General features: G+C 67.1%; 53 protein-coding genes and 1 pseudogene (2 of these 54 cut by a window edge). 20 read left to right on the plus strand and 34 right to left on the minus strand.

What is annotated here, in order from left to right; all coding sequences use genetic code 11:
- Positions 1–169 carry the beginning of an MFS transporter gene (locus AC1Q6E_RS01675; protein WP_152797842.1) on the minus strand. The gene continues 1,082 nt to the left of window position 1, outside the view, so the window shows 169 of its 1,251 coding nt (coding positions 1–169); the start codon lies at positions 167–169; its stop codon lies beyond the left edge, outside the window.
- 356 nt (positions 170–525) lie between these two features.
- Between AC1Q6E_RS01675 and AC1Q6E_RS01680 the strand changes: the two genes are divergently transcribed.
- The 6 genes from AC1Q6E_RS01680 (at position 526) to AC1Q6E_RS01705 (ending at position 5,026) form a co-directional block, all read left to right on the plus strand.
- Complete coding sequence (locus AC1Q6E_RS01680) at positions 526–1,407, plus strand: helix-turn-helix domain-containing protein (protein ID WP_152797843.1); 882 nt, start codon at positions 526–528, stop codon at positions 1,405–1,407.
- Between the two features lie 34 nt (positions 1,408–1,441).
- Positions 1,442–2,116, plus strand: a complete 675-nt coding sequence (locus tag AC1Q6E_RS01685) for an orotate phosphoribosyltransferase (RefSeq protein ID WP_152797844.1) — start codon at positions 1,442–1,444, stop codon at positions 2,114–2,116.
- A gap of 23 nt (positions 2,117–2,139) precedes the next feature.
- A complete protein-coding gene (locus tag AC1Q6E_RS01690; RefSeq protein WP_087838841.1) occupies positions 2,140–2,469 on the plus strand; it encodes a hypothetical protein in 330 nt (109 codons plus the stop codon).
- Entirely contained in the window at positions 2,466–3,725 is a 1,260-nt protein-coding gene (locus AC1Q6E_RS01695) for a muropeptide transporter (protein ID WP_152797845.1), read from the plus strand. Before AC1Q6E_RS01690 ends, AC1Q6E_RS01695 begins: the two co-directional genes overlap by 4 nt.
- Positions 3,726–3,878: 153 nt before the next feature.
- Positions 3,879–4,253 carry a hypothetical protein gene (locus AC1Q6E_RS01700; protein ID WP_296558001.1) on the plus strand — a complete coding sequence of 125 codons (375 nt, stop codon included), beginning with the start codon at positions 3,879–3,881 and terminating at the stop codon, positions 4,251–4,253.
- Positions 4,250–5,026 (plus strand): zeta toxin family protein, encoded by a 777-nt coding sequence (locus tag AC1Q6E_RS01705; RefSeq protein ID WP_296558000.1) that lies wholly within the window; start codon positions 4,250–4,252, stop codon positions 5,024–5,026. Before AC1Q6E_RS01700 ends, AC1Q6E_RS01705 begins: the two co-directional genes overlap by 4 nt.
- 56 nt (positions 5,027–5,082) lie before the next feature.
- On the opposite strand, the gene AC1Q6E_RS01710 is transcribed toward AC1Q6E_RS01705, so the two are convergent.
- The gene (locus AC1Q6E_RS01710) at positions 5,083–5,796 is read right to left on the minus strand and encodes a DUF2076 domain-containing protein (protein WP_492572089.1); all 714 of its coding nucleotides are present in this window, start codon (positions 5,794–5,796) and stop codon (positions 5,083–5,085) included.
- A 75-nt stretch (positions 5,797–5,871) separates the two neighbouring features.
- A complete protein-coding gene (locus AC1Q6E_RS01715) occupies positions 5,872–6,312 on the minus strand; it encodes a multidrug/biocide efflux PACE transporter (protein WP_296557998.1) in 441 nt (146 codons plus the stop codon).
- Between the two features lie 98 nt (positions 6,313–6,410).
- Between AC1Q6E_RS01715 and AC1Q6E_RS01720 the strand changes: the two genes are divergently transcribed.
- The gene (locus AC1Q6E_RS01720) at positions 6,411–7,271 is read left to right on the plus strand and encodes a LysR family transcriptional regulator (protein WP_152797848.1); all 861 of its coding nucleotides are present in this window, start codon (positions 6,411–6,413) and stop codon (positions 7,269–7,271) included.
- Here AC1Q6E_RS01720 and AC1Q6E_RS01725 read toward each other — a convergent pair.
- Together AC1Q6E_RS01725 and AC1Q6E_RS01730 are read right to left on the minus strand one after the other, a co-directional pair.
- Entirely contained in the window at positions 7,261–8,949 is a 1,689-nt protein-coding gene (locus tag AC1Q6E_RS01725; RefSeq protein ID WP_296557997.1) for a SulP family inorganic anion transporter, read from the minus strand. The two genes, AC1Q6E_RS01720 and AC1Q6E_RS01725, sit on opposite strands and share 11 nt — an antisense overlap.
- Before the next feature lie 33 nt (positions 8,950–8,982).
- Positions 8,983–9,735, minus strand: a complete 753-nt coding sequence (locus AC1Q6E_RS01730) for an SDR family oxidoreductase (RefSeq protein ID WP_152797850.1) — start codon at positions 9,733–9,735, stop codon at positions 8,983–8,985.
- 175 nt (positions 9,736–9,910) lie between these two features.
- Between AC1Q6E_RS01730 and AC1Q6E_RS01735 the strand changes: the two genes are divergently transcribed.
- On the plus strand, positions 9,911–11,350 hold the full coding sequence (locus AC1Q6E_RS01735) for an FAD-binding oxidoreductase (protein ID WP_296557996.1): 1,440 nt from the start codon (positions 9,911–9,913) through the stop codon (positions 11,348–11,350).
- Between the two features lie 149 nt (positions 11,351–11,499).
- Here AC1Q6E_RS01735 and AC1Q6E_RS01740 read toward each other — a convergent pair whose 3' ends face one another.
- The 4 genes from AC1Q6E_RS01740 to AC1Q6E_RS01755 all read right to left on the minus strand — a co-directional run bounded on the left by AC1Q6E_RS01740 (position 11,500) and on the right by AC1Q6E_RS01755 (position 15,494).
- Positions 11,500–12,147 (minus strand): thiol:disulfide interchange protein DsbA/DsbL, encoded by a 648-nt coding sequence (locus tag AC1Q6E_RS01740; RefSeq protein ID WP_152797852.1) that lies wholly within the window; start codon positions 12,145–12,147, stop codon positions 11,500–11,502.
- Positions 12,148–12,238: 91 nt separating this feature from the next.
- Entirely contained in the window at positions 12,239–12,946 is a 708-nt protein-coding gene (locus AC1Q6E_RS01745; RefSeq protein WP_152797853.1) for an SPOR domain-containing protein, read from the minus strand.
- A gap of 6 nt (positions 12,947–12,952) precedes the next feature.
- Complete coding sequence (gene argS, locus AC1Q6E_RS01750) at positions 12,953–14,638, minus strand: arginine--tRNA ligase (RefSeq protein ID WP_492572090.1); 1,686 nt, start codon at positions 14,636–14,638, stop codon at positions 12,953–12,955.
- A gap of 106 nt (positions 14,639–14,744) precedes the next feature.
- Positions 14,745–15,494, minus strand: coding sequence for a hypothetical protein (locus AC1Q6E_RS01755; protein ID WP_296557990.1), 750 nt, complete (start codon positions 15,492–15,494; stop codon positions 14,745–14,747).
- Between the two features lie 190 nt (positions 15,495–15,684).
- Here AC1Q6E_RS01755 and AC1Q6E_RS01760 point away from each other — a divergent pair, with 190 nt between their 5' ends.
- Together AC1Q6E_RS01760 and AC1Q6E_RS01765 are read left to right on the plus strand one after the other, a co-directional pair.
- Positions 15,685–16,008, plus strand: a complete 324-nt coding sequence (locus tag AC1Q6E_RS01760; RefSeq protein WP_152798150.1) for a DUF1840 domain-containing protein — start codon at positions 15,685–15,687, stop codon at positions 16,006–16,008.
- A gap of 11 nt (positions 16,009–16,019) precedes the next feature.
- Positions 16,020–16,604 carry a DUF924 family protein gene (locus tag AC1Q6E_RS01765; RefSeq protein WP_152798149.1) on the plus strand — a complete coding sequence of 195 codons (585 nt, stop codon included), beginning with the start codon at positions 16,020–16,022 and terminating at the stop codon, positions 16,602–16,604.
- 102 nt (positions 16,605–16,706) lie between these two features.
- Here AC1Q6E_RS01765 and leuA read toward each other — a convergent pair whose 3' ends face one another.
- The 3 genes from leuA to AC1Q6E_RS01780 all read right to left on the minus strand — a co-directional run bounded on the left by leuA (position 16,707) and on the right by AC1Q6E_RS01780 (position 19,345).
- Complete coding sequence (leuA, locus tag AC1Q6E_RS01770) at positions 16,707–18,407, minus strand: 2-isopropylmalate synthase (RefSeq protein WP_296558047.1); 1,701 nt, start codon at positions 18,405–18,407, stop codon at positions 16,707–16,709.
- A 303-nt stretch (positions 18,408–18,710) separates the two neighbouring features.
- The gene (locus AC1Q6E_RS01775; protein ID WP_492572091.1) at positions 18,711–19,130 is read right to left on the minus strand and encodes a putative toxin-antitoxin system toxin component, PIN family; all 420 of its coding nucleotides are present in this window, start codon (positions 19,128–19,130) and stop codon (positions 18,711–18,713) included.
- Positions 19,127–19,345 carry an AbrB/MazE/SpoVT family DNA-binding domain-containing protein gene (locus tag AC1Q6E_RS01780; protein ID WP_124687314.1) on the minus strand — a complete coding sequence of 73 codons (219 nt, stop codon included), beginning with the start codon at positions 19,343–19,345 and terminating at the stop codon, positions 19,127–19,129. The genes AC1Q6E_RS01775 and AC1Q6E_RS01780 overlap by 4 nt, the downstream gene beginning before the upstream one ends.
- A 138-nt stretch (positions 19,346–19,483) precedes the next feature.
- Here AC1Q6E_RS01780 and prpE point away from each other — a divergent pair.
- Positions 19,484–21,388: pseudogene (prpE, locus tag AC1Q6E_RS01785) on the plus strand (propionate--CoA ligase); the annotation flags it as partial.
- A 111-nt stretch (positions 21,389–21,499) separates the two neighbouring features.
- Positions 21,500–21,970 (plus strand): Hsp20 family protein, encoded by a 471-nt coding sequence (locus AC1Q6E_RS01790; protein ID WP_152798146.1) that lies wholly within the window; start codon positions 21,500–21,502, stop codon positions 21,968–21,970.
- A gap of 33 nt (positions 21,971–22,003) precedes the next feature.
- Here the strand turns inward: AC1Q6E_RS01790 and AC1Q6E_RS01795 are convergent, their stop codons facing one another.
- Positions 22,004–22,639 carry a flavodoxin family protein gene (locus AC1Q6E_RS01795; protein ID WP_152798145.1) on the minus strand — a complete coding sequence of 212 codons (636 nt, stop codon included), beginning with the start codon at positions 22,637–22,639 and terminating at the stop codon, positions 22,004–22,006.
- A 134-nt stretch (positions 22,640–22,773) separates the two neighbouring features.
- Between AC1Q6E_RS01795 and AC1Q6E_RS01800 the strand changes: the two genes are divergently transcribed.
- A complete protein-coding gene (locus tag AC1Q6E_RS01800) occupies positions 22,774–23,694 on the plus strand; it encodes a LysR substrate-binding domain-containing protein (RefSeq protein ID WP_296557979.1) in 921 nt (306 codons plus the stop codon).
- On the opposite strand, the gene AC1Q6E_RS01805 is transcribed toward AC1Q6E_RS01800, so the two are convergent.
- Positions 23,675–23,998, minus strand: a complete 324-nt coding sequence (locus tag AC1Q6E_RS01805; RefSeq protein ID WP_152798144.1) for a DMT family transporter — start codon at positions 23,996–23,998, stop codon at positions 23,675–23,677. The two genes, AC1Q6E_RS01800 and AC1Q6E_RS01805, sit on opposite strands and share 20 nt — an antisense overlap.
- A gap of 4 nt (positions 23,999–24,002) precedes the next feature.
- On the minus strand, positions 24,003–24,671 hold the full coding sequence (locus tag AC1Q6E_RS01810) for a glutathione S-transferase family protein (RefSeq protein WP_492572092.1): 669 nt from the start codon (positions 24,669–24,671) through the stop codon (positions 24,003–24,005).
- Between the two features lie 96 nt (positions 24,672–24,767).
- Here AC1Q6E_RS01810 and AC1Q6E_RS01815 point away from each other — a divergent pair, with 96 nt between their 5' ends.
- Positions 24,768–25,814, plus strand: coding sequence for a transketolase-like TK C-terminal-containing protein (locus tag AC1Q6E_RS01815; RefSeq protein WP_492572093.1), 1,047 nt, complete (start codon positions 24,768–24,770; stop codon positions 25,812–25,814).
- Here the strand turns inward: AC1Q6E_RS01815 and AC1Q6E_RS01820 are convergent.
- On the minus strand, positions 25,811–26,272 hold the full coding sequence (locus AC1Q6E_RS01820) for a MarR family winged helix-turn-helix transcriptional regulator (protein WP_152798141.1): 462 nt from the start codon (positions 26,270–26,272) through the stop codon (positions 25,811–25,813). The two genes, AC1Q6E_RS01815 and AC1Q6E_RS01820, sit on opposite strands and share 4 nt — an antisense overlap.
- A gap of 135 nt (positions 26,273–26,407) precedes the next feature.
- On the opposite strand from AC1Q6E_RS01820, the gene aceE reads away from it, so the two are divergent.
- Positions 26,408–29,077 carry a pyruvate dehydrogenase (acetyl-transferring), homodimeric type gene (gene aceE, locus AC1Q6E_RS01825; RefSeq protein WP_492572094.1) on the plus strand — a complete coding sequence of 890 codons (2,670 nt, stop codon included), beginning with the start codon at positions 26,408–26,410 and terminating at the stop codon, positions 29,075–29,077.
- 28 nt (positions 29,078–29,105) lie between these two features.
- Complete coding sequence (locus AC1Q6E_RS01830) at positions 29,106–29,423, plus strand: YnfA family protein (RefSeq protein WP_152798139.1); 318 nt, start codon at positions 29,106–29,108, stop codon at positions 29,421–29,423.
- 15 nt (positions 29,424–29,438) lie between these two features.
- Here AC1Q6E_RS01830 and AC1Q6E_RS01835 read toward each other — a convergent pair whose 3' ends face one another.
- From AC1Q6E_RS01835 to AC1Q6E_RS01860, 6 genes are read right to left on the minus strand one after another with little or no spacing between them, the layout of a single operon-like run.
- Positions 29,439–29,750: a YciI family protein gene (locus tag AC1Q6E_RS01835; RefSeq protein WP_296557969.1), complete on the minus strand. Its 312-nt coding sequence runs from the start codon at positions 29,748–29,750 to the stop codon at positions 29,439–29,441.
- 17 nt (positions 29,751–29,767) lie between these two features.
- Positions 29,768–30,634 carry an isocitrate lyase/PEP mutase family protein gene (locus tag AC1Q6E_RS01840; protein WP_296557966.1) on the minus strand — a complete coding sequence of 289 codons (867 nt, stop codon included), beginning with the start codon at positions 30,632–30,634 and terminating at the stop codon, positions 29,768–29,770.
- A 5-nt stretch (positions 30,635–30,639) separates the two neighbouring features.
- Positions 30,640–31,611 (minus strand): tripartite tricarboxylate transporter substrate binding protein, encoded by a 972-nt coding sequence (locus tag AC1Q6E_RS01845; RefSeq protein WP_152798136.1) that lies wholly within the window; start codon positions 31,609–31,611, stop codon positions 30,640–30,642.
- Between the two features lie 32 nt (positions 31,612–31,643).
- Complete coding sequence (locus AC1Q6E_RS01850; RefSeq protein WP_152798135.1) at positions 31,644–32,636, minus strand: Bug family tripartite tricarboxylate transporter substrate binding protein; 993 nt, start codon at positions 32,634–32,636, stop codon at positions 31,644–31,646.
- Between the two features lie 21 nt (positions 32,637–32,657).
- Positions 32,658–33,506 (minus strand): HpcH/HpaI aldolase/citrate lyase family protein, encoded by an 849-nt coding sequence (locus AC1Q6E_RS01855; protein ID WP_492572095.1) that lies wholly within the window; start codon positions 33,504–33,506, stop codon positions 32,658–32,660.
- Positions 33,503–34,708: a CaiB/BaiF CoA transferase family protein gene (locus AC1Q6E_RS01860; protein WP_152798133.1), complete on the minus strand. Its 1,206-nt coding sequence runs from the start codon at positions 34,706–34,708 to the stop codon at positions 33,503–33,505. Before AC1Q6E_RS01860 ends, AC1Q6E_RS01855 begins: the two co-directional genes overlap by 4 nt.
- A gap of 97 nt (positions 34,709–34,805) precedes the next feature.
- Between AC1Q6E_RS01860 and AC1Q6E_RS01865 the strand changes: the two genes are divergently transcribed.
- The 3 genes from AC1Q6E_RS01865 to AC1Q6E_RS01875 are packed head-to-tail and all read left to right on the plus strand — an operon-like array spanning position 34,806 to position 36,858.
- Positions 34,806–35,828: a LacI family DNA-binding transcriptional regulator gene (locus AC1Q6E_RS01865; RefSeq protein ID WP_492572096.1), complete on the plus strand. Its 1,023-nt coding sequence runs from the start codon at positions 34,806–34,808 to the stop codon at positions 35,826–35,828.
- A 6-nt stretch (positions 35,829–35,834) separates the two neighbouring features.
- Positions 35,835–36,386 carry a type IV toxin-antitoxin system AbiEi family antitoxin domain-containing protein gene (locus AC1Q6E_RS01870; RefSeq protein WP_152798131.1) on the plus strand — a complete coding sequence of 184 codons (552 nt, stop codon included), beginning with the start codon at positions 35,835–35,837 and terminating at the stop codon, positions 36,384–36,386.
- The gene (locus AC1Q6E_RS01875) at positions 36,310–36,858 is read left to right on the plus strand and encodes a nucleotidyl transferase AbiEii/AbiGii toxin family protein (protein ID WP_296557961.1); all 549 of its coding nucleotides are present in this window, start codon (positions 36,310–36,312) and stop codon (positions 36,856–36,858) included. Before AC1Q6E_RS01870 ends, AC1Q6E_RS01875 begins: the two co-directional genes overlap by 77 nt.
- Here AC1Q6E_RS01875 and metH read toward each other — a convergent pair.
- The 6 genes from metH to AC1Q6E_RS01905 form a co-directional block, all read right to left on the minus strand.
- Positions 36,795–40,565, minus strand: a complete 3,771-nt coding sequence (metH, locus tag AC1Q6E_RS01880) for a methionine synthase (protein WP_492572097.1) — start codon at positions 40,563–40,565, stop codon at positions 36,795–36,797. The genes AC1Q6E_RS01875 and metH overlap by 64 nt on opposite strands.
- A gap of 129 nt (positions 40,566–40,694) precedes the next feature.
- Positions 40,695–43,013, minus strand: a complete 2,319-nt coding sequence (locus tag AC1Q6E_RS01885; protein ID WP_492572098.1) for a molybdopterin guanine dinucleotide-containing S/N-oxide reductase — start codon at positions 43,011–43,013, stop codon at positions 40,695–40,697.
- A gap of 8 nt (positions 43,014–43,021) precedes the next feature.
- Positions 43,022–43,885, minus strand: a complete 864-nt coding sequence (locus tag AC1Q6E_RS01890) for a sulfurtransferase (RefSeq protein ID WP_492572099.1) — start codon at positions 43,883–43,885, stop codon at positions 43,022–43,024.
- Positions 43,886–43,910: 25 nt separating this feature from the next.
- Positions 43,911–44,912, minus strand: a complete 1,002-nt coding sequence (locus tag AC1Q6E_RS01895) for a Bug family tripartite tricarboxylate transporter substrate binding protein (RefSeq protein ID WP_152798126.1) — start codon at positions 44,910–44,912, stop codon at positions 43,911–43,913.
- 60 nt (positions 44,913–44,972) lie between these two features.
- A complete protein-coding gene (purB, locus tag AC1Q6E_RS01900; protein WP_152798125.1) occupies positions 44,973–46,337 on the minus strand; it encodes an adenylosuccinate lyase in 1,365 nt (454 codons plus the stop codon).
- Between the two features lie 15 nt (positions 46,338–46,352).
- Entirely contained in the window at positions 46,353–47,789 is a 1,437-nt protein-coding gene (locus AC1Q6E_RS01905) for an FAD-binding oxidoreductase (protein WP_492572190.1), read from the minus strand.
- A 120-nt stretch (positions 47,790–47,909) separates the two neighbouring features.
- Between AC1Q6E_RS01905 and AC1Q6E_RS01910 the strand changes: the two genes are divergently transcribed.
- Positions 47,910–48,632: an IclR family transcriptional regulator gene (locus AC1Q6E_RS01910; RefSeq protein WP_296557949.1), complete on the plus strand. Its 723-nt coding sequence runs from the start codon at positions 47,910–47,912 to the stop codon at positions 48,630–48,632.
- Positions 48,633–48,650: 18 nt separating this feature from the next.
- Here AC1Q6E_RS01910 and AC1Q6E_RS01915 read toward each other — a convergent pair whose 3' ends face one another.
- From AC1Q6E_RS01915 to trkA, 6 genes are all read right to left on the minus strand, one after another.
- Entirely contained in the window at positions 48,651–50,030 is a 1,380-nt protein-coding gene (locus AC1Q6E_RS01915) for an MmgE/PrpD family protein (protein WP_152798123.1), read from the minus strand.
- An 81-nt stretch (positions 50,031–50,111) separates the two neighbouring features.
- Complete coding sequence (locus tag AC1Q6E_RS01920) at positions 50,112–51,356, minus strand: YbdK family carboxylate-amine ligase (RefSeq protein ID WP_152798122.1); 1,245 nt, start codon at positions 51,354–51,356, stop codon at positions 50,112–50,114.
- A 416-nt stretch (positions 51,357–51,772) separates the two neighbouring features.
- Positions 51,773–52,021: a BTH_I0359 family protein gene (locus AC1Q6E_RS01925; protein ID WP_152798121.1), complete on the minus strand. Its 249-nt coding sequence runs from the start codon at positions 52,019–52,021 to the stop codon at positions 51,773–51,775.
- A 125-nt stretch (positions 52,022–52,146) separates the two neighbouring features.
- Positions 52,147–52,308, minus strand: a complete 162-nt coding sequence (locus tag AC1Q6E_RS01930; RefSeq protein ID WP_296557941.1) for a hypothetical protein — start codon at positions 52,306–52,308, stop codon at positions 52,147–52,149.
- Positions 52,309–52,493: 185 nt separating this feature from the next.
- On the minus strand, positions 52,494–53,963 hold the full coding sequence (locus tag AC1Q6E_RS01935) for a TrkH family potassium uptake protein (protein WP_152798120.1): 1,470 nt from the start codon (positions 53,961–53,963) through the stop codon (positions 52,494–52,496).
- An 18-nt stretch (positions 53,964–53,981) separates the two neighbouring features.
- On the minus strand, positions 53,982–54,945 hold the 3' portion of the coding sequence (trkA, locus tag AC1Q6E_RS01940; RefSeq protein WP_152798119.1) for a Trk system potassium transporter TrkA. The gene runs 413 nt beyond the window's last position; only the last 964 of its 1,377 coding nucleotides appear in the window; its start codon lies off the right edge, out of view — the gene reads right to left on this strand; it ends in the stop codon at positions 53,982–53,984.

Genomic DNA, 54,945 nt, shown 5'->3' on the forward strand with positions numbered 1-54,945 from the left:
CCAGGTCCGCCGAGATCGCGGCCAGGATGAAGCCCAGGATGAGCAGGTCGAAGCCGTCGAGGGCGTAGCCCACCGTCGACGCGATGACGGCCTTGCGGGCGTAGTCTTCGCCCTCGTTCGCCTTGCCGGCGGGGATGTCCCCGGGACTTGCGGCGTATTTGTCTGCCATTTCCTATCTCCGAAAGGAAGAAGAGGTATCCATCAATCAAAAGTGCTGCCAGGCGGCGACTGCCTCCCGCCGGCGCCGCCCCCTGGAGGAGACGGCCCGTGCCGGACATGCTTGTGGCATGGAGCAGGCAAAAACCATTTACGCCGAAAGTCTTTTTTTTTAGACTAAGACAACTTTTCTTACCTTTCAAGCAAAATTTCACTAAGCTGATAAGGTAAATCCCGACGTTGCCAGGAGCGCACAATACTAGTGCAAACCCGCACTAATGCTGGGCAATTCGAAGTTGAACGCCCGCTTGCGGGGCAATGAACACCATCCGGCCGAAATCCAGAATTCTCATTTTTTAGACAATTTCGATGCACACCTCTTCCAGATCGCGCGCCGTCGACTTCCACGCCATCGGGGAACGGCTGCGCGCCTATCGGATAGGCGCCTCGCTGCGGGCGGAGGACGTGGCGACCCAGCTGGGCGTTTCCCGGGCGGCGGTGTACCGGATGGAGAAGGGCGAGATCGTCAAGATCGAGACGCTGGAGCGGCTGGCCCACATCCTGGACACCTCGCTGGCCTCGCTGCTGGGCGTGGGGGCGGAGTACTACACCTCGCCGGTGGCGTACATCGAACGCATGCGCCAGCTCGAAACCGACGCCACGCGCATCATGGCGCATTTCGAGCCCATCTCCTTCCTGTTGACCTCGGACGAGTACGGCGGCTACCTGGAACAGATGCTGCACGAGGCCCATCCCGGCATTGACCCCGAGCGCATGCAGGCGCTGATGAAGATCCTGGGCGAGCGCAAGCGCGCCTTCGCCCGGCGCCGCCCGCCCATCATCAGCCTGATCGGGTTGCGCGAGATCGAGCGCTTCGTGCACTTCGGGCTGGTGGGGCGTATCGACCTGCCGCCCTCGGTGCGCATGGAACGCTCGCTGGCGGCGCGGCGCGAAGTCGAGCGCATCGTCGGCCTCCTGCGCGAACACCCCATGGACATGCAGATCGGCATCGTGGACGACAGCATGCCCAACGCCACGTTCCAGGTGTTCGAGAGGCCCAGCGCCTCGTTCGTGGCGGTCAGCCCGTTCCGCTTCGGCGAGCTGCCCAACGTCGCGACCGGCATCGCCCAGGTCACCTCGGCGCCCGAGGCAGTCGAGCTTTATACGAAAATGGTGGAAAACCTCTGGGAACGCGCCTACAAAGGACAGCAGGCGGCGGACCTCCTGAGCAGCATGCTGAAGGTGGTCTGATCCCGGGTTGTTTGCCCCCAAATGGAAAAATGAAATGGAAGAAACCTCAATCGGATCGACCGTGGCAAAGCTGCTGCTGGAATCGGGGGCGGTGCACGTCAGCGCGGGCAAGCCGTTCATCCTGCGTTCGGGCTGGGCCAGCCCGGTCTACGTGGACGTGCGGCGGCTGATCTCGTCGGTGGCGGGGCGCAAGGTGCTGGTGGACGCGGCGCAAGCGGTGGTCCGGCACCGCATCGGCGTGCAGAACATCGATGCCATCGCCGGCGCCGAGACGGCCGGCGTGCCCTATGCCGCGTGGCTGGCGGACCGGCTGTCGCTGCCGCTGCTCATCGTGCGCAAGAAACCGCTGGGCTTCGGCCGCAACGCGCAGATCGAGGGCATCGCGCAGGCCGGCGCGCGCGTGCTGCTGGTGGACGACCTGACCACCGACGGCCAGAGCAAGCGCAACTTCTGCAAGGCTGTTCGCGATTCGGGCCTGGAGCTGGCCCACGTCCTGAGCATCTTCTATTACGATACGTTTGTCGAAAGCCGGCGTACCATGGAAGAAATCGGTGTCACGATGCATGCGCTGGCCACCTGGCAGGACATCATCGCGCAGGCCAGGACGGGCACGGTCCTGACCGCGGCCGACATCGAAAAAGCGGAAGGATTCCTGCTCCATACTTCCGAATGGTCCAAGGCCCACGGCGGCATCTCCCGCCTTCCGTGACTCTTATCGCTACCCCACGTGTTATGAACTTCACCGATCTGATCCAACGTTTCGCCGCCCAGGCCCCCGGTACCGACAGTTTCCTCAAGGTCAAGGAAGGCTCGCTGGCGCTGGTCTCCAGCGATTCCGAACATGCCGCCGCCTACTTCCTGATCTACGGCTTCGCCCGCTCTTACGTGCTGCTGTATGAAGACCAGGGCATCGCCCCCGCCTTCGCCGAAACCGCGAAGACCCAGCTCCTGTCCTACATGAACCGGCTCGACGAAGCGTTCAGGTCCGGCACGGCGCAGGATCTCGTGGCCGCCCTGAACTGGATCGTGCTGGACTACGGCCGCAGCGGAAAGATATTTTGAACGCCCGCCCGGAGGCGCCGGCGGCCGCTTCGTCGCTCTATACGAACCGGCGCGTCGCGCCTCTGCTCGCGCTGGGCTTCGCCAGCGGCCTGCCCCTGGCGCTGACCAGCGGCACGCTGCAGGCCTGGGCCACCGTCGACGGCGTGTCGCTGCAGGCCATCGGCTTCCTGACCCTGGTCGGCTCGGCCTATACGCTGAAGTTCCTATGGGCGCCGCTGATGGACCGCTACACGCCGCCGCTCCTGGGCCGCCGGCGCGGCTGGATGGTGATCACGCAATTGCTGCTGGCGCTGGCCATCATGGCCATGGGCCTGCTGTCGCCCAGCTCGGCCCTGCTGCCGCTGGCGCTGATCGCCGTGTTCGTGGCCTTCTGCTCGGCGTCGCAGGACATCGCCTTCGATGCCTACCGGACCGACGTGCTGCGCAAGGAAGAACGGGGCGCCGGCGCCGCGGTGTCGGTGCTGGGCTATCGGCTGGCCATGCTGGTATCGGGCGGCCTCGCCCTGGTCATCGCCGACAGCTGGCTGGGCTGGGGCAACATGTACGTACTGATGGGCGGCCTGATGGCCCTGGCCGTCCTGGCCACGCTGTGGGCCCCCGAACCCGAGGCCCCCGCCCTCGCGCCCCGCACGCTGGCCGAAGCCGTGACCGGGCCGCTGCTGGAATTCTTCCGCCGCCCCGGCGCCATCGTGCTGCTGGTGCTGATCGTGTTCTACAAGCTGGGCGACGCCTTCGCCGGCAGCCTGTCCACCGCCTTCCTGATCCGCGGCGCGGGTTTTTCGGCCACCGAGGTCGGCACCATCAACAAGGTACTGGGCCTGGGCGCCACCATCATCGGCGCGCTGGCGGGCGGTTCGCTGCTGGCGCGGCTGGGGCTGTTCCGGTCGCTGATGCTGTTCGGCCTGCTGCAAGCCGTCTCCAACCTGGGATTCTGGCTGCTCGCCATCAGCCCCAAGAGCATCCTGCTGATGGCCGCCGCCGTCGGTATCGAAAACCTGTGCGGCGGCATGGGCACGGCGGCCTTCGTGGCCCTGCTCATGGGCCTCTGCGACCACCGCTTCTCGGCCACCCAGTTCGCGCTGCTGTCCGCCCTGTCCGCGGTGGGGCGCACCTACCTGGCCGGGCCGCTGGCCCCGCCCATGGTGGAAAACTACGGTTGGCCGGCCTTCTTCCTGGTCACCGTGGCCATCGCCCTGCCCGGCATGGCCCTGCTGTGGTGGCGGCGGGCCGACGTGCGGGCGCTGGACCAGGCCTGAGGCCGCGTCCAGCAAACCAACGCCCCCCTTTTCCCAGAGGGCCCAGGACAACTATGACCATGTCCGCTACATCGATTCGACTATACTGACCTCTCATCTCTCAAGCAGGTTCCAGCGTCGTTGCTGAACACCACCAGACGACATCTGACAGCCGTGAGCACACCCAAGCGTAGCCCTGCCGCAAAGAAGTCCGTACCTCCCGTTCGTCGCAAGACAGCGGTTGGCGGCATCACGCTGGCCTCCCTGAGCGGGGGGATCGAATTGGTTCGGGTGGCCAAGCGAAGCAGCAAACCTGCCACTGCACCGCAAGAGCAAACGGAAGCCCTGTTCAGAAAGGCTGTCTCCGCATTGAAGCGCCCAGGCATTCCCCGTGAGACTGTCTTCAAGGCAGCAACGACCAAGCCCGGTGCGATTTTCTCCTATGCGATCGATCCCTCGGACACGACACGAGTCATTCGTGAAGCCCCGGACGGCACGCGCACGATAGGTCGGCTGAAGAACGGAAAATTTGTCCAGCTCCGACCATGAGTCGAGCGATTCCCAGCATTGATCAGTTGCTCCACGAAGTCAGAAGGAGCACGAAGCCGATTGCCTTCGTTCTTGCGGGGCATAACGGCTCCGGTAAATCCACCCTCTGGTATCAGAAGCTTGCGCCGACATTGAAGATTCCGCTGGTCAATGCGGATCGCTTGATGCTATCGATTCTTCCAGAGCCCGAGGATGGCCTCATTCCTCCATGGGCGCAAAGACTGCGCGATGATGATGAGCGGTGGCAAAAGCTGGCACAAGAAGGCGTTCGTGTTTTCAAGCAGCTAGTCATGAACGGACGTATGCCGTTTGCCTTTGAAACGGTCTTCTCACACTGGAAGCTGCTACCGAACGGCGAGCATCAATCCAAGATCGACGACATAAAAGCCATGCAGGAAGCGGGTTACTTCGTTGTCCTGCTATTCGTCGGGCTGACGAATGTGGATATGTCCATCTTGCGGGTGAGCACGCGCAAGGAAATGGGCGGGCACGATGTAGCGGTGAAGAAGCTGCGAGAGCGCTTTCCCCGCACGCAAAAGGCGATCGGTGAGGCATCGAAAGTCGCCGACATGAGCCTGATGTTCGACAACAGCCGCGGATTCGCCCATGCGTTCACACTTGTCCGGGCGCAAAAGAAGTCTCGCCTTATCTATGACGCCCGGGCTCCACAATATGGAACAGATCCGGAGCTTCTACAGGTATCGTCTGATTGGCTCGAAAAGGTAGTCGGAACAGAGCTGCCCAAGAAACTGCCGGCGTCGATCCTCAATTAGATCCGCCAGTTACGGATCGGGGCTGGCTCGCGTGCCCAGCGAACCGCCCCGCCTCCTCAGACGAAGTCGTCGTCCGAGAACGTATCGTCGGTGAAGGAATCGTCCGCCGACGTGTCATAGGTCTGCGCATCGGCGCCCGCATCCGGGCGGTCGTCATTTCCGCTGTCGTAGTAGTTGTTGGTGACGTTCTGCGTAATCGTTTCCGACGCCGGCGCGCTGCCCGCCAGATGCGCGGCCTGGCCCGCGCCGCCACCCATCAGGTGCTCGATGCCGTTGAACAGGAACATCCCGCCCGCCACCCCCGCCGCCGTGGCGGCGGCGTTGCCCAGGAAGCTGCCCATGGCGCCGCCGGCGGTCGGTACGCCGGCATAGGGCGCCGCTGGCGCGGCGGGCCGGTACTCCGGGCGCTGGCCGATATCGCTGCCGATCATGGAACCACTGGCGGGCGCAGATCGCGCGGGCGCCTTGCCCCACGTATCGCCGCCCAGCAATCCTCCCAGGAAACTGCGCGCGGGCCGGGCTTCCTGCTGCTGCCGCGAGACGGCCTGGAGCTCGCCCACCTGCCCCTCCAGCGCCGCGATCCGGGCCTGCGCGCCTTCGAGTCCTTGTTCCAGCAACAGCGCGCGCTGGATGCTCAGGTACAAGGCATCCGGCTGGCCGGCGGCGCGCTGCCGGATCAGGGCATCGGCCTCGGGGTCCTTGTCCATGCCCTGGACGCCAGCCAGGCGGTCCAGGAAATTGTCGAGCAGGGCGCGTTCTTGCGGAGTCATGAGCGGTTCTCCCGAAATGCCGGCCGAAGGCCGGCGCGGTGCCGCGGATGATGGCGGCCGGGGCTTAACCGTGGCTTAAGCCCCCGGACACGCCTCCCCCACCCAACGCACCCGCAGCCGGTCATATGCCAGGTTATACACGTAGGTATATGGCAGGAAGAACAGCAACAACCCGATATCCAGCACCAGCGCTTCCCACAGCGAAATGCTCAGCCACCACGCCGCCAGCGGTACCACGATCAGGATCAAACCGAACTCGAAGCCCAGCGCGTGGGTCATCCGGACCCGCGTATCGCGCACCCAGCCCAGGCTGCGCTCCACACGCTCGAAGCCGGCGTTGTAGACCATGTTCCACAGCATGGCGATAAGCGAGATCACCGCCGTCAGTGCTCCCATGTGGAGCAGCGGCTTTCCCATGATCCAGGCCAGCGCGGGCGCGCACAGCGCCACCGCGATGATCTCGAAGCACAGCGCGTGCGCCAGGCGCTCACGCAGCGATTTCTTGTTCTGCAGCACGTTCAACCTCGTTCCGTTGATGTCGTATCGGCATTTTCTGCCATACTTCCGTTAAAGAAAACCTAATTACCATCGGATTTTCCGATACAAGACCAAGCATGGCCTATTCTCTGGAAGCGCTGGCGGCCTTCACCCAGGCAGCCGCGCTGGGCTCGTTCTCGGCCGCGGCGCGCAAACTGGGCAAGCGGCAATCGAGCATCAGCGAAAGCATCGCCAACCTGGAAATCGACCTGGGCGTGCAGTTGTTCGACCGCGCCACCCGCCAGCCCACGCTGACCCCGGCGGGCCGGGCATTGCTGGTGGAGGCGGCCCAGGTCCTGGCCAGCGCCGAGCAGCTGGGCCGCGCCGCCGGCCGCTATGCCCAGGGACACGAGGCGCGGCTTACGCTGGCGCTGTCCGACACCTATCAGTCCGAACGTTTTGAAGCCATCCTGGCCGCGCTCGACCGCAAGTATCCCGACATCGAGTTCGAATGCATGATGTCCGAGGACTGGGATACGGTCGCCACCGTGCAGCGCGGCCGCGCCAACCTGGGGCTGGTGCGCGCGCAGGAGCAGTATCCGCCCGACGTGGAACACCGCACGCTGCCGGACCTGTCGGAAATGGTGGTGGTCGCGGGCAAGGACCATCCGCTGGCGAAACGCCGCACGGTCACCGAGGCCGACCTGCGCGCGGCCCGGGAACTGCGGATCGCGCCTTACGAGGACGACGGCCGCCGCATCGCGCGGGGCCGCACCTGGTCGGCGCCCTACTACCTGATGCTGCTGGAGATGGCGGTCATGAATTTCGGCTGGGCCAGGATGCCGCGCTGGCTGGTGACCAACTTCGCCGCCGGCAGGCTGGTGGAGTTGCAGGTGCCTGGCCAGGAGCGCCTGCTGCCGGTGGATGTGGTGTGGTCCAACCAGCGTCCGATGGGCCCCGCGGGCGCCTGGATGCTGGAGGAACTGCTCAAGGCCTGAGCGCGCCCGCGGTCAGTGCGGCGATGGCCTCGCGCTCGGTACGGAATATATGATGAGGCGGCAGCATGGCCGTGACGCCTGCGGTATCGAACACGTCCTCCACCTGCTTCTTCACGCCCGCCAGGTACAGGTCCACGCCCTGGTCGCGCAGCGTGCCGATCAGGTAGATCAGCGTATCGACGCCGGTCACGTCGATGCTGTTGATCGGCCCCGCATAGATCAGCACCCGCTTGATGCCGGGATCGGCCCGGCAACGCTCGATCACGAAATGCTCCAGCGGGTTGGCGGTGACGAAGCTCAGTCCCGCGTCCATGCGCACGGCCAGCAGGTCCGGGGCCAGCGGCGGCAGGCCGAAACGCAGGCGGTCCCGCAGCGTGCCGTCGGCGTGGACGGCAACCTCGACGATGCGGGGGTGCGAGCGCTGGTACAGGAAATAGCCCAGGGACAGGATGAAACCCGCCAGGATGCCCCACTGCAACTGCGGAGCGGCGATCAGGGTGGCCACGGCCGTGGACACGGCGATGACGGCTTCGGCACGCGACGTGGCCCACAGCCGGACGAAGAAGCGCGGGGTGATCAGATTGGAGACCGGCACGATGATGACGGCCGCCAGGAAGGCCCGGGGCAGGTGGGCAATGGCCGGCGTCAAGAACAGCAGGCTCGCCAGCACGCACACGAAGGCGAACAGCGCGGACCAGCCCGAGCGCGCGCCGACGAACAGGTTCAGCGCCGAGCGCGAGAACGAGGCGCTGACGGGAAAGGCGCCGCTCAGGCCGCTGGCGATCTTGGCCAGCCCCTGGCCGATGAACTCCTGGTCCTCGTTCCAGCGCCGGCGCGTGCTGCGCGAGATGGTCTTGGCGCTGGACAGCGCCTCGACGAAACTGACCAGCGCGATCACCGCCGCCGCGGGCAGCAGGCTGCGATAGTCTTCCCAATCCAGCAGTTGGGGCACGGTGAACTGCGGCAGGCCCGCCGGCAGGGTGCCGACCACCGCCCCGCCCCGCTCGCCGTAGCCGATGGCCCAGCTGACCAGGCCGGTCACCAGCGCGGCGGCCAGCACGATGGGCAGGCGTTTGCTGTGCTTCTTCAGCGCCGACAGAAAGACCAGCGTCCCCACGCCGAAAGCGAACGCCGTCCAGTCGACGCTGCCCAGCAGGCCGCGCAGGTCGATCGCGGCCAGCGCGACGCGGGCCTGGCTCCATTCCAGTCCCAGCATGGCAGGCAATTGCGACAGCATGATCAGCAGCGCAGCGGCTTGGGTGAATGCCCCCACGACGGACCCTGGCAGGAAGTTCACCACCATGCCCAGGCGGGTCGCGCCGATCAGCATCTGTATCGCGCCCGCCATCAACGCCAGCCATATCGCCAGCTCGACCCAGCGCGCGGACTCGGCGGCCGCCATGCCGGACAGCGAACCGGCCACCAACATGCTGGTCAGCGCGACCGGGCCCGCGCCCAGGAGCTGGCACGATCCCCACAACACGCTGATGACCGGCGGGATCAACGCCGCGTACAGCCCGGTGATGGGCGGCATGCCGGCCAGCATGGCGTAGGCCACGGCCTGCGGCACCAGGATCAGGCCGAGCGTGAAACCGGCCCGCGCATCGGCGGCGAGATCGGCGGCGTTGGGCCGGGGCCAGTTCAGGAAGGGGAGATAGCGGGCGAGCAGAGCGGACATGGAAAATGCGCCGGATCGGGACCGGCGAGGTAGTCAGAGATGGCGCGGCTTGCGCGGCGCGCGCACGGCGAAATGGTCGTAGACGGCATCGGGCAAGAGGCGCATCAGCTTGGCGACGATGCCCATCTGCCACGGGATGACGGTGTAGCGGACGCCGCGCTCCAGGGCGCGGGAAGCCTTGTCGGCGAACACGTCGGCGTCCATCAGGAACGGCATGGAATACGGATTGCGCGCGGTCATGGGCGTGCGGATGTAGCCCGGCGCGATGGTCGATACGCGTATGCCCTGCGGCGACAACTCGTTGCGCAGGCTTTCGCAATAGGCAATGACGGCCGCCTTGGAAGCGCTGTACGCGCCCGCGCCGGGCAGTCCGCGTATGCCGGCCACGCTGGCGATGCCCGCCAGGTGACCACGGCCGGCCTGCTTCATGGCGGGGATGAACGGTTCGAAGGTCGCCACCATGGCGATCAGGTTGGTGTCGATCACGGCGCGGAAAGCGTCGAAATCCTCCATTTCCTCGGTCAACGTACCGGTGCTGATGCCAGCATTGGCGATCACCAGATCGGTGCCGCCCAAGGCCAGGAAATCCCCGGCCGCCGCATGCAGGGCATCGCGGTCACGCACGTCCAGCGCATAGCAGCGGTGGCTGCCCGGCAGCGACGCGGCCAGCGCCTGCAAGGCCTCCTGGCGCCGGCCCACCAGGCCCAGCGTGGCGCCCAGGCCCGCATAGCGGCGCGCCAGCGCCTGCCCGATGCCGCTGCTCGCACCGGTGATGAAGACGTTCATGCTCCCCTCTCGTGAGTTCATCATTATCACCTTTAATCATGTAGTTCTTACTGGAAATCATTAAGAAACGGCCCGCGCGCCACCCCTATTGTCGCCAGGACGCCAAGCCGGTCGGCCCTGGATGAATCTGCGATACTGCGGGAAGAACCGCGTCCGCGGCACCACAGAGAGCAAGATGACGTCCCTTCCCATTTCCGATGTGCAAGCCGCGCTGACCGGATTGGTCGGCCAGGCGAATGTCTATGCCGATCCCGCGGACAAGGCCCGCTACGAAACCGGCGCCCGCTACGGCGACGGCAAGGCCGCCCTGGTGGTGCGGCCCGGCTCGGCCGCCGAGGTGGCCGCGGTGGTGCGCTACTGCGTGGACACCGGCACGCCGCTGATCGCCCAGGGCGCCAACACCGGCCTGGTGGCCGCCAGCACGCCGGACGCCAGCGGCACTCAGGTCGTGCTGAGCCTGGAGCGGCTGCGCGGCGAGATCGCGATCGACCGCGCCAACCGCACCGCCACCGTCGGCGCCGGTGTCACGCTGCAGGAACTGAACGACAAGCTGGCCGAACATGGCCTGTGCTTTCCCATCGACCTGGGCGCCAATCCCTCGCTGGGCGGCATGATCGCCACCAATACCGGCGGCTCGCGGCTGATCCGCTACGGCGACGTGCGCCACAACCTGCTGGGCATCGAAGTCGTGCTGGCCGATCCGCCGGGACAGGTGCTGGACCTGATGAGCGGGCTGCGCAAGAACAATACCGGCTACGACCTCAAGCAGCTCTTCGTCGGCGTGGGCGGCGCGGGCGGCGTCATCACCCGCGCCGTCGTGCAGGTCCATCCCCTGCCCCGCCAGACGGCCACCGCGCTAATCGTACCCACCAGCCAGGAAGCCGTGCTGGAACTGCTGATCGCGCTGGAAAGCGAGTTCGGCGATTTCCTGACCGCCTACGAGGGCATGTCCCGTTCCACCGTCCAGTCGGTCATCGACCACGTGCCCGGCGTCGCCAACCCCTTCGCCCCCGAGCCCATCCCCGACTACTGCCTGCTGGTGGAGCTGGCCGCCACCTCGTCGCGCGAAGTGCTGGGCGTGGACCTGCAATCGGCGCTGAACGATTTCCTGGAACGGCAATTCGACGTGCTGGTGGCCAACGCCGTGCTGGACGGCGGCCCCGACCTCTGGAAAATCCGCCATTCCATCAGCGAATCCATCCGCCACCAGGGCAAGCTGATCGCCTTCGACATCGCCGTGCCGCGCTCTTCGATGGTGGACTTCCAGACCACCGCGCGGCGGATGCTGGAAGCCGGCTTCCCTTGGCTGCGCCTGTTCGACTTCGGCCACTGGGCCGACGGCGGCACCCACTTCAACATCGTCTGGCCCCACGACGCCACGCCCGCCTACGACGCGGACACCGTGGAAAAACTCCGGCTGGCGATCTACGACCTGGTGGTCCGCCAGTTCGGCGGCAGCTTCAGCGCCGAACACGGCGTCGGCCCCTACAACGAACGCTTCTACCACCGCTATGCGTCGCCCGAAGCGCAGGCGCTGTCGGGCAAGATCCAGCAAGCCATAGACCCCGGGCATACGCTGGGCCAAGTCTATTTCGGCCCATCTTCCAAACCCTGACTTTCTCCAGAAAAACAAGAACGGCCTTGCACCATTGAATGCAAGGCCGTTCTTGTCTCTACCATCCAGACCCAGGGCACCGCGGATCCGGCTTTGCCGGTCCGCCAGTGCCGCCCCCTGGGGGGCGCGCGTCAGCGCGTAGGGGGGGCCTACTTCTTTTCCCTGCCGATCAGGAAATCGGCGACTTGCAGGGCGCCAAGATTGCTGCCGGTCATCGACGGCGAGGTCAGATAGCGGCCGTTGATGGCCAGCGTGGGCACGCCGTCGATCTTGTAGGCTTCGGCCAGCTTGGTGGCGCGCTGCACCTTGCTCTGGACGCCGAAGGAGTTGTAGGCGGCCGTGAACTGCGCACGATCCAGGCCCTGCTTCTCGGCCCAGTCGAAGATGCGGTTGGCCGTGTTCAACGGCTGGCGCTGTTCGTGGATGGCGGTGAAGACCATGCGATGCAGTTGGTCGACCTTGCCCAGCGCCTCCAGCGTGTAGTACAGGCGTTGCTGCGGTTCCATGCCGGCGTTGAAACGCACCGGCACGCGGCGCACCACGACATCGGGCGGCAGTTTCTTGATCCAGGCTTCCAGGCTCGGCTCGAGCGCATTGCAGTGCGGGCAGCTATACCAGAAGAACTCGGTGACCTCGACCTTGCCCGGGGAGTCGGTGGCCTGGGGCTGCTGCAGGCGGATGTACTCGGTGCCCTCGCGCGGCTGCTGCGCCTGGGCGGTACCCGGCAGGGCGGCGACGAAACCGGCGGCCAGGGCCAGGCTGGCAACGATATGGCGGAAAGAGAAGCGACCGATCATAGGATTCCTCTGATAACGTGGCCCGGACGGCGGACCGGCCGGGCGTGGTGGAAACTCGGACCGCGGCGGGCGGCGCGAAGTTCCACCCGGATCATTTCTTCACGACGGCGGCCTCGATGCCGTTCTCGGCCAGGCGCGCCCGCGTGCGGTTCATGTCGTCCAGACGGGTGAAGGGCCCCACGCGTACGCGGTGCACCGTGCCGGCAGCCACATCGGCCGTCTCCAGGCGCGCCTCGAACCCCATGAAGGCCAGCTTGGCCTTGAGCGCTTCGGCGTCCTCGATCACGCGGTAGGCGCCGACTTGCAGGAAATAAGTGCCCGAACCCGTGGCGCCGGGCGCCTGTGCGGGTGCCTGGGACGGCGCGGCGGCCGACGGCGCGGGAGGTTGCGCCCCCTTTTTGTCCTTGTCGACGTTCTGACTGGCCAGGAAGTCCCCCAAGGGATCGCGGGTTGCCTGGGGTACCGGCGCGGGCGCCGGCTGCGAGGCCGAGGGTCCCGATGCCGAGGGCGCGCCGGCGGGGCCGTCCTTGCCGTAAAGACTGCGGTTCGGATCGGGAGCGTTGGCGGGATCGGACGGCTGCGCGGGTGCTGCCGGCGGCCGGGTTCCCTTGCTGACGAAGGGCACCGGCGCCTTGGTGATGTAGAACGCCACCAGTACGGCCACCAGCAGGCCGACCAGCAATCCCGCCATCAGGCCGAACATGGTCCCGCCCACCGCTCGCTTGGGTGCTGCCTGGCGATGGCTGGCGCCGCCCTGCTTCCCGCCGCGGGGAGTCTTCGTCTTCGCTGTGGAGGCCATGAATCGTTACATCCGTTGCGGAGCGGACACGCCCAGCAACGCCAGCCCATTGGCCAGCACCTGCCGGGTTGCGGCCAGCAGCGCCAGGCGCGCCAGCTTCAGCGCCTCGTCGTCCACCAGCACGCGTTCGGCATTGTAGTAGGCATGGAAATCGGCGGCGCAATCCTTGAGCCAGAAAGCCACATGGTGCGGCGACAGATCGTTGGCCGCGAGCCCCACCATGGACGGGAACTCGGCCAGCCGCTGCAGCAGCAGGAACTCCCGTTCGGCCGTCAGCAGCGATGTATCCACCCGTGCCAGATCGGCCTCGCCGCCGCCCCATTGCGCCAGCACCGAGCAGATGCGCGCATGGGCGTACTGGATGTAATAGACGGGATTCTCGTCGGTCTGCTTGAGGGCCAGGTCGACGTCGAACACGAATTCGGTATCGGCGCGGCGCTGGATCAGGAAGTAGCGCACCGCATCGCGGCCGACCCAGTCGATCAGGTCGCGCATGGTCACGTAGCTGCCGGCGCGCTTGGAGATCTTGACCTCTTCGCCGCCGCGCATGACCTTGACCATCTTGTGCAGCACGTAGTCGGGGTAGCCCTTGGGGATGCCCACCTCCAGCGCCTGCAGGCCCGAGCGCACCCGCGCCACGGTACCGTGGTGGTCCGAGCCCTGGATGTTAATGGCCTTGGTGTAGCCGCGCTCCCACTTGGTCACGTGATAGGCCACGTCCGGCACGAAATAGGTATAGCCGCCCTCGGACTTGCGCATGACGCGGTCCTTGTCGTCGCCCTCGCCCAGTTCGGTCGTGCGCAGCCACAGCGCGCCGTCCAGCTCATAGGTGTGGCCGCTGGCGACCAGGCGCTGCACGGTCTGCTCGACCCGGCCCGACGTATACAGGGAGCTTTCCAGGTAGTAGTTGTCGAACTTCAGGTCGAAAGCCTGCAGGTCCAGGTCCTGCTCGCGGCGCAGGTAGGCCACGGCGAACCTGCGGATGTCGTCGAGGTTCTCGGGATCGCCCGAGGCGGTGACCGGCTCGGCGTCGGCCGCCCGCACCGTCTTGCCGGCCAGGAAGTCCGCCGCGATTTCCGAGATGTATTCGCCGCGATAGCCGTCGGCGGGGAAATCCGGATGCTCGGGGCCGAAGCCACGCGCGCGGGCCTGGACGCTGATCGCCAGGTTCTGGATCTGGTTGCCGGCGTCGTTGTAGTAGAACTCGCGCGTGACGTTCCAGCCGCTGGCGTCGAACAGGCGGCAGATCGCATCGCCCAGCGCGGCCTGGCGGGCATGGCCCACGTGCAGCGGACCGGTGGGATTGGCCGACACGAATTCGACCATCACCTTGCGGCCGTTGGCCGGCGCGCGGCCGAACTCGGCGCCGCGCACGCGGATGGCGTCGATCACCGCCTGCTTGGCGGCGGGCGCGATGCGCAGGTTGATGAAGCCCGGACCGGCGATCTCGGCACCCTGGACAAGGGTGGCCGCGCCCGGCAGCGCCAGCAGCGCATCGACGATGGCCTGGGCCAGCTCACGGGGATTGCGCTTGAGAGGCTTGGCGATCTGCATCGCCACGTTGGTGGCGGCGTCGCCGTGGGAGGCCACCTTGGGCCGCTCGAGCAGCAAGGTGGGCGTGGCTTCGGGGGCAACAGCCTTGACGGCGGCGCCCAGGAGGCCGAGTAGTTGTTCCTGTTGCTCGGGGAGCATGGCTGGAATGATCGCGCTAAATGAAAGACCAAGAGCGGAATGTTAACAGCCGCGAGCCGGGGAGGGGAAAAGCCCCCCCTCCCGGCGCTCCCCGCCGTGTAGCCGCTCAGCCGCCGCTGGCGCGCACGCCCGCCAGGGGGAAGACGAACGAGCCATCGGCGGGCGCGGACGCCGCCAGCATCGATGCCGCGCCGCCCCCCGCCGCCGGCTCGACCAGCGCAAAGCCCGAGGTCGTCACGCCCGCGTAGGGCCGGGCGCACGTGTTGGCGAAAGTGACGGTGGTCCGGAAATAATTCTTGCTGGCGTGCGGCGCCACCGAACCGGAGAAGTCGCACCGCCCGCCGTTGGCCACCACATAGCCGGTCAGGGCGCCCGTCGCGGAAATGGTCGTGGCGATCGTGGAGCTCGACTCGGCCACCCAGGTCCCCTGGATGTCGTCCAGGCTGGCCTTGCGCTCATAACTGGAATCGTAGTCGAGCTTGAAGCTGAAGGCCGCGCCGCCGGACAGGCTGCCCTGCAGGGTCTTCTTTTCCTGGACCGTGGCATTCAGAGAGAAGGCGCTGCCGGACGAGGCCGACATGAATATCTTGCCGTTGGCAGTATAGTTTTGGGCCTGGGTGGAACCGGTGCCCAGTACCATGGCAAGGTCACCACTGCGTGCAAGATGGAAACCCCACAGCTTGCCATCGTCCGTCACGAGCAACGCCAGCGGGTCTCCCGCCCCGGTCGCCCCGTCCCAGAACCCTTCCGCGTTGGCGTTGACGACCGGCGCCCCGCCACCCCCGTCCCCTCCTCCGCCACAGGCCGCCAGCAATCCCAGCAATGCGGCGGCCGCCGCGGTCCTCGTCTTGTTCATTGCCATTCCCCTTGTTCGTATGCTTGATCGATGAAACGGCGCCCCCGCGCTTGCGGCGGTCTCCCCCTGACGCCGTTCTGTCATCGAAGGTAGCACATGATGCGTATGAATAACACCCGGCCCCGCCACGGGTCGGCCGTCGACTTCCGCCATAATGGAGTCCGGTCCACGACACGGGAAACGCAACGCCATGATCGTCACCTTCAGATCCAAGGCCGCCGGCGAAGTCATCATGCTGGGCGAACACGCCAGGCCGCTGCTGGAACTGGCCGGCAAGATGCCCGAGATCGCCGCGGGCACGCGCGGCGTCTTCACGCCCGAGCAACTGCCCGAGGCCATCCGCCGCATCGAGACGGCGATAGGCATCGAAAAAGAACCCCGTTTCGACGAGGACAACCCCGAGGAAAAAGAGAAGGCCGCCAGCCACGTGGGGCTGAAGCAACGCGCCTTTCCGCTGCTCGACATGCTGCGCAAGGCGCAGGCCCAGAACGTCAACGTGACCTGGGAAAACTGAGGAGCCGCCGCATGACCCGACCACCCTGGCAGGACGTCCTGGACTTCTGGTTCCTGCCACCCGACGATCCCGGCTACCTGAAGCCGCGCCACGTCTGGTTCCAGAAAAATCCCGACTTCGACGCCGAGATCGAACGGCGCTTCCTGCCGCGAATCGAACAGGCGATGGCCGCAGGCCTGCGCGAGTGGAAACGCGAACTGGGCGGTGCGCTGGCGCGCATCGTGCTGCTGGACCAGTTTCCCCGCAACGTCTGGCGCGGCACGCCCCGCGCCTTCGCCGGCGACCCCCAGGCGCTGGCCGACGCGCTGGAACTGATCGATTCGGGCCGCTACCTGCAACTACCCCCCGTGAAACGGGAATTCGTCTACCTGCCGTTGATGCACAGCGAGAACCCCGGCATCCAGGAACGGTGCGTGGCCCTGTACACCACGCTGGCGCAGGAACACCCCGCCTCCCAGAACTCGCTGGACTTCGCCATCCGCCATCGCGACATCGTGGAACGCTTCGGCCGCTTCCCCCATCGCAACGCCGCCCTGGGAAGGGCAAGCACGGGGCAGGAGCTGGAGTTTCTGAAGCAGCCGGGATCGGGGTTCTGACGCCCCCCAAGCCACTCTGACAGCACCCCATGATGCGGTGGATCCGGCTGTGCCGGTCCACCCGCATCGGCCCCTTTGGGGGGCGCGCCAAGCGCGTAGAGATCACACACTCACTTCGGCAAGCTTGGTGCCTACTGTCGCGGCAGGCTGTCCGCTATCGCGGATGTGCCGGTTGACGGCGCTCAGCACGGCCTTGAACGACGCCGTGACGATGTCGCTGTCCACGCCCACGCCAAAGCCCGTGGGGGCGTCGCCTACGCGCACTTCCACATAGCAGGCGGCGGTCGCGTCGGCGCCCACGCCTATCGAGTGCTCGTGGTAGTCCATCATCCGCATCGGCATATCCAACGCCTGCACAAAGGCGTCGATGGGACCGTTGCCGGTCCCCACCAGCGTGCGTGCCTGGCCATTCGCCTGTACGTCGACCTCGACCCGCACGCCGCCGTCGATGCTGGCCATGCGATGACGGACGAAGCGATAGGGCTCGTGCTGCTCCAGGTATTCGTGGTTGAAGATGGAGTAGACATCGGCGGCGACGACTTCCTTGCCCGTTGCATCGGTCACGCGCTGGATGGCGCGGCTGAACTCGATCTGGAGGCGGCGCGGCAGGTCGAAGCCGTATTCCTGTTGCAGCAAGTAGGACACCCCGCCCTTGCCGGACTGGCTGTTCACGCGAATGACCGCGTCATAGCTGCGCCCCAGGTCGGCCGGATCGATGGGCAAATAGGGAACGTCCCAGATGGCGTCCGGCTGGCGCTGCGCGAAACCCTTCTTGATCGCGTCCTGGTGCGACCCCGAGAATGCGGTGAAGACGAGGTCGCCCACGTACGGATGACGCGGATGCACCGGCAGCTGGGTGCAGTATTCGACACAGCGGCGCACGTCGTCGATGTCGGAAAAATCGAGCCCCGGCGAAACACCCTGGCTGTAGCAGTTCAAGGCCAACGTGACCAGGTCGACGTTGCCGGTGCGCTCGCCGTGGCCGAACAGGCAGCCCTCGATGCGGTCGGCGCCGGCCAGCACGGCCATCTCGGCCGCCGCCACCGCGGTGCCGCGATCGTTGTGCGGGTGGACGCTGAGAATGATGCTGTCGCGGTTGGCCAGGTTGCGGTGCATCCACTCGATCTGGTCGGCGTAGATGTTGGGCATCGCGCACTCGACGGTGGCCGGCAGGTTCAGGATGATCTTGCGGCTGGGCGTCGCGCCCCAGGCCTCGACCACCGCATCGCACACATCCTTGGCGAAATCGAGTTCGGATGAACTGAACACCTCGGGCGAATACTGGTAGACCCATTCGGTATCGGGACGCTCGTCGGTCAACGCCTTGATGAGGCGGGTGCCTTCCAGCGCGACCTGCTTGACCTCTTCGCGCGACATGCCGAACACGATGCGGCGGAAGGCCGGCGCGATGGCGTTGTACATGTGCACGATCACCCGGCGGCCGCCCTCGACCGACTCGATGGTGCGGCGGATCAGTTCCTCACGCGATTGCGTCAGCACCTCGATGGTGACGTCCTCGGGCACCCGGTTCTGGTCGATCAGGCCCCGGATGAAATCAAAATCCGTCTGCGAAGCCGATGGAAAACCGACCTCGATTTCCTTGAAGCCGATCTGGACCAGTTTCTCGAACATGCGCGTCTTGCGCTCGCCGTTCATGGGTTCGATCAAGGCCTGGTTGCCGTCGCGCAGATCGGTGCTCATCCAGATCGGCGCCTTGGTCATCCGGCGGTTGGGCCAGCTACGCTCGGAAAAGTCGTAGGCGGGGAAGGGGCGGTATTTCGCCTCGGGATTCTTCAACATGATGGACTGCTCCTGCTACTGCGGACTCGGAATGGACGGATGGACCGTGTGAGTGGCCGAGAGGGGGCTGCCGAACTGCCACGAGGACGCTAGGCCCGGCAACCGATCGGTAGTAGTAGCGAGGAAGCGATGAGTGCGACGATCGCGCGCACGTCGGCACCCGGCGCGGCTTGGCGCAGGGAGGCGGCGGAGCGGATGGCGGAGGTGGCCATGGTTGCGATCGTGCTTGGGAAAAATGCGGATAGATGTGATAGTCAACCACAAATCCGGATTGCTGGCAAGCCGCCTGGGGAAACTACAACGCCATCAGGCACCGGCGATGTCGGCGAGATGATCGGCCGTCCATATTGGAAACGGAGCCTGCGGCCGCAAGGCCAGCAGGTCCGCATCGCCAGTCACCAGGGCCTCGGCCTCGGCAACATGGGCGAGCACGACGAAGACCTGGTCCTTCTTATCACGGCATTCGGGCAGGAGAGGCCAAACGGCAGGCAACGTGACGACCTCTGCATGCGGAAGAAAATCCGCGAGCAAGTCGTTCTGGTCACTCGCTGACAACCGGAATTTGGGATAAGCCAGGACACGCAGCAATTCATTGGCGGTAGCCCGGCAGACTAAAGGCGCAAGCCTGCCATCCTGCCAGGCCCGGCGTATCCAGGCCAACCGGCCCGAGGTAAACATCAGCGCCGACAGCACGATGTTGGTGTCGAGCACGACGCGACGCGTCATCGCCGTGCCCACGCAAGGGCCTCTTCCACATCCTGCTCGGTGATACCCAACTGCTCCAGCTTGTCACGGACGGCCTGAGCCTGATGGACCCTGACCGGAGTCAATACGATGCGCCCATTCTCGACCGTTACGTCGAAATAATCCGTCTCGTCCACACTAGAGACTGCGGCCTTGGGCAAGGTGATCTGGTTTTTCGATGTCAGCTTGGCAAGCATAGGGAAACTCCACAAACCAAGAAATCTTATTTTCTTACTTTACCATAATAAGGAATCAAGCCATATTCAAACCCGGGGTAAACCCGGGATACCCCCCCGCCCGGCGCCGGTTCACCATCATCCGACAATCAGGAGGAGACAGCCGTGGCAAGCTACCAGGCCTTCCATGCCCGATCTGTGGACGAACCGGGACCGTTCTGGAGCGAGCAGGCCCGGCTCGTCGACTGGCACGCGCCGCCCACCCAGCCCCTGGACCTGTCACATCCCCCCTTCTCGCGCTGGTTCGTTGGCGGACTGACCAATCTCTGCCATAACGCGGTCGACCGGCATCTGGCCGAACGGGGCGACCAGCCCGCGCTGGTCCACGTCTCGACCGAGACCGGCACCGAGTCCGCCTACACCTACGCGCAATTGCATGACGAAGTGAACCGGATGGCCGCGGTGATGCAGGCGCTGGGCGTACGGCGCGGCGACCGGGTGCTGATCTACATGCCCATGATTCCGGAGGCGGCGTTCGCGATGCTGGCCTGCGTGCGGATCGGCGCCATCCACTCGGTGGTGTTCGGCGGCTTCGCCTCGGCCAGCCTGGCCACGCGCATCGACGATGCCCGGCCGGCCCTGGTGGTGTCGGCCGACGCCGGCTCGCGCGCGGGCAAGGTGATTGCCTACAAGCCGCTGCTGGACGAAGCGCTGCAACTGGCTTCGCATGCGCCGGCCAGCGTGCTGCTGGTGGACCGGGGCCTGGCGCCCATGCCCATGCAGGCAGGGCGGGACCACGACTACGCGGCGCTGCGCGAACGCCATGCCCATGCCCGCATTCCCTGCGTCTGGCTGGAGTCGAACGAGCCTTCCTACATCCTCTACACCTCAGGCACCACCGGCAGGCCCAAGGGCGTGCAGCGCGACACGGGCGGCTATGCCGTGGCGCTGGCCGCGTCGATGCGGCACATCTTCTGCGCGAAAGCGGGAGATGTGATGTTCACGACCTCGGACGTCGGCTGGGTGGTGGGCCACAGCTACATCGTCTACGGACCGTTGATCGCGGGCATGACCACGCTGATGTACGAGGGCACGCCGGTGCGCCCCGACGGCGCCATCTGGTGGAAGCTGGTGGAACAGTACGGCGTCACCCACATGTTCAGCGCCCCCACCGCGATACGGGTGCTGAAGAAGCAGGATCCGGAAACGCTGCGCCGCCACGATCTTTCCACGCTGCGCACCTTGTTCCTGGCCGGCGAGCCGCTGGACGAACCCACCGCGCGCTGGATCCACGAGGCCATCGGCAAACCCGTGGTCGACAACTACTGGCAGACCGAAACCGGCTGGCCCATGCTGGCGCTGCCGCGCGGGGTGGAAGACCTGCCCACCAAGTTCGGCTCGCCCGGCCTGCCGGTGTACGGCTATCGGCTGGAGATCGTGGACGAGCAGACAGGCGAACCTTGCCCGCCCGGCCGCAAGGGCGTGGTGGCGCTGGAGGCGCCGTTGCCGCCGGGCTGCATGACCACGGTCTGGGGCGACGACGAGCGCTACGTTTCCACCTACTGGTCGGGCTTTCCCGGCAAGCTGCTGTATTCCAGCTTCGACTGGGGCATCCAGGACGAGGACGGCTACGTCACCATCCTGGGTCGCACCGACGACGTCATCAATGTCGCGGGACACCGGCTGGGCACACGCGAGATCGAGGAAAGCGTCTCCAGCCATCCGGACATCGCCGAGGTCGCCGTGGTGGGCGTGCAGGACGCGCTGAAGGGCCAGGTCGCGATGGCCTTCGCCATCGCCCGCAGCGCCGACCGCGCCGCGACGCCCGAAGGCCGCCTGCGATTGGAAGGCGAGGTCATGCAGACGGTCGAGCGCCGCCTGGGCGCCGTGGCCCGTCCGGCGCGGGTGTTCTTCGTGAATGCGCTGCCCAAGACCCGCTCGGGCAAGTTGCTGCGACGGGCCATCCAGGCCGTCGCCGAGGGACGCGATCCCGGCGACCTCACCACCATCGAGGACGCCAGCGCATTGCAGCAGTTGAAGGACGCGATGTTTCCCCCGGCCTAGCCACCGGCGAAAAAAAGGGCTTGAAAAGCAGGCGATCGTCCAGAAATTGGATTCAAGGGATGCCGCAACCGGGTCCCCGTGAAACTTGCTGATCATCAGGAGATTCTAGCCATGAACGCTGCTTTTTCTCTGGCGCCCTTGTTCCGCCAATCGGTCGGCTTCGACCGCTTCAATGACCTTTTCGAGTCGGCCTTGCGCAACGACACCGGCAGCACCTATCCGCCCTACAACGTCGAGAAGCGCGGCGACGACGACTACCGCATCGTGATCGCGGCGGCCGGGCTGCGCGACGAGGACCTGGACCTGCAGGTCGAGAGCGGCGTGCTGACCGTGACCGGCGGCCGGCGCGAGAAAAGCGAAGGTCCCGTCACCTATCTGCACCAGGGCATCGCGCAGCGCGCGTTCAAGCTGTCGTTCCGGCTGGCCGACCATATCGAAGTGCGCGGCGCGCATCTCGAGAACGGCCTGTTGAACATCGACCTGGTCCGTGAAGTGCCCGAGGCCGCCAAGCCCCGGCGCATCGAGATCGGCGCCGCTGCCCCGGCGCCGCGCCAGCAGCCCGCGCTGGCCAACGCCGCCTGACGGTACGGCGGAGCGGCAACGCTCCGCCCCTTCCTACGCCGCCGCATCCCACACGTCGTGGCTGCGCGGCGTATCGATGCGATAGTCCGTATAGGGCCGCCGCAACAGCTCGGCCCCCAGCCTCCTGGCCGCCGCGACCGGGTCGCGAGGATCGCGCGCGACTTCGCCGCGGCGGTTGCCCGCGCCGTGCACATGGCCGACGAAGGCCGAGTGGCTGTACCGGGCGAATTCCTGCACCTGATGCACGATGCCCAGCCCCGCTCCGGGGTAGCTTTCTTCCGAGGCCAGGGTCAGCGCCAGCCTTTTTCCCTGCATGCGCTTCATGACGTCCGCGTGATGCGGATAGGTGCTCGAATAGTAGGCGAACGAGCGATCGAAAAAGGCCTTGGTCTGCGCCGACATTCCATACCAGTAGATGGGCGTGCAGAACACCACGCCGGCGGCGGGCAGGAATTCTTCCAGGAAGAGTTCGCCGTAGCGGTCGGCGGGCGGTTCGGACGAAGGCGTACGGTCGCCCAGGAATCCGCCGATGTAGTCGTCCAGGAAGCGCAGGCGTGGGGCAAGGCCCGCCTCCCGCGCTCCGGCCTCGACCGCGCGCGCCAGCAGCGCGCTGTTGCCGTCACGGCGGGGGCTGCCGACCAGGATGAGTATCGACGAAGATGAGTCCATGTCATGCATTCCTGTGGAAAGGAGTTGCCCGGACACGCCGGGGATGGAATGAATGTAGGAGGCAGGCCCCGTTCTTGGCGAGTGAGCTTCTTTCCAATAAGATGAATTGAATTCATCTCCAGGCCATCAACCCCGTGTTCGCCCGATTGCCCCTGAACGCCCTGCGCACCTTCGAAGCCGCCGCGCGGCTGCGCAGTTTCAAGCTGGCCGCGCAGGAGCTGCACGTCACGCCCACCGCGGTGTCCCATCAGGTCCGGACGCTGGAACAGCATCTGGGAGTAGCCCTGTTCCAGCGCGCGGCGCGCGGCGTGACGCTCACCGCCGCGGGGACACGGCTGCTGGAAACCGTGCACGGCGCGCTGCTGGACATCGGCCAGGCCATGGACGCCCTGCGGCCGCGGCCGGGCACGGGCGTGGTCACCGTCACCACCACGCACTCCTTCGCGGCCTTGTGGCTCGTGCCCCGGCTGGGCCGCTTCTACCAGGAGCATCCCGGTTGCGAAGTGCGGCTGGATGCCACCGAACGCGTGGTCGACCTGTTGCTGGACGCGAGCGTGGACGTGGCCATCCGCTACGGCGGAAGCGAGCCGCCTGGCCTGCTGGCACCGACGATGCTGGCCGAGTCCTTCGGCGTCTATGGCACGCCGGCCGCCGTACGCGCGGCCGCCAAGGCCAGGCCGGCGCTGATCTCGGTGCAATGGCGCGACTCCACCCTGTACGAGCACGGCTGGCGGCAGTGGTGCGCGGCGGCGGGCCTGCCCTGGCTGGACGGGCGGCCGCCCATGCGGCACTACGAGGAGGAGTACTACGCCTTGCAGGCGGCGATCGCGGGCCAGGGCCTGGTGCTGGCAAGCTCGGTCATGGTGTCGGATGCCGTCGGCACCGGGCTGCTGCGGCCGTTCAAGCCCGGGATACGCGTACCGGGCGACCGCTACGTCGTGCTGTGCGCCCCGGGCCGCGAGCGCCACCCGCCGGCCCGCGCCTTCCTGGCCTGGATCGAGCGGGAGTTCGCCGGCGCGCGGGGCGACGATCCGGTCAGCCGGCCGACTCGGTGAAGCGCAGGCCGGCGATGCCCGCCACCGCAAGCGCCAGGAAGAACAAGCGGGCGGGCGGCGCGCCTTCGCCGAACCACACCATGCCCAGCACCGTGAGCCCGACGGTACCCACGCCGGTCCAGACCGCGTAGGCGATGCCCAGGGGCAGCGCGCGCAAGGCGTGCGCCAGCAGGAAGATACTGCCCAGCCCCGCCGCGACCGCCACCGCGCTGGGCACGGGGCGGGTCCAGCCGGCGTTGAGCTTGAGCCCCAGGCCCATGACCACTTCCAGACAGGCCGCCGCCAACAGGTAGGTCCAGGCCATGCCCCTACTCCCGCATGGCTGCCGGGGCGTCGTGCCGCGAGGCGCCCGGAACGCGATTAGCCGCGATGGCCCGCTGCACCGCGGGCCGGGCCGCGATGGCCGCCAGCCAGCGGCGAACCGCCGGATAGTCCGCGATGTCGAGATCCAGTTCCTCATGCGTGCGCAGCCAGGGAAAGGCCGCCATATCGGCGATCGTGTAGTCGTCCAGCGCCAGGAAGCGGGACGCCCGCAGCCGGCGTTCGGCCACGCCGAACAGGCGATGGGACTCCTTCCGGTAGCGCGCGATGGCCTCGACGTTGGTGCCGCCCGCGCCGTGCAGGAACCACCACAACTGCCCCAGCATGGGGCCGATGCCGCCCACCTGGAAATACAGCCACTGCCGCACCTGCGTGCGCCCCGCCGGCGTCGAGGCCGAGAACCGTCCGTATTTGTCCGCCAGGTACTCCAGGATGGCGCCCGATTCGAATATCGCCAGTCCGGCATCCGCATCCACGATGGCGGGAATCTTGCCGTTGGGATTGATGGTCAGGTAGTCCGGCCGGTGCTGGTCGCCCCGCCCCAGGTCCAGCGCGACCTGCGCGTACGGGATGTCCGCTTCCTGAAGAAAGATGCCGATCTTCAATCCGTTGGGGGTATCGGCGGTATAGAGCGTGATGGCGTCTGTCCGGGTCATGGCTAAGCTCCTTGTCATCGTCTATGAATTGCAATTACAATTATTGTATTGGCAACTATGACGCACCACGAAGCGTTGCGCAAGAGGAGACGATCGATGTCCTTTTCCTTCGTTTCGAACGACGACGCCGCCACCCGCCGGGCGGCGGCCAGTTGCCTGGCGGCGTTGAGTCGCGGCGGACAATCGACGGAACCGGTCCCCCTCACCCCCTGGCAGACCATCGAAGCCAGCGCGCGGGTACTGGAAACCGATGCCGCGGCGAACCGCGCGTGGGTGGTTCGCGGCCGCGCCGTTCACGGCGCGGCGCCGATGGCCAGCGCGTGGCCCTTATGGTTCCGCCGCGACGCGGCCCGCTACGAGCGGCCCCTGGTCTGCCTGTGCCGCATTCCATCGGTGGCCGGGATGCGGGGGCTGGCGGCGCAGCTGCGCCAACGCGGCGTGCTGTGCAACGAAGCCGCCGCCTGGCGGGAAGGCAGCACCCTGGAGCGCCACGCGGAACTGCCGCTGTGGCTGGCCGACAACCTGGACTATGTGCCCTACGACCTGGCCTGCGCGGACGAGGCGCGGGCCATCCTGGCGGGCGCGCTTCAGGACATGTATGGCCGCGGCTCCCGCCGCTTCTACTATCTGTCGGCGCACGACCGGCCAACCCGGCCCCGGTCGCCGCTGGATCCCGCCAGGGCCTCCGATGCGGTGCGCGGCATGTACCTGGCCCGCGCCGCACCGGCCGGGTCCGCCGTCGCCCACGTCCGGCTGCTGGCGGCGGGCACGGTGCTGCATGCCGCGTTGCGCGCGGCGCGTCTGCTGTGGCGGGGCTGGCGCATAGGCGCGGAAGTCTGGAGTTGCCCGAGCTACACCCGGCTGGCGCGCGAAGCGCGGCTGGCCTCGTGGCATGAACTGTTGCACCCGGACGAGCCGATGGAAACTTCCCATCTCGTTCGCTGCCTGGCGCGCGGATGCGGTCCCGTCATCGCGGCCACCGCCTATCCCCGCCGCATCGCCGAACAGATCGGCGCCCATGTACGCGGGCCGTTCATGGCCCTGGGCAGCGACTCCACGGCCATCGGGCCGAGGGACGATCCGCTGTCATCCCGGGCGCTGGCCCTGGCGGCGATCAAGGTTTTGCAGGACGCGGGCCGCTAGCCGGCGCCACCCGCCTCCATCGACCGCTTGGCGTCCGCCGCGGCATGGTCCAGCGCCTTGGCGAACAAGTCCCGTTCAGCGCCGCTGAACCGGGCCAGGAAGAGCTCCTCCACGGCGGTCTCGTACACCTTCCACATCTTGCGGCGTAGCGCCCGCCCTTCCTTGGTGATCGAGGCGAAGGCCGCCCGGCCGTCCTCGGCCGAACGCGCCCGCGTGACCAGTCCCTCGCGCTCCAGGCGGTCCACCAGCCGCGTCAGGTTGTAGCGTTCGATGGCCAGGACATCGGCCAGCTCGTGCATGCGGCGGGTGCCGCCAGGACCGCTTTCCAGCCCCCACAAGGCGTCGTACCAGGCATAGGGAGGCAGGTCCGCGGCGGCAAGGCGGCGCTCGATCTCCCGGATCATCCAGCGATGCGCGCGGACGAACGAGAACCAAAGATCGGCTTGCTCTGCGGCCATGAATGCTCCGTGGGTTGATATTGCAGTTGCAATTATATGGCCCGGGATTAGAATTGCACTTGCTATCATTGTAATTGCAATCATATGCGTGGCCGCGGGCGACCCCCAGGCCCGCAGCCTTAGTGGAGCCGCCGCATGTCCCGACCGACACCATCCATCGACATCGATCCCCAGGAAACCCGAGAGTGGCTGGACGCCATGGAAGCCGTCGTGGCGGTGGAAGGCCGCGATCGCGCGCACTTCCTGATAGACCAGCTGCTGGACGAGGACGTGGCGCAGCACGGCAGCCTGCACGGCCGGGTCACCACGCCCTACGTCAACACCATTGCCCCCACGCGCCAGCCCCCCTACCCCGGCGACCTGGCCATCGAGCGCCGGCTGAGCGCCTACGTGCGCTGGAACGCAATGGCCATGGTGCTGCGCGCCGGACGGCACTCCAACGTCGGCGGCCATATCGCGACCTACGCGTCGGCCGCGGTGCTGTACGACGTCGGCTTCGACCACTTCTTCCGCGGCCGGACCGACACCTTCGCCGGCGACCTGGTCTACATCCAGGGGCACTCCGCGCCCGGCATCTACGGCCGCGCCTACATCGAAGGCCGCATCGACGAAGCCCGGCTGGACGACTTCCGGCGGGAGGCCGGGCGTCCCGGCCTGTCGTCCTATCCCCATCCCCGGCTCATGCCGGACTTCTGGCAGTTCCCCACCGTATCCATGGGCCTGGGCCCGCTGACCGCCGCCTACCAGGCGCGCTATATGCGCTACCTGGACTATCGCGGCCTCAAGCCCCAGCAGGGACGCAAGGTATGGGCCTTCCTGGGCGACGGCGAGATGGACCAGCCGGAATCCCTGGCCGCCATCGCGCTGGCCGGGCGCGAGAAACTGGACAACCTGATCTTCGTCGTCAACTGCAACCTCCAACGGCTGGACGGCCCCGTGCGCGGCAACGGCAAGGTCATCCAGGAACTGGAAGGCACGTTCCGGGCCGCGGGCTGGAACGTGATCAAGGTCGTCTGGGGCGGCGGCTGGGATGCCCTGCTGGCCCGCGACCATGCCGGCCTGCTGCACCGGCGGATGATGGAATGCGTGGATGGCGACTACCAGACCTTCAAGTCGCAGGACGGCGCCTACGTGCGCCAGCACTTCTTCGGCAAGTATCCGGAACTGCTGGAGATGGTCGCGCACCTGACCGACGACGATATCTGGCAGTTGGCGCGCGGCGGCCACGACCACGAAAAGGTCCATGCCGCCTATGCGGCCGCCACCGCGCACGCGGGCCAGCCCACCGTGGTCCTGGCCAAGACGGTGAAGGGTTTCGGCATGGGGGAATCGGGCGAAGGCCAGAATATCAACCATCAGTTGAAGAAAATGGCGGACGACTCGGTCCGGGCCTTTCGCGACCGCTTCGCGCTGCCATTGACCGATGAGCAACTGGCCGACCTGCCCTACCTGAGACCCGAGCCGGGCAGCCTGGAGGCCCGCTACCTGGCCGATCGGCGGGCCAGCCTGGGCGGCCACGTTCCTTCGCGCAGCGGCGCCATGGCCCCGCTGCCGATACCCGCGCTCGATGCGTTCGCCACGCACCTGAAGGACACGGGCGAACGCGGCGCCTCCACCACCATGGCTTTCGTGCGCATCCTGGGCACCTTGCTGAAGGATCCGGTGCTGGGCCCCCTGGTCATCCCCATCGTGCCCGACGAATCGCGCACCTTCGGCATGGAAGGCCTGTTCCGGCAGATCGGCATCCATTCGCACCTGGGCCAGCTCTATACCCCGCAGGACGCCGGACAGCTCAGCTACTACAAGGAAGCGCGCGACGGCCAGATCCTCCAGGAAGGCATCAACGAGTCGGGCGCCATCTCGTCCTGGATCGCCGCCGGAACGTCCTACAGCACCCACGGCCTCGCCACCATCCCCTTCTACATCTTCTATTCCATGTTCGGCCTGCAACGCGTGGGCGATCTTGCCTGGGCGGCTGCCGATGCGCGCACGCGGGGCTTCCTGCTGGGCGCCACCTCCGGCCGCACGACGCTGATGGGCGAGGGCCTGCAGCACGACGACGGGCACAGCCACGTGCTGTCCTCGGTCATTCCCAGCTGCGTCTCGTACGACCCCACCTTCTCGTATGAACTGGCGGTCATCATCCAGGACGGCCTGCGCCGGATGTTTGTCGAACAGGAAGACATCTACTACTACATCACGCTGCTGAACGAGAACTACCCCCACCCCGCCCTGCGCGAAGCGGACCGGGAGGGGATCCTGAAGGGCCTGTACCTGTTCCGCGAATCCTCGGCCCCAGCCTCGCGGCCTCGCGCGCAACTGCTGGGCAGCGGTGCCATCCTGCGCGAGGTGATCGCGGCCGCCGAGCTGCTCGAGCGCGATTTTTCCGTCGCCGCCGACGTCTGGAGCGCCACCAGCCTGACCGAACTGCGGCGCGACGGCCTGGCCGCCGAACGCTGGAACCTGCTGCACCCCGAGGCCGCGCCCCGCGCGTCCTACGTGCAACAGCGCCTGGCCGGGCGCCACGGCCCCATCGTGGCCGCGACCGACTACATGAAGATCGTCGCCGACCAGATCCGCCCCTTCGTCGGCAGCCGGCGCTTCGTCGCGCTGGGCACGGACGGCTTCGGGCGTTCCGATACCCGCGAGTCGCTGCGGAGCTTCTTCGAGGTGGACCGGCATTTCATCGTGGTCGCGACGCTCAAGGCCCTGGCCGATGAAGGCGCCATTTCGCCGGCCACCGTGACACAGGCCATGCAACGCTACGGCATCGCCGCCGACAAACCCGACCCGGCCGCCGTGTGAACGACGGGGGGCATGCCACAATGCCGGCATGCGCACCTTTCTTCTCTACGCCGCGACCGCCATCGCGGAAATCGTCGGCTGCTACCTGCCCTACCTGTGGCTGCGGGAAGGGCGCTCCGCCTGGCTGCTGGTCCCCGCGGCCGCCAGCCTGGCGCTGTTCGCCTGGCTACTGACCCTGCACCCCACCGCGGCCGGCCGGGTCTATGCCGCCTACGGGGGCGTCTACATCGGCGCGGCCATCGTATGGCTGTGGGCCGTGGACGGCATACGCCCCACGTCGTGGGACGTGGCGGGCGCGTTGGTGGCGCTGGCCGGCATGGGCATCATCATCTTCCAGCCGCGCTGAGGCCCGGCCTGGCGCTCACCCCGCCACGAACCCCGCCCGCTGGGGCCACAGGCTCTGGAACGCATGCACCCGCCGCTCGCCATACACGCCGGCGCGGGTGAACGGCTCGCCCTCCAGCCAGGCGCGCGCGTCCGCTTCGCTGTCGAAATCGATGACGAGCAGGCTGCCGACGAAATCCTCGTCGCCTCCCCCGCCCAGCAACGGACCGGCGAACGCGATCCGGTCCCGGACGCGCTCCAGGTACTGCTTGTGGTCCGGCCGGACCCGCGCCCTCAGATCGGGGGTCCCCGGCTGCCGGCTGTCCAGCAGATGAAAGACATACAACATGGCGTTACTCCACTGATTTATCTGGCGTAGCGGTCTTCCAGCGCGGCCCAGTCATAGAAGCCGACGATCCGCTTGTATTCCTCGAAGCTCACGCCGCGGCCGGTCAACCTGAGTTCGCCCGAACGGATGTCCTCCAGGCACTCCCGCATGGTCTTCGTGGCATGCATCAGGAGATTGATGCCGTAGATCACGATGCGAAAACCGAGTTGTTCGAGTTCGTCGGGCCGCAGGATGGGCGTGCGCCCGCCTTCGAGCATGTTCGCCATCAGCGTGGCGTCCAGCGACCTGCCTATGGTCTCCAGCTCCTCGACCGACTCGGGCGCCTCGATGAAGATGCCGTCGGCCCCGGCCTTCGCATAGCGTTCGCCGCGCCGCAGCGCCTCGTCCAGGTCATAGACTTCGCGCGCATCGGTCCGGGCGATGATGAAGGTGTCCGGGTTCAGCCGGTTCTCGGCCGCGGCGCGGATGCGCGTCTCCATGTCCTCGGTGGACAGCAGCGTCTTGCCGGCGATGTGTCCGCAACGCTTGGGCGAGACCTGGTCCTCGAAGAACAGCGCCTGGGCCCCGAGCTTCTCGTAGGTGTGCACCGAATGGATGACATTCTTGATGTCGCCATAGCCGTTGTCGACGTCCACCAGCACCGGCAGGTCGGAAGCGGCCATGATGTCCCGGATGCCGGCCGCGATCTCGCCCAGCGCGGCCAGGCCGATGTCGGGCAGCCCGTAGCGCGCGCCTACCAGCGGAAACCCGCCGATGAAGTAGGCCTTGAAGCCGGCCTGCCTGATCAGCAGCGCGGAGAGGGCATCGTGGGCACCGGGCAGCACCAACGGGCGCTCGGTCTGGACCAGTTGGCGAAAACTGTGGGTATTGTCGGAATGCTGCATGCTGCCTACTCCAAGGTAACTTTTGCCGCCTTGATGACGGCCTGCCATTTCTCCGCTTCCGCGCGCATCAGGGCGGAAAGCCGGGCCGGCGGACCGCCCATGGGTTCCGCGCCCTGCGCTTCGAGCTGCTTCCTGATGGACGGATCCTGCAGGATGGCGTTGATTTCGGTGTTCAGCTTGCCGACGATGGGCGCGGCTACGCCCTTGGGCGCCATGATGCCGAACCAGGTGATGCCTTCGAAGCCGCTCAGGCCGCTTTCGCTCAGCGTGGGCAGATCGGGCGCCAGCGGCGAGCGCGCGGCGCTGGTGATCGCCAGGGCCTTGACCTTTTCCTGCCGTGCCTGGGGCAGGGTCCACACCACGCTGTCGAAGGCGAAGCTGACTCGCCCCGAGGTAATGTCCGGCACGGCCTGCACGCCGGTCTTGTAGGGGATGTGCACGGCGTCGATGCCGGTCAGAAGCTTGAAGTTCTCGCCGATCAGGTGGGTGATGGTGCCCGCCCCGCTGGAAGAAAAGCTGAGCTTGCCCGGATTCTGCTTCGCATAGCGGATGAACTCCGCGATGCTGGCGACCGGCAGGGTGGGACTGACGACCAGCACATTGGGCGCGGTGCCCAGCCCCACGACGGGCTCGAAGCTGGCGTCGCTGTCGTAGGGAAGCTTGCGCAGCGCCGGCAGGATGCTGTGCGTGCTGGTGGTGGCCACCAGCAGCGTGTAGCCATCCGGGGCCGCCGCTGCCACGGCCTGGGCGCCTATCGCCCCCGCCGCGCCCGCCTTGTTCTCGACCACGACCGTGGCGCCCAGGCGTTCCCCCAGCTTCTGGGCCACGGACCGGGCGAGCGTATCGGTGCTGCCGCCGGCGGCAAAGGGCACGACGATGGTGATCGGGTGCGATGGAAACCCGCCGGCGTCGCGGGCGGCGGCCAACGTCGGCGCGGCAAGCGATACGCCGAGCGCGGCAAGCGTCAAGTACTTCATCTCATGTCTCCTCTTTGGCCCGACGGGCCTGATCAATCGAAGCGGATGCCCGCGGTCCGGACCACCTCGCCCCAGCGCTCGACTTCCTCCTTCAGAAACCGGCGCGTCTGCTCGGGCGTGGTGATGCGCAGGTCGACGCCCAAGGCGGTCAGCTTGCTCCGGGTCCCCTCGTCGGCCAGCGCCTTCGCCAGATCCGCCTGCAGGCGCTGGACCACGGCGGACGGGGTCGCGGCCGGCACGGCGAACATGGCCCACCCCTGCAGCCGATCCACGCTGGGAACCCCGGACTCCGAGAAAGTGGGCGTATCCGGCAGCTTGGGATGGCGGTCCGACCCGGTGATGGCCAGGGCCCGGACCTTGCCGGATTCGATGTTGGGCAACGCGCTGCCTATGGTTTCGAAGGAAAAATCGATATGCCCGCCCAGGAGGTCGGTCACGACCTGGTTCTGCCCCTTGTAGGGAACGTGGGTCACCTTCGTCTGCGTGGCCGTCTGGAACAGCTCGCCGATCAGGTGGCCGGCGGTACCCGGCCCCGGCGATCCGTAGGTCAGCCGGCCGGGCTCGGCACGGGCGCGGGCGATCACGTCCTGCACCGAACGGTAGGGCGCGCCGGCCGGCACGATCAGCACGTTGCGGGTCACCCAGGCGATGCTGACGGGACGGAAGTCGCGTTCCGGATCGTAGGGCAGATGCGCGTACAGGGTCTTGTTCACCGCCAGGTTCGCCGTGCTGCCCACGAAGATGGTGTGGCCGTCTCCCGGCTGCCGGGCCGCGTATTCCGCGCCGATATTGCCGCCGGCGCCGGCTTTGTTCTCGACGATCACCGGCGTGCCGAGCTGCCGGCTCAGGGTGTCGGCCACGATGCGGGCCATGACGTCGGGCGAGGCGCCGGCCGAGAACGGCACGATCAGGCGTATCGGCCGGGCATGGCCCTCCTGCCCCGACGCGATCGGGGATATCAGCAACGCGGCCACGGCGGGCAGCAGGATGCAGAGGGCATCCGATCGACGGGTCTTCCTGTGCATGGGGTGTCTCCTCTTGTGTCGTTATTGATCGCTCTTGCCCAGCGTCCGGCGGGCCGCCTTGTACATCGCCATGTCGACCAGCCGGCCGCGCAGGCGGATGGCGGCCGTCCCGCGATCGACGGCGGCTTCGAAAGCCTGGACGACCTCCGAGGCCCACGCGGTTTCGTCGGCGGTCGGCGCGTAGATGTCATGGACCACGCCGATCTGGCCGGGGTGGACGACGGCCCGGGCGCGGAAGCCCAGGCCGCGCGACAGCCGGGTGTCGCGCGCGAGGCCTTCCGTGTCGTCCACGCGGGCATAGACGCCGTCCACCAGCGCGACCTGCTTGAAGCCCCGCGCCGACAGGACCGTGTGTTGCCGGGCATGCAGCAGTTCCGGGCCGTCGATGCTCCAGCCGCAGCCGAGGTCGGCCATGAGGTCGGCCCCCTCGGCGCCGCCGAACATGACCATGCCCACGTCCGGCACCCGCTCCAGGATGCCGAACAGGCGCATGACGCCCAGGGCGCTTTCCACCAGCGCGCCCTGCGCCATCCCCGGCCGCGCGGCCAGGACGGCGGGCGCGACCAGATCGGCCGCATCCTCGACCTTCGGGCAAAGCATGCCCTGGATGCCCGGCGACTGTATCGCCGCCCGCACGTCGTCGGCATGCCAGGGTGTCGCCTTGCCGTTGATGCGCACCCATGTCCTGCCGCGCATCCTTCCCGGGATCTCCGGCAGGGATGCCCTGGCCGCCTCCTTGCACTCGTCCGGCACGGCGTCCTCGAGGTCGAGCATGACGCCGTCGGCCGCCGATGCGAGCGCCTTGCGCACCAGTTCCGGCCGGTGGGCGGGAACGAACAGCCAGGTCTTGGCGTGGCGATCGTCGTTCATGTCCGCCCCGCCGCCGCGCCGGCGCCCTTCAGCGCCAGCCTCTCGGACTCCGCGTAACCCAGCTCGGCCAGCAATTCGTCGGTGTGCTCGCCCAACAGCGGCGCGCCGCGCATGATGGCCGGCGCCCCATGGTCGAACAGGATGGGATTGCGCACCGTTTCGTACTGCCCCAATTCCGCGTGCGGCGCGACGGCGACCAGGCCCCGCTCCGTGCCATGCCGCCCGCGCAGCACTTCCTCGTAGTTGCGCACGAGGCTGCACGGCACGCCGGCCTGCCTCAAGGCCTCGATCAACCCATCGGCGCTCCGCCCGGCCACCTCGGCCTGGATCAGCGGCACCAGTTCTTCCTCGTGGCGTTTCCTGTCGGCATAGCGGGAAAAACGCGGATCCGCCGCCAGGTGCTCGACCTCCAGCACCCCGCACAAGCGCCCGAACAGCGCATCGTTCGGCGCACCCAGCGCGATATGGCGCCCATCCTGCGTCTCGAACAACTGGTAGGGCGCGGTCAGGCGGTGCCGGTTGCCCAGCGGCTGGGGAATGCGATGGGTCGCCAGGTATTCGGCCGTCTCGAACGCGGCGGCGCCGACCGATGCCTCGATCAGCGAGACATCGGCGAAGCGTCCCTCGCCCTGCCGCGCGGCTCCCAGCAGTCCGCTCAAGGCGGCATAGGCGGCGAACAGCGCGCCTATCATGTCGCCCGTCTGAATGCCGGGACGCACCGGCATCCGGCCCGGTTCGCCACTGACCGAGAGCGTGCCGGACGCCGCCTCGATGATCAGGTTCACGGCGGCATGGCCGCGTTCCGACGAGGTCTGGCCGAATCCCGAGACCGCCACGTACACCAGCCGCGGATTGAGCGCCGTCATGGCCTCCTTGCCCAGGCCGAGTTTGTCCATCACGCCCGGCCGGAAATTTTCGACCAGCGCATCGGCGCGCCGGATCAGCCTGATCGCGATCTCCCGGCCCTGGTCCGTCTTGAGATCAAGTGCGATGCTCCGCTTGTTGCGGTTCAATGCCATGAAACTGGCGCTGTGGCCATCGACGAACGGCGGGGTGTGCCTGGCCATGTCGCCGCCGTCGACGGCTTCGATCTTGATGACGTCGGCCCCCATGTCGGCCAGCAGCATGCAGGCGTAGGGGCCGGCGATGAAATTGCCGAATTCGACGACCGACAAGCCTCGCAAAGGACGGGTATCGTTCATAATGTGCTTTGATCAAACGTTTGACCATTATGAAGCAGTTGCCCCCGCCCTGGCGCGATAATCTGACAAAACAGTTTTCCAGGAAGCGTAAGAGTCGATGCCCAAGCCCACCCTGAAATCCCTGGCCGCCGAGCTGCAGGTCGACGTCTCGCTGGTATCGCGCGTGCTGCGCCAGGTGCCGGGCGTGCGGGTATCGGAAGCCAAGCGCGCCCGGATACTGGCGCTGGCGGAACACGCGGGCTACCGCCCGGATCGCCTGGGCCGGTCGCTCAAGACGGGACGGAGCCGGATCGTCGCGATGCTGACGCCGGACATCACGAACCCCTTTCACTCCCTGATATTCCGCGGCGCCGAACACGTGGCCCAGCAGGCTGGCTACAACGTCATCCTCATGCACCTGAGCGACATCGACGAGTCCGGCGCCGATGTCGTCACCCCGCTGACGGAAGGCCAGTGCGACGGCGTCCTGATCGCCGCGGGCCGCGCCCACGACGGCCGGTTCGCCCCCCTGCGGCGCGCGCGCCTGCCCCATGTCGTCATCAACCGGCCGATCGAGGGCGACCTGGGCACCCCCTGCTTCGCGCCGGACGACCGGGAAACCGGACGCCTCGGCGCACGGCTGCTGTTGCAGGCGGGGCATACGCGCGTGGCGGCCATCCTCGGGGACATGCGCCTGGCCAACATGCAGGCGCGCCTGGAGGGCTTCAAGGAGGTGGCCGACGACGCCACGCCCCGCGTCGAGGCGACGGTAGTCAGCGACGTGCGGTCCCGCGAGGAGGTCCTGGCGGCCTTCGACCAGCTCATGGCCCTTCCCGCCGACCGGCGTCCCACCGCGCTGTTCGTCCCGCACTCCATCCACGCGCAGCTCGTCTTCGAGGCAAGCCTGCTGCGGGAAATCCGCATCCCGCAGCAGCTCTCGCTGCTGGGATACGGCGGGATCGCTCCCCCGGCGCTGAGCGCCATCGTCGTGTCGGCGGAACGGATGGGCCAGGACGCCATGCGCTATCTGCTGGCCCGCATCCAGGAGTCCGGCGAGGCGGCCGATCCGCAGGCGGGACCGGGGGCCTATCCACTGACGTTCAATCCTGGGTGCACGCTGCGGCCTCCGGCTGGGGCGTAGGCGGGTCTGATCCGCGCGCGGGATCTGGCTCCGCTGGGCATTGCGCGCGTCACCCTGACTCGTGCCGTGCGCCAGGGGCAGTTGCAGCGTCTGGGTCGAGGGCTGTATGGCCTGTCGTCTCGCCAGACCTCCGAACACACGACGCTGACAGAGGTCGCCCGACGTGTTCCCAAGGGGGTCATTTGCCTGCTATCGGCCCTACGGTTCCACGATCTGACGACTCAGGCCCCGCATGAGGTATGGATAGCCATCGGCGGCAAGGCCGCCATGCCCAGGCTCGGCTATCCGCCGCTGCGCATCGTGCGGTTTTCCGCCACAGCCTTGAGCGACGGCGTGGAAGAACACCTGGTCGATGGTGTCCTCATCCGTGTTACCGGGATTGCCAAGACCGTGGCAGACTGCTTCAAGTACCGCAACAAGATCGGCCTGGACGTGGCCCTGGAAGCGCTGCGTGAATCATGGCGGGAAAAGCGCATGGCCAATGAAGAACTGTGGCACTACGCAAGACTCTGCCGGGTGGCCAACGTCATGCGTCCGTATCTGGAAAGCCTGGAATGACGAATGCGCGCAATACCCTGTCATCCTGGACGATATGCCCGCACCGCATCTGCATGTCTATCCGCAATACGCCGTCATCGCGGAAAAGCTGGAAGCCATCGTCTCGCTGGGCATGGGCAACACGCGCATGAAAGACTATTTCGATCTATGGGTGTTGGCACGGCATGCCGAAATCAATGATGCAATCCTGGCCCAAGCCGTGCATGCGACCTTTGCTCGGCGTGGGACGCGCATCCCCGGCGGCATTCCCGTGGGGCTGGCTGACGGCTTCGCATCCGACAGGCGGAAAAAGCAGCAGTGGGAGGCTTTCCTGCACAAGAATGGATTGGCGCAGGTGTCCCTGGACAGGTCGTTGGAGCTATGCGTCCAGCCTTGCTGGCCGCGATGCAAGCATAGCTCCGCGGGCCCCTACAAACTGCTCATCAACGCCCGCCTCAGCTCATCCTCGCTGCGCCCGCTGCGCGCCGCGTAGTCCGCCAGCTGGTCTTCGCCGATCTTCCCGACATTGAAATACTGCGACTCGGGATGGCTGAAGTAGAAACCGGATACGGCGGCGGCGGGGTACATGGCGTAGCTGTCGGTCAGTTCCATGCCGATGTCCTGGCAGGCCATGACCTCGAACATGTCGCGCTTGACCGTATGCTCCGGGCAGGCCGGGTAGCCCGGCGCGGGGCGGATGCCGCGATAGGCCTCCTTGATCAGCGCCTCGTTGTCCAGCGTCTCGTCGGCGGCGTAGCCCCACAGGTCCTTGCGCACCCGCGCGTGCATGGCTTCGGCAAAAGCCTCGGCCAGCCGGTCGGCGATGGCCTTGAGCATGATGCTGGAGTAGTCGTCGAGCTGCTTCTGGAACTCGGCTTCCCATTTTTCGATGCCCAGGCCGGACGTGACGGCGAACATGCCGATGTAGTCGGCGATGCCGCTATCCTTGGGCGCGATGAAATCGGCCAGGCACTTGTTGTCCACGCCTTCGCGCTTGGCGGTCTGCTGGCGCAGGTTGCGCCAGGTGAACAGGACCTTCTGCCGCGCCTCGTCGGCGTAGACCTCGATGTCGTCGTCGTTGACGCTGTTGGCCGGGTAGAAGGCCACGACGCCGTTGGCCGTCAGCCAGCGGCCTTCGATCACGCGCTTGAGCAGGGCCAGGCCATCGGCATGGACCTTGCGGGCGGAATCGCCCACCACCGCGTCGTCCAGGATGGCCGGGAAGGCGCCGTGCAGGTCCCAGGTCTGGAAGAAGGGCTGCCAGTCGATATAGCGCGCGATTTCCGCCAGGTCGAAATTCTTGAACGTGCGGCGGCCGATGAACTTGGGCCGCGGCGGCAGGTAGCCGTCCCACGCGATGGGCGGCTTGTTGGCGCGCGCCTCGGCCAGCGGGATCAGCGGCGTGGCCTTGCGGTTGGCGTACTGCTGACGCACCCGTTCGTACTCGGCCTTGATGCCGTCGATGTATTGCGCGGCCTGGTCCGACACGAGGTTCTGCGCCACGCCCACCGAGCGGCTGGCGTCGGTCACGTAGATGACCGGGCCTTCGTAGTGCGGCGCGATCTTCACCGCCGTGTGCACGCGGCTGGTGGTGGCGCCGCCGATCAGGAGCGGCAGGTTGCGTTCGCGGAAGTAGTCGTCGCGCTGCATCTCGGAGGCGACGTAGGCCATTTCCTCCAGGCTGGGCGTGATCAGGCCCGAGAGGCCGACGATGTCGGCATTCTCTTCCTTGGCCTTGGCCAGGATCTCGGTGGCCGGCACCATGACGCCCATGTTGACGACTTCGAAGTTGTTGCACTGGAGCACGACGCTGACGATGTTCTTGCCGATGTCGTGCACGTCGCCCTTGACCGTGGCGATGACGATCTTGCCCTTGGAGCGGACGTCGCCGCCGGCGGCCTCGATCTGGCGCTTCTCTTCCTCGATGAAGGGGATGAGGTGCGCCACGGCCTGCTTCATCACGCGGGCGGACTTCACCACTTGCGGCAGGAACATCTTGCCCGAGCCGAAGAGATCGCCCACGACGTTCATGCCGTCCATCAGCGGCCCCTCGATCACCTCGATGGGGCGGCCGCCGCGCGCGTCCACCGCCTGGCGGGCCTCCTCGGTGTCCTCGACGATGTAGGTGTTGATGCCGTGCACCAGCGAATGCGTCAGCCGCTCGCCATAGGGCAGGCCGCGCCAGGCCAGGTCCTCTTCCTTCTTCGCGCCCGAGCCCTTGACCGTATCGGCGAACTGCACCAGCCGCTCGGTGGAGGTGCGCTCGTCGCCCGGGTCCTTGCGGCCGAGCGGCTCGGCCCGGTCCAGCACCACGTCTTCGACCAGGTCGCGCAGCACCGGGTCCAGGTCGGCGTACACCCCCAGCTGGCCAGCGTTGACGATGCCCATCGTCAGGCCTTCGCGGATGGCGTGGTACAGGAACACCGTGTGGATGGCCTCGCGCATGGGCTCGTTGCCCCGGAACGAGAAACTGACGTTGGAAATGCCGCCCGACACCTTGGCGTGCGGCAGGTTCCGCCGGATCCAGCGCGTGCCTTCGATGAAGTCCACGGCGTAGTGGTTGTGCTCGTCGATGCCGGTGGCGATGGCGAATACGTTCGGGTCGAAGATGATGTCCTCGGGCGGAAAACCCACCTCTTCCACCAACAGCTTGTAGGCACGTCCGCAGATGTCGATGCGGCGCTGCAGGCTGTCGGCCTGTCCCTTTTCGTCGAAGGCCATGACCACCACCGCCGCGCCGTAGCGCCGGCACAGCCGGGCCTGGTGCAGGAACGGCTCGATGCCTTCCTTCATCGAAATCGAGTTGACGACGGACTTGCCCTGCACGCACTTCAGGCCGGCCTCGATCACGCTCCACTTGGAACTGTCGATCATGACCGGCACCCGCGAGATGTCGGGCTCGGAGGCGATCAGGTTCAGGAAGCGCGCCATGCTGGCCTGCGAATCCAGCATGGCCTCGTCCATGTTGATGTCGATGATCTGCGCGCCGTTCTCGACCTGCTGGCGGGCCACGGCCAGCGCGTCGTCGAATTTTTCCTCGCGGATCAGGCGCGCGAACATCTTGCTGCCGGTGACGTTGGTGCGCTCGCCCACGTTGACGAACAGGGTCTGTTCATCGATGTTCAGCGCCTCCAGGCCGGACAGGCGCAGCTTCGCCTCCACCACCGGGGGCTGGCGCAGCGGCAGGCCGGCCACCTTGTCGGCGATGGCGCGGATGTGGTCCGGCGTGGTGCCGCAACAGCCGCCCACCACGTTGACGAAGCCGGCCCGCGCGAACTCTTCCAACAGGCGCGAAGTGTCTTCCGGGGTTTCGTCGAAGCCCGTGTCGCTGAGCGGATTGGGCAGGCCGGCGTTCGGATAGACACAGACGAAGGTATCGCTGATCTTGGACAGTTCGGCGATGTAGGGCCGCATCAGCGCCGCGCCCAGCGCGCAGTTCAGGCCAATGGTGATCGGGCGCGCGTGGCGCATCGAGTTCCAGAAGGCCTCGACCGTCTGCCCCGACAGGATGCGCCCGGACGCATCGGTGACCGTGCCCGAGACCATGACGGGGAGGCGCTCGCCGCGCGCCTCGAACACTTCCTCGACGGCGAAGATGGCCGCCTTGGCGTTCAGCGTGTCGAAGATGGTCTCGATCAGGACGAGGTCGATGCCGCCATCCAGCAGCCCGTTCAACTGCTCGGCATAGGCCGCGCGCAGTTCGTCGAACGTCACGTTGCGCGCCGCGGGGTCGTTCACGTCGGGCGAGATCGATGCCGTCTTGGGCTGGGGCCCCAGCGCGCCGGCCACGAAACGCGGACGCTCGGGCGTGCTGAATTCGTCGCAGGCCTGGCGCGCCAGCCTGGCCGAGGCCAGGTTCAGCTCGTAAGCCAGCCCGGGCAGCTCGTAGTCGCCCTGGGCGATGGAGGTCGCGCCGAAGGTGTTGGTCTCGAGGATGTCCGCGCCCGCGGCCAGGTAGCCCCGGTGGATTTCCAGGATGACGTCGGGCCGGGTCAGGCTGAGCAGCTCGTTGTTGCCCTTCACGTCCTTGCCGTGCCCGGCGAAGCGTTCGCCCCGGAACGCCGCCTCGTCCAGCTTGTAGCGCTGGATCATGGTGCCCATCGCGCCATCCAGGATCAGGATGCGCTGGGTCAGCAGACGCGCGAAGTCGGCGCCTCGCGTGTAGGACGAAGGGGGGTACGGGAGGGCGGGGAAAGACATGGACGACACGGGGCCTCGCAAGAATCCCTGGCGCCGGGCCTCTGGAAAAGGCCGGGCCAGGGAATGGACTGGCTAACCCGCCATTTTACCAAGCAGCCAGGCGGCTGCCCCGATCCGCGCTTTCCCCTCTCAGGAACCGGACGCGGCCGGGGGTTCGAAGGCCCGGACGGGGGGCAGCGGACCGTCGTAGCGCTCGACCTGGACCACGGTGAGCTGCCCCGTGCACCCCTGGGCCAGCGACGACGTTCCCACGTCGCGCGTCAGCACGTTGGGATTGCCGTGCACGCAAAAGGGCGGCCCGTCGGCCCCGGGCTCCGCGGGGTCGTACCACGCTCCCGTCGGCAGGCGGACCACGCCGGCCCGGATGTCCCGGCTGAGCGTGGCGCTGGCCAGGCAGGCGCCGCGCCGGTTGAACAGGCGCACGATGTCGCCTTCACGGATGCCGCGCGCCGAAGCGTCGTCCGGATGCATGGTGCATACCTCCCGGCCGCCGCGCTTGGCCGCCGCGCTATGGCGGCCGAAGTCCAGCTGGCTGTGCAGTTTGGTGGCGGGCTGGTTGGCGACGAGGTGAAGCGGATGCTCCCCGGTGGGCGCTTCCGTCGGCGCCAGCCAGGCCGGGTGCCCGGGGCAGTCCGCGTAGCCGAATCCGGCCACCACGGGAGAACTCACCTGGATCCTGCCGCTCGGGGTAGGCAGCGGCGCGCCGGCGGGGTCGTCGCGAAACGCGCGCAGGATGCCGCCATCGTCTTCCCGCTGCGGTAGCGCCAGGCTTCCCTGCCGCCAGAATGCGGCGAAGTCCGGAGCCGCGACGCCGCGCTCGCGCAGAGCGGCGCGGGTACGCTCGTACAGATGCTCGAGCCACTGGCGGCTGGTCCGTCCTTCGGTGAAGGCGTCCCGCGCGCCCAGCCGGCCGGCCAGGTCGGCGAAGATGTCGTAGTCATCGCGCGCCTGCCCGTTCGGGGCCGCGATGCGGTGCATGGCGACGACCAGCGGATCGGTGGGCGTGGCGCCGATGTCTTCGCGCTCCAGGGTCATGGTGCAGGGCAGGACGACGTCCGCGTGGCGGGCCGTGGCGGTCCAGGCGATTTCGTGCACGACGAAAGTATCCAGCCTGCGGAACGCTTGGGCCAGCCTTGCCAGATCCTGGTGATGATGGAAGGGATTGCCTCCGGCCCAGTACGCCAGCCGGATGTGCGGATAAGTCCTTGCCTGGCCGTTGTAGGCATAGGGCTGCCCGGGATGCAGCAACATATCTGCGATGCGGGCGACGGGGATGAAATCCTTGACCCCGTTGGTGCCTTGGGACAGGGCGGCGACCGGCACCAGATTGCTGCGCTTGCCATAGTGGGCCAGCGTGCCAAGGGCGTAGGCGTAGCCGCCGCCGGGAAGACCGATCTGGCCAAGAACGGCCGCCAGCACCGCGCCGGCCCAGACGGGCTGTTCGCCGTATTCGGCCCGCTGCAGCGAATGGGACACGGTCACCAGCACGCGCCTGCCCGGCAGGCCGCGCGCCAGGGCGACGATCTCGCCCGCCTCGATCTCGCACAGCGGCGCGGCCCACGCGGCGGACTTCGGCTGCCCGTCGCCGCGGCCCATGAGATAGTCCTCGAAAACCGCCCAGCCGTCGCAAAAGCGCTCCAGGAACGCACGGTCGTGCAGCCCCGCCGCGACCAGCGTATGCATCAGCCCGAGCATCAGGGCCGTATCGGTGCCGGGCCGGATCGCCAGCCAGCGGGCGCCCGCTTCCTCCGGCATGTCTGCGCGCAGGGGGCTGATGCAGAAGAAGCGGCAGCCTCGACGCGCCGCATCGCGCATGGCGCCGCGCTCGACATGGCGGCTGATGCCGCCGCTGGCGACGCGCGAATTCTTCAGCGCCATGCCGCCGAAGGACAGGACGACGTCGGAGTGGGCAACGATCTGCTCCCAGGTGACATTGCGCCGCGCGACCTCGTCCATACCCCCCATGACGTGGGGCAGGATGACTCCCGAGGCCCCTGCGCTGTAGCTGTTGACCGATCGGACATAGCCGCCCAGCGCGGTGTTCAGGAACCGGTGAACCTGGCTCTGGGCATGATGGAAGCGCCCGGCGCTGGACCAGCCGTAGGAGCCGCCGAATATCGCCTGCGGGCCATGGTCCTGCTTGACGCGCGCGAGTTCGGCGGCCAGCAGGTCAAGCACCTCGCTCCAGGACACAGCCACGAATTCGTCCCGGCCCCGCCTGGCATCAGGCCCGGGTCCATGCTCCAGCCAGCCGCGCCGCGCCATCGGCTGCGCGACGCGCGCCGGATGATCCAGGGCGCCGGGAAAATTCTCGATGATGGGGTTCGGATCGGGATCATCGGGATGCGGCTGGACGACCAGGCCGTTCTGATCGAGGCGCGCCTGGAAAACGCCCCAATGCGCGCTATGCGGCAACATGCCCGGCGCTGGAAATACCGTATCGGCCATGGCCAGCCTCAGCCCCGCGGGCCGGTGGCCACGGGCGCTCCCGGCTGCGCCGACCATTCGCTCCACGATCCCGGATACAAGGCCGCGCCCGGCAGGCCGGCGACCGCCTGCGCCAGCAGGTTGTGGCAGGCCGTGACGCCGGAGCCGCACTGGTTGACCCACTGCCGCACGGGCACGCCGCCCGCCAATTCCTCGAAAGCGCGCCGAAGTTCCTCGGGCGCGCGAAACGTGGCGGACTCGGTAAGATTGTCGCGGAAGAAACGGTTGCGGGCCCCGGGGATATGGCCGCCCATGGGGTCCAGGGTCTCGTTCTCCCCCCTGAACCGATCGGCCGCGCGGGCGTCCATGACGAGGTGGTCGCCACGATCCAGGCCAGCGCGCAAGGCGCCGTAGGCAACCGTGCGCACCAGCGGCTCGCGCGCCGAGAAGCGGCCCTGAGCCGGCGGCGCGGGCGGATCCGCGTCGAGGTCCAGGCCCGCCGCGCGCCAGGCGGCCAGGCCGCCGTCGAGCACGGCCACCGCACGGTGCCCCGTCCATCGCAACAGCCACCACAGACGAGCCGCGAACATGCCACCGGCATTGTCATAGGCCACGATCTGCGTATCGTCGTCGGCCCCGAACCCACGCATGGCCCGGACGAACGCCTCCCGGTCCGGCAGCGGATGGCGGCCGTTGGCGCCGGTCTTGGCGCCGCTCAGCACATTCTCCAGATCGGCATGGCGGGCGCCCGGAATGTGGCCGGCGTCATAGAGGCGCCGGCCCGCGCCGCGATCGGCCAGATCGAAACTGCAATCGATCACCAGCCATCCGGCGCCGCCCGCCGCGAGCTCCCGCGCCAGGACATCCGCGCGGATCAGGGTTTCGTACGACATGTCTGCTTCCTTCATCCAATCGGGGTCACAGCCCCATCATCTTCATCAGTTCGGGCGTGACCGCTTCGCGGTACTGTTCGATGTCCGTGATGACATACTGGCGGAACTTGTCCATGGGCACGTCTCTTTCGACGGCCGCATCCTTGCGGATGGACTCCCGCACGGCCGGGTCTTTCAGCGCCATGCTCAGGTGGCGGGACAGCGTCTCGACCACCTCCTTGGGCGTGCCGGCCGGAGCCGCCAGGCCATACCACTGCGTCATGGTCATATCCACGCCCAGCTCCTTGAAAGTGGGCACCTCCGGCAGGGCGGGACTCCGCTCCTGGCCGGTCAGGGCCAGCACCCGCAACTGCCCCTGCCGCACCTGGCCGATCAACGGCGACGCGGTCGCGAAGAACAGATCGACCTGGCCACCGATGAGATCGGAGATCGCCGGGCCCGATCCCTTGTACGGAACATGGAGCAGATTCAGTCCGGCCAGCGATTTGATGCGCTCCATGCCGATATGGGCGGCGCCGCCGGTGCCCGTGGACGCGAAGGTCAACTCCTTCTGCCGGGCCGTCTTCAGGACGTCGGCCGCGCTCTTGTACGGGGAATTCTGCGACACGAACATACCGTGCGGCGCCTCGAGGATCAGACCGATCATCGCGAAGTCGCCCGGCACCTTGTAGCGCAGCTGTTGCGGCTTGAAGGCCGGCGAAGCCGCGAAATTGCCGCTCATGGCCAGGATCAGCGTGTATCCGTCGGGATTGGCGCGCGCCACCTGCTCGGCGGCGATGTTGCCGCCCGCGCCCGGACGGTTTTCCACCACCACCGTCTGGCCCAGCGTCTTGCTCATGGCCAGCGCGATCAGCCGCCCATACAGATCGCCTCCCCCTCCGGGCGGAAAGCCCACCAGCAGCGTAATCGGCCGCTCGGGATAGGCGGCCATCGCCGCCCCCTGGGGAACGGCCAGCGCGGCGCACGCGCAGGCAAGCGCGCTGGCCGCCATGGCGGCGCGACGCGTCAGTGTCTTGATGTATGCCATCAATCATCTCCTTTGGTTTTTTGCTTGTGATGGACGCCGGTCCGGATGCCGGCGGCCCGTTCAGGACAGCCGGCCGATCACCTGGTCGGACCGTGCGATCACGCGGTCCACCGACGCCGCGCATTGCCCCAGGTAGCCGGCGGGATCCGTCAGCCGGGCAATCTCGTCGTCGCCGAGCAGGCCCGAAAGGCCGCGGTGGTGCCGCAACGCATCGGCGAAATCGAGCTTGTTCGTGATGCCGTGCATGGAGGCCTCGTAGATCCATTCATGGGCCGTCGCCTTGCCCACGCGCTCGCTCAACGCAAGCATCACCCGCTCGGACAACAGATAACCGCGCATCATGTCGAGATTGCGCGCCATGCCTTCGGCATCCACGCGCAGCCCGGCCAGCAGGCCCTTGCCCTGGAACAGCATCGCGCCCAGGATCAGGAAGCACTCGGGCAGCGCCTTCCATTCGACCTTCCAGGCGATGCCGTCGCGTTCGCCCTCGCTGACCATGCCCTCGATCATGAGCGCGGCGTTGTAGCGCAGCGGACGCGCCAGCCCGGCCAGGTTCTCGGCCGAGGTCGGATTGCGCTTGTGGGGCATGGTCGAGGACCCCAGCTTGCCGTCGGAGAAGGCTTCCTCGACCTCGGCGAATTCATTGCGCTGCAGATTGAACAGTTCGTTGCCGATCTTGGACAGCGTGGCGCCGATCATCGCGAGCAGGCAGGCATATTCGGCGAAGCGGTCGCGCGCCGGCGCCCAGCTTATCGCGGGAGTGCCCAGCCCCAGGCGATCCAGCATGCGGCGCTCCAGCTCCGGCGCCTGCTCCCCCAGCGAAGCCTGACTACCCACCGCGCCGGCCAGCATGCCGACCATCACGCGCGGCTCGGACTCCTTGAGGCGCTCGAGGTGGCGCGTCATCTCGTCCAGCCAGATCGCGCATTTGTGCCCGAAAGTGATGGGCAGGGCCTGGACGCCATGGGTGCGCGCGACCATGAGGGTGTCCCGATGCTCCGCGGCCAGGCGCTTGAGCTCGCCGATCACCGCCAGCACGTCCCGCAGAACCACGGCATGGGCCTGCCTGACCTGCAACGCCATCCCGGTGTCCAGCACGTCCTGCGTGGTGGCGCCGTAGTGCAGCCATTCCCCGTGCTCCTTGCAACGGGCCTGGACCTGCTTGAGCGCGGGAACCAGCGAATGCTTGATCCGGCGGATCTCGGCGGACATGGCCGGCAGGTCCAGCCCGGACACGTGCGCATGGCGGGCGATCTCATCGGCCGCGGCGGCGGGAATGATGCCCAGCTCGGCTTGCGAACACGCCAGCGCGACCTCGAAATCCAGCCATTTCTGCACGCGGTTCTCTTCCGAAAAGAGCTCGCGCATCTCTTCGGTGCTCCACAGATGCTGGAGCGATTGGATGTCGAATACGGATGAAGGCATGACGAAGTCCTGGCGTCAGAGGGTGGAGGAAGGACGCGGCAACAGGCGCCCGGGATTGAAAAGGGAATCCGGATCCAGCGCATGCTTGATCCGGCGCATGAGCGCAACGGCCACGGCCGGCTTGTATTGCAGGAAGGCTTCCTGTTTGAGCCGCCCTATGCCGTGCTCGGCCGAGACCGAACCCTGCAACGCCGCGACGACGGCATGCACGCAGGCGTGCACCTCGTCCTCGACGGCGCGGAAAGTTGCATCGCTCATGCCGGACGGACGGCTCTGGTTGTAGTGCAGGTTGCCGTCGCCCACGTGCCCGAAGCACACCAGCCGTATGCCCGGCACCCGGGCGGCCAGCGCGGTGTCCGCCCAGGCGATGAATTCCGGAATGCGGGAAATGGATACCGAGATGTCGTGCTTGATGGAATGTCCCTGGGCGCGCTGCGCCTCGGGCACGTGGTTCCGCAGCGACCATAGCTCCTCGGCCTGGCGGCTGGACGCGGCCACGACGGCATCGGTGACCAGGCCGCCCTCCATGGCCGCTTCCAGCGCGCCCTCGACCACGGGCGTCGGATCGATCGCGCCGGAGGTCTCGGAAATCTCCATCAGGACCGCCCACGGATACCGTCCCGGCAGCGGATCCCGCATCCCGTCCCGAGGATGGGCCAGGACCTGGTCCAGCGCCTCGCGGTTGATCAGTTCGAAGGCGGTCACGCGTTCTCCCACCGCATCCGTCAGGCAGGCCAGGAGACCGACGGCCGCCTGGGGGTCCGGAACGCTTGCCCACGCGGTGATCGCCTTGCGAGGCGCGGAGAACAGCTTGAACGTGGCCGCGGTGACGATGCCCAGCGTGCCTTCCGCGCCGATGAACAATTGCTTGAGGTCGTAGCCGGTATTGTCCTTGCGCAGCGGCGTCAGCACATCGAGGACGGAGCCGTCCGCCAGCACGGCCTCCACGCCCAGCGTGAGTTCGCGCGTATTGCCGTAGCGCACGACCTGTTCGCCGCCGGCATTGGTCGACACCACGCCGCCTATGGTGGCGGTCCCCTGGGATGCCAGCGCCAGCGGGAACAGTTTCCCGTGGACCGCCGCGGCCTCCTGCGCGGCCAGGACCGTGCAGCCGGCTTCCAGCGTCATGCTGTTGTCCAGCGGATCCACCCGGCGCACCCGGCTCAGGCGTTCGAGGCTGAGCACGATCTCCGCCCCCGAGTCGTCCGGCGTGGACCCGCCCACCAGCCCGGTGTTGCCCCCCTGGGGCACGACGGCCGCGCCGTGCGCCGCGCATGCCGCCACGACGCGCGCGACCTCGGCCGTGCCGGCCGGCCGCACGACGGCCCGGGCGATGCCCGGGTAGCGGCCCCGCCAGTCGCTGCAATAGCGCGCGGTATCCCCGGCCGCGGTCAACACGTGGGGCTCGCCTACAATGGCCGCGAGTTCCGCGACCAGGGGATCGGAATGCATGGACATGGACCGCCGAAGAAATCGAGACCGCAGGCGTGGGAAGATCCGCGCCAAGCCTCTGATCGTTTTATTGAATAAAATAGATTTTATTGAACAAAATCCTAAAAGGCTTCGAAGCACGTGTCAAGCCAGTCTTCCCCTACCCCGCCTGCCGGCGTCCTGGAACGCGGCATTACCATCCTGGAAAGTTTCAGCGCGGACCGGCTGCGGCTGTCCCTGCGTGACCTGGCCGAATACACCGGACTGGACAAAGCAACGCTGCTGCGGCTGGCTGGCGTCCTGACCAAGTCGCGCCTGCTGCACCGTTTCGACAACGGCGACTACGCGCTCGGTCCCGCGCTGCTGCACATGGGCATGCTCTATCGCAGCACCTTCGACCTGGGCGCGCGCATCCAGCCCGTGCTGCGCAATGTGATGCAGGAGACGGGCGAAACGGTCGCCCTGTATGTACGCGTCGGCGACGACCGCATCTGCCTGTACCGGGAGAACTCTTCGCGGGAAGTTCGCCACCACGTGGAAGTTGGCACGCGGCTGCCGCTGGACCACGGGGGCTCGTCGGCGCACGTGCTGCGCGTCTATACCGGCGGCGCGACGCCGCTGGCGAACAAGATCCGCGCCAAGGGCTATGCCATGACCCAGGCGGAACGCGTCCCCGAAATGACCTCCGTGGCGCTCCCCGTCTTCGATGCCGACAGCACGTTCATCGGAGCCGTCGTGGTGCTGGGCCTGGCCTCGCGGTTCAAACCCGACGCGCAGGCCACCGCCGTGGAGGCGGTGCGACGCGAACTCGCCGCGCAAGGATTCGCCTGTGTTCCGCCCGCGGGATGGCAACCCCAGCCTTGATGCAGGGCCCGCCCCGGATCACGCCGGCACGACGCCGAACAGGCGCGGGGGTGGCGCCGCGGGTTCGCCGTCACGCGCCGGATCTGCGAAGGCCATGCACCAATCGTTGATCGCCTGGGCGGTGCTGTCGTCCATCGATGGCGCGAACGCCCGCATGCGCGCCCGCAATTGCCCCCAGTCGAACGGATCTTCCGGATCGCCGCGGCGCAGATCCCGCCTGGCAGACAGCCGGCTGCCGTCGGCCATGGAGAAAGTCACGATGCTGGGACGGCGATTCGGAAATTCACGCTGGAAGGCCTCTTCCGTCTTGATGACGATGCGGTCGGCCAGGTCGCGAAGCCCGGGATCGTCCAGGCATGGCGCCTCCATGTCCTCGATGGTCAACCGCCCGCGCAGCAACAGGACCGCAAGCACGTAGCGCAGGCTGAAGCTGGTCTCGGCCGGCCGCGCGGGCCAGTCGACGCCAGCGATCTTCAGCGCATGGGGAAAGATCGCCACCTCCACCTCGCGGATCGTTGCGACATCGGGGGAGTGGGTGGACAACAGCTCCTGCGCCGCGTCCAGGGGCGTGAACAGCTGGGCGCAACAGGGCCAGGCCTTGATGGTGGCGGTATGCAGCCGCAGGGGACCGTCCAGGTCGACGGTCAGGGCTTCCAGCGGGCCATCGCCCGACAACATGGCATACAGGCCGCGCTTGCCGGTGACGAAGGCCCGGGCGCCGGGCAGGCCCGCGCGGGCGGCCCAGGCGGCCGTCAGGCCGTTACGCACGGCCAATGCCGGATGCAGCGACTTGGACTCCTGCGCGCCGTCCTCCATCAACTGCCACAATCCCTGAGCCTGCGTGGCGCCGAGACCGAGGGCATGATGCAACGCGTTTTCGGGCAGGCCCAACGCCATGGCGGAGGCCGCCGCGGCGCCCAGGGTGCCGGCGGTGGCCGTGGCGTGGAAACCGGCCGCATGACGCGTCCCCATCGCTTCCCCCACGCGCAGGGCGACTTCGTATCCCGCGAGAACGGCGTCCGCCATGCGGCGCCGGGTCAGTTGACCATCGTAGGCCAGCGCCATGACAGGCGTCACCGCGACCACGCCCGGATGCAGCATGGCGGCGCGATGCGCGTCGTCGATTTCGCGGATATGGGCGATGGCACCGTTGGCGAAAGCGGCCGCCGGCACCGACGTGACAGGTCCACCGAACGTCGGCGCCGGGCCCGCCCCGGGGTGGCAGTCCAAGGCGACGGTCCGGAAGCGGCTGGCCAGAGGCGCCGGAGCGCCGGACCAGCCCGCGGTGAACCAGTCCAGCAACGCCTGCGCCAGACGCTCCCGCGTGGCCGGGTCAAGCGGGGAAACGGCCAGGCCGGCCACACGGCCGGCCAGAAGGGATTCGGGCAAGACTGCCATGTCTCGTTATTTTATTCAATGAAATAAATTTCATTATAACGAGAGTGACCGCGCCGCGCACGGGAAAGCGGCCTGGCCGGATCAGTGCAGACGGCCCCCCAGCCGCTTGAACGCGAACGGCTTCATGCCGTCCAGGTTCAGGATGGGCTCGGAACTGGCCCGCACCCGCCGGCGCGCCGGCATGTCGGGCAGGCGCGGCTCGCCCTGGGCCGGGGCTTCCCCGCGCCACGCGCCCACCGCCGCTTCGACCACCTCGGCGATTTCCTCGCCGCGGTTGTACTGGGCCCGCAACCAGTTGCAATCGCCGCCGTTCGTGAGGACCTCGTCGCGCAGGGCCTCCAGCAGGTCCGACGTGCCCAGGCCGCGCGCCACGGGCATCAACCGGTCGAAAGTCATGCGCAGGTGTTCGCTCAGGCGGATACGGCCATGGGCGGGGTCGACGTAGTTGCCATGCAGCCCGAAGCGGGTGGCCTGGAAACGGTTGGTCCGGTAGGCCATCCACGCATCGGCCCCCGGCATGGGTTCGTCGGCCAGGACCATGCCCAGCGCCTGCGCAAAGGCCGCCAGCTGGCACGCCTTCTCGACGGTGAGCGGGGTGTCGCAGACGCGGATCTCGACGGTGCCGAATTCGGGTTTGGGCCGCACGTCCCAGTACAGGTCCTTGATGCTTTCGATCAGGCCCGAGGTCTGCAACTGGGCGAAGTAGGCTTCGAAGCCGTGCCAGTCCAGGACCTCCGGGGGCAGGTGCCCGCACATGGGAAAGGCGTTCAGGGCGTTGAGGCGGCTGCACGCGAACTGGGTGTCGACCCCCTCGAAGTAGGGCGACGAGGCCGACATCGCGATGAAGTGCGGCACATAGGGCGACAGCTTCTGAGTCATGGCGATCGCCGTATCGCCGCTGGGCACGCCCAGGTGGATGTGCTGGCCGAACACGGTGAACTGGCGCGCCAGGTAGCCGTACATCTCGGACAGGTATTGGAAACGAGGCGAATCGAAGATGGTCCGGTCATGCCAGCGCATGAACGCGTGGGTACCGCCGCCGGCCACGCGCACGCCAACGGCGTCGGCGGCCTCGACCAGCAGGTCGCGCATCTCCCGCATCTCTTCCAGCAAACGGGTCGGATCGGTGTGCACCGATGAATTCAGTTCGATCATGGACCGGGTGATCTCGGGTTTGACCCGGTCCGCGTAGGGATGGTTGGCGATCTGGGCAAGCAGTTCTTCGGCGGCACCCCGCAGGTCGAAGGTTTGCGGATCGACGATCTGGAGCTCGAGCTCGATGCCCAGCGTGTGGGGCGCGGATGCCGTGAATGCGATGGACTGCATCGGGGTCTCCTTTGGAAAGGTGGCCGGGGTGAGTCATCTACCCGGGGGGCGACGCCGGACGCGCGGAGCGTCGGGGCAGCATCACGTGATGGAATCGTTGGGCGAGTTTAGCCGCTGATTGATGACAGATTCCGGAAAATTGGCAGATTTTAAGTGTTTCCCCTAGACAGAAGCCCGAAAAACCGGGATCCAGGAGTAAGCATCCACTAACAAATCAGCAAAACCGCGGGGGTGCGGGAGAAACCCGCCTGAAACGCCCGGCCGGCCTGGGAACGGGCGAAGAGAGCGAGGCAGGCGGGTTGGAGATGTCGTAAGAATGCCGCGCCTGCCGACGCGATGACAGGGGCCATTATAGCCCCATCGTTTGAGAGTATGCACTTACCTCCAAACCGGCGCAGAGCGCCGGTCCGGCAGGATCAATGCAAGGTGACAGGATGGTGCATGTAGACGTCGAACTGGCTGAGAAATTCGTCCACGTCTTCCATCGAAGGCTCGGTGGCGATCAGCTCCCGCACCTGGGTGCGGAACTGCTCGGCCGATTCACCCGCGATGTAGATCTCGCGGCGTGCCTGCTTGTCGACGATTTCGAATCCCCCCGCGGAGGCGCCATCGAGCTGGGCGAACTCCACCACGACGTAGTTGGGGCTGTTGTAGATCATTTCCATGGTCTGGCTCCTGGAGACAGGGGTCTGACCGACCACCTGTTCATTAAGTTGGTGCCTGCGTTTGGAAATCAAGAGGGCCGACCGGATTGATACCGCCTATCGGCTACACCATGCTCGATACCGGGCTAACCCTCGTACAGCTTCACCGCTCCTGCAAAACCTGGTCCATTCAACTGCCTGCGCAACTCGGCGACGTGCTGGGCCGCGCTGACTTCTATCCACAGCCGGGCCGGCCGGGATTGCCTGAGCAGCCGCGCCACGGTCACCCGCAACGGTAGCTGCCCCACGCAACAGACGCACCCCGGAGCCAGCTGTACCAATTCGACCCCCGGCGGGGCGGACAAAGTTCCCGGCCCCCCCTCGACGATCACCGCCTGAAGGCCTTCTTCCAGATGCTGCCTCGCGCCCTCCAAGGCCAGGCTTCGCCCAGCACGCAAGTGAGCACCAACCAATATCACAACGGGAACGGGCTTCATTTCCGCCAGAATGCCCGGGTAAAGAGGACAAGCACAGCAAACAATTCCAAGCGTCCGATCAGCATGGCAAAGGTGCAGATCCAGGTCTGGGCATCGGTCAGCACGGCGAAGGTACCCGCCGGACCGACCTCCGCCAGGCCAGGGCCGGTGTTGCTGAGGCTGGCCAGGACGGCGGTGAAGGCCGTCACCGGATCCAGGCCCGTATACAGCATGGCCATGGTCAGCGCCATCAGCGAGGCCCAGTACAGCAGCATGAAGGCCATTACCGAGAACACGACCCGGTTGGGCACCGGCAGGCCGCCGATGTGCACCGGGTTGATGGCGCGCGGGTGCAGGATGTGGATAAGCTCCCGGCGCGCCTGCTTGACCAGGATCACCACGCGGATCATCTTGATGCCCCCGCCGGTGGAGCCCGCGCAGGTGGCGAAGCAGGAAAGCACCAGCATCCACACCGGAGCGAAGATAGGCCAGGTCGAGTAGTCCGTGCTGACGAAGCCGGTGGTGGTCGCCACCGACACCGTGTTGAACAACGCGAAACGCAGGGCGGTCCAGACCGAATCGTAGTTCCCCCGCTGCAGCAGGAGCGCGGTGATGGCCGCGACCGAGATGGCCAGGACCGCCAGGTAGGCCTTGGCCTCGGTACTGCGCCAGTAGGGCCCCAGGCTGCGGCGCCGGAACGCCTGGAAGTGCAGGGTGAAGCTGATGCCGGCGATGGTCATGAACACCACGGCGACCATCTCGATGGCCGGCGAGTCGAACGCCGCGAAGCTCGCGTCGCGGGTCGAGAAGCCGCCCAGGCCGATGGTCGAGGCCATGTGGCAATAGGCCTCGTACCAGTTCATGCCCGCCATCCGGTAGGCCAGCAGGCACAGGGCCGAGATCAGCATGTAGATGGCATACAGGCCCTTGGCCGTGCCGGTGATGCGCGGCGTGAGCTTCTCGTCCTTCATCGGGCCGGGCGTCTCGGCCCGGAACAGCTGGCTGCCGCCGGCGCCCAGCATGGGCAGGATGGCCACCGCCAGCACCAGGATGCCCATGCCGCCTATCCAGACCAGGGTGCAGCGCCAGACGTTGATCGACGGCGGCAGGTTGTCCAGCCCCGACAGCACCGTGGCGCCCGTCGTCGTGAGGCCGGACATGGCCTCGAAATAGGCGTCGGTCATGGACAGCGGCGCGCCGATCTGGTGGTAGTAGAACAGCAGCGGCAAAGTGGCGATCAGCGCCAGCACGCTCCAGACCAGCGACACCAGCAGGAAGCCGTCGCGCGGCGTCAACTCGCGCCGCTGGCTGCGCGTCGCCAGGCACAGCAGCAGGCCGGCGATCAGGCCGACGACCATGGCGCGGATGAACGCGTCCCGCGCTCCATCGGAAAAGATGAAGGACGTCGCCAGCGGAATCGCCATGGTCATCGAGAACAAGGCGATGACGAGTCCGAGGACGTGCAGGACCGGAAGCAGTTTGCGCATGCAGCGGGGCCGGAAGGATCAGAAGAAAGTCGCCGAGACCTGGAACAGCTTTTCCACTTGCGCGATCAGCCGCTGGTGCGCCACGAAAACGATGACATGGTCGTCCGATTCGATGACGGTGTCGTGGTGCGCCATCAGCACTTCATCCTGCCGCACCACGGCGCCGATGGTGGCGCCCTGGGGCAGGCCGATGTCCTCGATCCGGCGGCCCACGACCTTCGAGGACTTGGCGTCGCCATGGGCGATGGCCTCCAGGGCCTCGGTGACGCCGTGCCGCAGGCGGTGGACGGCAACCACGTCGCCGCGCCGCACGTAGCGCAGCAGTTCGCCGATGGTGGCCTCGGACGGCGAAATGGCGATGTCGATGCGCCCGCCCTCCATCAGTTCGCCGTAGCTCTTGCGCCCGATCAGCGCGATCACCCGGCGGGCCCCCATGCGCTTGGCCAGCAGCGACGACATGATGTTGTCCTCGTCATCGCTGGTCAGCGCCAGGAACAGGTCCATCTCGGCGACATTCTCGTCCGCCAGCAGGTTCTCGTCGGTGGCGTCGCCGTTCAGGGTCAGGGAACGGCTGGGGAGCTGGGTGGCAAGGAACTCGCAGCGCCGGCGGTTGCGCTCGATGACCTTGACGTCGCACTGGTCGCTGATGCCGCGGGCCAGCCGCAGGCCGATGTTGCCGCCGCCGGCGATCATGACCCGCTTGACGCGCTTGTCGCTCTCGCGCAGCTCGCGGATGATCTGGCGCACGTGGCGGGTGTTGGCCAGGAACAGGACCTCGTCGCCCGGCTCGATGCGGGTGTCGCCCTCGGGCGGCACCAGCCGGTTGTTGCGGAATATCGCGATGATGCGGACCTCGGCGCCCGGCAGGCGTTCCCGCAGGGTCTGGATGGGCTGGTCCGCCAGGGGACTGCCGGCGGCCGCGCGCACGGTCACCGCGCAGACACGGCCACCCGCGAACTCGACCACCTGCAGGGCCTCCGGG

Source organism: Pigmentiphaga sp. MLSB6-MA01 (genome assembly GCF_058793475.1).

What these genes read in the sequence shown, in the direction of transcription:
- AC1Q6E_RS01680 (WP_152797843.1), top strand. Translation starts at nt 526, where the DNA reads ATGCACACCTCTTCCAGATCGCGCGCCGTCGACTTCCACGCCATCGGG.
- AC1Q6E_RS01685 (WP_152797844.1), top strand. Translation starts at nt 1,442, where the DNA reads ATGGAAGAAACCTCAATCGGATCGACCGTGGCAAAGCTGCTGCTGGAA.
- AC1Q6E_RS01690 (WP_087838841.1), top strand. Translation starts at nt 2,140, where the DNA reads ATGAACTTCACCGATCTGATCCAACGTTTCGCCGCCCAGGCCCCCGGT.
- AC1Q6E_RS01705 (WP_296558000.1), top strand. Translation starts at nt 4,250, where the DNA reads ATGAGTCGAGCGATTCCCAGCATTGATCAGTTGCTCCACGAAGTCAGA.
- AC1Q6E_RS01710 (WP_492572089.1), bottom strand. Translation starts at nt 5,796, where the DNA reads ATGACTCCGCAAGAACGCGCCCTGCTCGACAATTTCCTGGACCGCCTG.
- AC1Q6E_RS01720 (WP_152797848.1), top strand. Translation starts at nt 6,411, where the DNA reads ATGGCCTATTCTCTGGAAGCGCTGGCGGCCTTCACCCAGGCAGCCGCG.
- AC1Q6E_RS01725 (WP_296557997.1), bottom strand. Translation starts at nt 8,949, where the DNA reads ATGTCCGCTCTGCTCGCCCGCTATCTCCCCTTCCTGAACTGGCCCCGG.
- AC1Q6E_RS01730 (WP_152797850.1), bottom strand. Translation starts at nt 9,735, where the DNA reads ATGAACGTCTTCATCACCGGTGCGAGCAGCGGCATCGGGCAGGCGCTG.
- AC1Q6E_RS01735 (WP_296557996.1), top strand. Translation starts at nt 9,911, where the DNA reads ATGACGTCCCTTCCCATTTCCGATGTGCAAGCCGCGCTGACCGGATTG.
- AC1Q6E_RS01740 (WP_152797852.1), bottom strand. Translation starts at nt 12,147, where the DNA reads ATGATCGGTCGCTTCTCTTTCCGCCATATCGTTGCCAGCCTGGCCCTG.
- AC1Q6E_RS01745 (WP_152797853.1), bottom strand. Translation starts at nt 12,946, where the DNA reads ATGGCCTCCACAGCGAAGACGAAGACTCCCCGCGGCGGGAAGCAGGGC.
- argS (WP_492572090.1), bottom strand. Translation starts at nt 14,638, where the DNA reads ATGCTCCCCGAGCAACAGGAACAACTACTCGGCCTCCTGGGCGCCGCC.
- AC1Q6E_RS01755 (WP_296557990.1), bottom strand. Translation starts at nt 15,494, where the DNA reads ATGAACAAGACGAGGACCGCGGCGGCCGCCGCATTGCTGGGATTGCTG.
- AC1Q6E_RS01760 (WP_152798150.1), top strand. Translation starts at nt 15,685, where the DNA reads ATGATCGTCACCTTCAGATCCAAGGCCGCCGGCGAAGTCATCATGCTG.
- AC1Q6E_RS01765 (WP_152798149.1), top strand. Translation starts at nt 16,020, where the DNA reads ATGACCCGACCACCCTGGCAGGACGTCCTGGACTTCTGGTTCCTGCCA.
- AC1Q6E_RS01775 (WP_492572091.1), bottom strand. Translation starts at nt 19,130, where the DNA reads ATGACGCGTCGCGTCGTGCTCGACACCAACATCGTGCTGTCGGCGCTG.
- AC1Q6E_RS01780 (WP_124687314.1), bottom strand. Translation starts at nt 19,345, where the DNA reads ATGCTTGCCAAGCTGACATCGAAAAACCAGATCACCTTGCCCAAGGCC.
- AC1Q6E_RS01790 (WP_152798146.1), top strand. Translation starts at nt 21,500, where the DNA reads ATGAACGCTGCTTTTTCTCTGGCGCCCTTGTTCCGCCAATCGGTCGGC.
- AC1Q6E_RS01795 (WP_152798145.1), bottom strand. Translation starts at nt 22,639, where the DNA reads ATGGACTCATCTTCGTCGATACTCATCCTGGTCGGCAGCCCCCGCCGT.
- AC1Q6E_RS01805 (WP_152798144.1), bottom strand. Translation starts at nt 23,998, where the DNA reads ATGGCCTGGACCTACCTGTTGGCGGCGGCCTGTCTGGAAGTGGTCATG.
- AC1Q6E_RS01810 (WP_492572092.1), bottom strand. Translation starts at nt 24,671, where the DNA reads ATGACCCGGACAGACGCCATCACGCTCTATACCGCCGATACCCCCAAC.
- AC1Q6E_RS01815 (WP_492572093.1), top strand. Translation starts at nt 24,768, where the DNA reads ATGTCCTTTTCCTTCGTTTCGAACGACGACGCCGCCACCCGCCGGGCG.
- AC1Q6E_RS01820 (WP_152798141.1), bottom strand. Translation starts at nt 26,272, where the DNA reads ATGGCCGCAGAGCAAGCCGATCTTTGGTTCTCGTTCGTCCGCGCGCAT.
- aceE (WP_492572094.1), top strand. Translation starts at nt 26,408, where the DNA reads ATGTCCCGACCGACACCATCCATCGACATCGATCCCCAGGAAACCCGA.
- AC1Q6E_RS01830 (WP_152798139.1), top strand. Translation starts at nt 29,106, where the DNA reads ATGCGCACCTTTCTTCTCTACGCCGCGACCGCCATCGCGGAAATCGTC.
- AC1Q6E_RS01835 (WP_296557969.1), bottom strand. Translation starts at nt 29,750, where the DNA reads ATGTTGTATGTCTTTCATCTGCTGGACAGCCGGCAGCCGGGGACCCCC.
- AC1Q6E_RS01840 (WP_296557966.1), bottom strand. Translation starts at nt 30,634, where the DNA reads ATGCAGCATTCCGACAATACCCACAGTTTTCGCCAACTGGTCCAGACC.
- AC1Q6E_RS01845 (WP_152798136.1), bottom strand. Translation starts at nt 31,611, where the DNA reads ATGAAGTACTTGACGCTTGCCGCGCTCGGCGTATCGCTTGCCGCGCCG.
- AC1Q6E_RS01850 (WP_152798135.1), bottom strand. Translation starts at nt 32,636, where the DNA reads ATGCACAGGAAGACCCGTCGATCGGATGCCCTCTGCATCCTGCTGCCC.
- AC1Q6E_RS01855 (WP_492572095.1), bottom strand. Translation starts at nt 33,506, where the DNA reads ATGAACGACGATCGCCACGCCAAGACCTGGCTGTTCGTTCCCGCCCAC.
- AC1Q6E_RS01860 (WP_152798133.1), bottom strand. Translation starts at nt 34,708, where the DNA reads ATGAACGATACCCGTCCTTTGCGAGGCTTGTCGGTCGTCGAATTCGGC.
- AC1Q6E_RS01865 (WP_492572096.1), top strand. Translation starts at nt 34,806, where the DNA reads ATGCCCAAGCCCACCCTGAAATCCCTGGCCGCCGAGCTGCAGGTCGAC.
- AC1Q6E_RS01875 (WP_296557961.1), top strand. Translation starts at nt 36,310, where the DNA reads ATGAAGAACTGTGGCACTACGCAAGACTCTGCCGGGTGGCCAACGTCA.
- metH (WP_492572097.1), bottom strand. Translation starts at nt 40,565, where the DNA reads ATGTCTTTCCCCGCCCTCCCGTACCCCCCTTCGTCCTACACGCGAGGC.
- AC1Q6E_RS01885 (WP_492572098.1), bottom strand. Translation starts at nt 43,013, where the DNA reads ATGGCCGATACGGTATTTCCAGCGCCGGGCATGTTGCCGCATAGCGCG.
- AC1Q6E_RS01890 (WP_492572099.1), bottom strand. Translation starts at nt 43,885, where the DNA reads ATGTCGTACGAAACCCTGATCCGCGCGGATGTCCTGGCGCGGGAGCTC.
- AC1Q6E_RS01895 (WP_152798126.1), bottom strand. Translation starts at nt 44,912, where the DNA reads ATGGCATACATCAAGACACTGACGCGTCGCGCCGCCATGGCGGCCAGC.
- purB (WP_152798125.1), bottom strand. Translation starts at nt 46,337, where the DNA reads ATGCCTTCATCCGTATTCGACATCCAATCGCTCCAGCATCTGTGGAGC.
- AC1Q6E_RS01905 (WP_492572190.1), bottom strand. Translation starts at nt 47,789, where the DNA reads ATGCATTCCGATCCCCTGGTCGCGGAACTCGCGGCCATTGTAGGCGAG.
- AC1Q6E_RS01915 (WP_152798123.1), bottom strand. Translation starts at nt 50,030, where the DNA reads ATGGCAGTCTTGCCCGAATCCCTTCTGGCCGGCCGTGTGGCCGGCCTG.
- AC1Q6E_RS01920 (WP_152798122.1), bottom strand. Translation starts at nt 51,356, where the DNA reads ATGCAGTCCATCGCATTCACGGCATCCGCGCCCCACACGCTGGGCATC.
- AC1Q6E_RS01925 (WP_152798121.1), bottom strand. Translation starts at nt 52,021, where the DNA reads ATGGAAATGATCTACAACAGCCCCAACTACGTCGTGGTGGAGTTCGCC.
- AC1Q6E_RS01935 (WP_152798120.1), bottom strand. Translation starts at nt 53,963, where the DNA reads ATGCGCAAACTGCTTCCGGTCCTGCACGTCCTCGGACTCGTCATCGCC.